The organism is Blastopirellula sediminis (assembly GCF_020966755.1).
GTDB classification, from domain to species: domain Bacteria; phylum Planctomycetota; class Planctomycetia; order Pirellulales; family Pirellulaceae; genus Blastopirellula; species Blastopirellula sediminis.
In genome coordinates, this window is sequence record NZ_JAJKFT010000010.1 from 3,800,971 (window position 1) to 3,858,641 (window position 57,671).

At 59.4% G+C, this 57,671-nt stretch carries 25 protein-coding genes (1 of these 25 running past the window's edge); 6 read left to right on the forward strand and 19 right to left on the reverse strand.

Features of this window, described 5'->3' with window-relative positions:
* The 6 genes from LOC68_RS27120 to LOC68_RS27145 all read right to left on the reverse strand — a co-directional run.
* Positions 1-2,826: the 5' portion of a peptidylprolyl isomerase gene (locus tag LOC68_RS27120; RefSeq protein ID WP_230224938.1), read on the reverse strand. 585 nt of this gene lie to the left of the window's left edge; 2,826 of the gene's 3,411 nt are visible here — the first part of the coding sequence; its start codon is at positions 2,824-2,826; the stop codon falls past the left edge of the window.
* Between the two features lie 276 nt (positions 2,827-3,102).
* Complete coding sequence (locus LOC68_RS27125; RefSeq protein WP_230224939.1) at positions 3,103-3,459, reverse strand: DUF3467 domain-containing protein; 357 nt, start codon at positions 3,457-3,459, stop codon at positions 3,103-3,105.
* A 182-nt stretch (positions 3,460-3,641) separates the two neighbouring features.
* Complete coding sequence (locus LOC68_RS27130; protein WP_230224940.1) at positions 3,642-5,894, reverse strand: HlyD family efflux transporter periplasmic adaptor subunit; 2,253 nt, start codon at positions 5,892-5,894, stop codon at positions 3,642-3,644.
* Positions 5,895-5,907: 13 nt separating this feature from the next.
* Positions 5,908-6,864 (reverse strand): efflux RND transporter periplasmic adaptor subunit, encoded by a 957-nt coding sequence (locus tag LOC68_RS27135; protein ID WP_230224941.1) that lies wholly within the window; start codon positions 6,862-6,864, stop codon positions 5,908-5,910.
* 70 nt (positions 6,865-6,934) lie between these two features.
* Entirely contained in the window at positions 6,935-8,986 is a 2,052-nt protein-coding gene (locus tag LOC68_RS27140) for an HlyD family efflux transporter periplasmic adaptor subunit (protein ID WP_230224942.1), read from the reverse strand.
* A gap of 312 nt (positions 8,987-9,298) precedes the next feature.
* Positions 9,299-11,263 carry a preprotein translocase subunit SecA gene (locus LOC68_RS27145; RefSeq protein ID WP_230224943.1) on the reverse strand — a complete coding sequence of 655 codons (1,965 nt, stop codon included), beginning with the start codon at positions 11,261-11,263 and terminating at the stop codon, positions 9,299-9,301.
* A 467-nt stretch (positions 11,264-11,730) separates the two neighbouring features.
* Between LOC68_RS27145 and LOC68_RS27150 the strand changes: the two genes are divergently transcribed.
* Positions 11,731-13,146, forward strand: coding sequence for a BBP7 family outer membrane beta-barrel protein (locus LOC68_RS27150; RefSeq protein ID WP_230224944.1), 1,416 nt, complete (start codon positions 11,731-11,733; stop codon positions 13,144-13,146).
* Positions 13,147-13,238: 92 nt separating this feature from the next.
* On the opposite strand, the gene LOC68_RS27155 is transcribed toward LOC68_RS27150, so the two are convergent.
* Positions 13,239-15,629: a dockerin type I domain-containing protein gene (locus LOC68_RS27155; protein ID WP_230224945.1), complete on the reverse strand. Its 2,391-nt coding sequence runs from the start codon at positions 15,627-15,629 to the stop codon at positions 13,239-13,241.
* Between the two features lie 124 nt (positions 15,630-15,753).
* A complete protein-coding gene (locus tag LOC68_RS27160; protein WP_230224946.1) occupies positions 15,754-16,155 on the reverse strand; it encodes a hypothetical protein in 402 nt (133 codons plus the stop codon).
* Between the two features lie 58 nt (positions 16,156-16,213).
* Between LOC68_RS27160 and LOC68_RS27165 the strand changes: the two genes are divergently transcribed.
* Positions 16,214-18,076: a dockerin type I domain-containing protein gene (locus tag LOC68_RS27165; protein ID WP_230224947.1), complete on the forward strand. Its 1,863-nt coding sequence runs from the start codon at positions 16,214-16,216 to the stop codon at positions 18,074-18,076.
* 58 nt (positions 18,077-18,134) lie between these two features.
* A complete protein-coding gene (locus LOC68_RS27170) occupies positions 18,135-20,873 on the forward strand; it encodes a dockerin type I domain-containing protein (RefSeq protein WP_230224948.1) in 2,739 nt (912 codons plus the stop codon).
* Positions 20,874-21,154: 281 nt separating this feature from the next.
* Here the strand turns inward: LOC68_RS27170 and LOC68_RS27175 are convergent, their stop codons facing one another.
* The 4 genes from LOC68_RS27175 to LOC68_RS27190 form a co-directional block, all read right to left on the reverse strand.
* Positions 21,155-35,275 (reverse strand): GEVED domain-containing protein, encoded by a 14,121-nt coding sequence (locus tag LOC68_RS27175; RefSeq protein WP_230224949.1) that lies wholly within the window; start codon positions 35,273-35,275, stop codon positions 21,155-21,157.
* 397 nt (positions 35,276-35,672) lie between these two features.
* Positions 35,673-36,428 carry a class I SAM-dependent methyltransferase gene (locus tag LOC68_RS27180; RefSeq protein ID WP_230224950.1) on the reverse strand — a complete coding sequence of 252 codons (756 nt, stop codon included), beginning with the start codon at positions 36,426-36,428 and terminating at the stop codon, positions 35,673-35,675.
* Between the two features lie 82 nt (positions 36,429-36,510).
* Positions 36,511-40,950 carry a GEVED domain-containing protein gene (locus LOC68_RS27185; protein ID WP_230224951.1) on the reverse strand — a complete coding sequence of 1,480 codons (4,440 nt, stop codon included), beginning with the start codon at positions 40,948-40,950 and terminating at the stop codon, positions 36,511-36,513.
* 387 nt (positions 40,951-41,337) lie between these two features.
* On the reverse strand, positions 41,338-42,867 hold the full coding sequence (locus LOC68_RS27190; RefSeq protein WP_230224952.1) for a hypothetical protein: 1,530 nt from the start codon (positions 42,865-42,867) through the stop codon (positions 41,338-41,340).
* Positions 42,868-43,273: 406 nt separating this feature from the next.
* On the opposite strand from LOC68_RS27190, the gene LOC68_RS27195 reads away from it, so the two are divergent.
* Together LOC68_RS27195 and LOC68_RS27200 are read left to right on the forward strand one after the other, a co-directional pair.
* Positions 43,274-43,774: a GAF domain-containing protein gene (locus tag LOC68_RS27195; protein WP_230224953.1), complete on the forward strand. Its 501-nt coding sequence runs from the start codon at positions 43,274-43,276 to the stop codon at positions 43,772-43,774.
* A gap of 168 nt (positions 43,775-43,942) precedes the next feature.
* Complete coding sequence (locus LOC68_RS27200; RefSeq protein ID WP_230224954.1) at positions 43,943-44,857, forward strand: metallophosphoesterase family protein; 915 nt, start codon at positions 43,943-43,945, stop codon at positions 44,855-44,857.
* Between the two features lie 28 nt (positions 44,858-44,885).
* Here the strand turns inward: LOC68_RS27200 and LOC68_RS27205 are convergent, their stop codons facing one another.
* From LOC68_RS27205 to LOC68_RS27230, 6 genes are all read right to left on the reverse strand, one after another.
* The gene (locus tag LOC68_RS27205) at positions 44,886-45,590 is read right to left on the reverse strand and encodes a M24 family metallopeptidase (RefSeq protein ID WP_230224955.1); all 705 of its coding nucleotides are present in this window, start codon (positions 45,588-45,590) and stop codon (positions 44,886-44,888) included.
* A 9-nt stretch (positions 45,591-45,599) separates the two neighbouring features.
* A complete protein-coding gene (locus LOC68_RS27210; RefSeq protein ID WP_230224956.1) occupies positions 45,600-49,400 on the reverse strand; it encodes an efflux RND transporter permease subunit in 3,801 nt (1,266 codons plus the stop codon).
* A gap of 9 nt (positions 49,401-49,409) precedes the next feature.
* Complete coding sequence (locus LOC68_RS27215; RefSeq protein WP_230224957.1) at positions 49,410-50,699, reverse strand: efflux RND transporter periplasmic adaptor subunit; 1,290 nt, start codon at positions 50,697-50,699, stop codon at positions 49,410-49,412.
* A complete protein-coding gene (locus LOC68_RS27220) occupies positions 50,699-51,199 on the reverse strand; it encodes a MarR family winged helix-turn-helix transcriptional regulator (protein ID WP_230224958.1) in 501 nt (166 codons plus the stop codon). Before LOC68_RS27220 ends, LOC68_RS27215 begins: the two co-directional genes overlap by 1 nt.
* Positions 51,200-51,290: 91 nt before the next feature.
* A complete protein-coding gene (locus LOC68_RS27225) occupies positions 51,291-52,220 on the reverse strand; it encodes a hypothetical protein (protein WP_230224959.1) in 930 nt (309 codons plus the stop codon).
* A gap of 133 nt (positions 52,221-52,353) precedes the next feature.
* Positions 52,354-53,631 (reverse strand): outer membrane protein assembly factor BamB family protein, encoded by a 1,278-nt coding sequence (locus tag LOC68_RS27230; protein WP_230224960.1) that lies wholly within the window; start codon positions 53,629-53,631, stop codon positions 52,354-52,356.
* Between the two features lie 141 nt (positions 53,632-53,772).
* Here LOC68_RS27230 and LOC68_RS27235 point away from each other — a divergent pair, with 141 nt between their 5' ends.
* Complete coding sequence (locus tag LOC68_RS27235) at positions 53,773-55,545, forward strand: ABC1 kinase family protein (RefSeq protein ID WP_230224961.1); 1,773 nt, start codon at positions 53,773-53,775, stop codon at positions 55,543-55,545.
* 57 nt (positions 55,546-55,602) lie between these two features.
* On the opposite strand, the gene LOC68_RS27240 is transcribed toward LOC68_RS27235, so the two are convergent.
* On the reverse strand, positions 55,603-57,474 hold the full coding sequence (locus LOC68_RS27240; protein ID WP_230224962.1) for a hypothetical protein: 1,872 nt from the start codon (positions 57,472-57,474) through the stop codon (positions 55,603-55,605).
* Positions 57,475-57,671: the final 197 nt, after the last annotated feature.

Below are 57,671 nucleotides of genomic sequence, written 5' to 3' on the forward strand. Positions count from 1 at the left end.
AAGCAGGAGCGATACGTCATAGGTCGACAACGCTCCGCTGAGATCAAAGTCGCCGATCGTCGAGCTGGTCGTCGCTCCGCCGGTGTAGAGGCCGGCGAAGGCGAAGATGTCCGAAATATTGACTTGTCCGTCGTCATCCATGTCGTAGACGACCGGCAAGATCTTGGTGCTGGGAAGCGCCGTCATTTGGGCGTCGACCATCGCGGTGTCGGGCGCCTGAATCTGAGCGTTGTTGACCGAGAACAAGGCGTCGAACGCAATCCCTTCGCTATCGACCGCCAGGCCGCCGTTGGCGATCGGCTGGAAGCGGATCCGAGCCAGCAAAACGCGTTCGCCGACTCCGAGGCCGGTCGATGTTGCGGCGGCGTCCAGGCCCGAGATCTCGCCAGTTTCGGTATTGATCGTCGGCGTGCTGGTGAACTGGAAGTTGGCGCCCGGTTGGATCGCGCTGACTTCAAACAGCCCCGGTACGAACTGCAGATCGACCGCCGCGGCGCTGACGCCTTGCGTCGAAATGCGATCTGCATTTACCCAGACTTCAACCCAAAACGCATCCCATTCGTTCAGATACGATTCGCTTAGCGGCAACGCGTCGACCACCGACGCATTGGTTTTCTCACGCGAGACGGTGATGCCGATGTCTTCCGTTTCCAGTACCGAAACCGTCACGGTGGCGGTTGCCGTGGAAGTGCCGTTGGTAACCGTATAGGTGAACGCGTCGAGTCCGGTAAAGCCTTCCGCCGGAACATAGCGAATCTTGCCGTTCTCAATCGAGATCGCCGCCCCTGCGGCTGAGCTGGTGAACGACTGGATCGACAAGCCGGCGCTGGTCGACAAGTATTTGTTCGCACGATCGTTGCCGAGGACGTCGAGAATCGCGACGCTGTCGACGTCGATCTGATACATGTCGTCGCCGGCGACCGCCAGCGTGTTCGGCACGACGTTAATCGTGATGAGCCCGTTGGTCGCCGATCCGCCGTAGATGTTGCTGACTTGATAGTGCAGCGAGAACGTGCCGGAGTAACCGAGCGGCGGCGAATAGACGAGGACGCCGTTTTCAACGTTTAACTGCAGACCCGCAGGGGCGTCCAGGATCTCAAAGGTGTCGTAGTCCCACGCCGGCGCCGACGCCGTATCGTTCGCCAGCGGAGTCAGCGCGTTCACCGACCCGGCGATCGTGTCAAAGGTGTCGCTGACCAGGATCGGAGCGGCGGAGGCCGAAATAGTGATGATCTGGAAGTCGATGTCGTTGGCGCTGTAGGCGTTCGTGGGGTCATAGGCGGCGACGATGATTTGTCCAGTTCCCCGAAAGGTGCTGGGCGCCTGAATCGTGAGTTGCCCCGACACGTTGTCGACCGAATAAATCAGGCCGTTAGAATCGTGCGACTGATAGGAAAGGCCGTAATAGTTGAGGAGCGACTTATCGAGGTAGCGGACCGCGGTGCCGTTCGGGTCAATCCCGTTGAGCTGATAGGTCTTCGTGCTGCCGGGATTGACGATCATATTCGGCACCGGCGCGAGATAGGCGACTTTGTTCGAGCCGCCTGGGATGTAGGATACCGAAACGGTGCGCGAAAACGTGTTGCCGCTGACGTCGGTCGCCGTGATCGTCAGCGTGTCGGTGCCGGTGATCCCTGGGACGAACGTGTTGAGTTTGACCAGGGCGTTTTCTTTGTCGTAAAAGATCTCCGCCTTTTCGATGATGACGCCGTACGACGGGGCGTCGCTCGAGTTGGTGGGGATTTGGGCGATCGCCGCACGGACGGCGTCTCCTTCGGTCATATAACCGAAGATCGTGTAGCGGAAGTCGAGGGAGCCGCCGTCGTTGCCGTCGGACGTGATGAAAAATTGCGAGCTGTTCGTGTCGTCATACGACTTGGCCATCCCCAGCGTACCAGCGCGGTTGAAGAGGAGGTCGTTGTCGTATTGGTCGTTGAACGTGGGGACCGAACCGTCGCCGTAGCCGGTTCCCGTCGGATCGCCCCCTTGGATCATGAAGTCTTCGATGATCCGGTGGAACGTCAGGCCGTCATAGAAGCCCGATTGCACCAGCGAGATGATCTGCTCGGTTGCGAGGTTGTTGTAGTCTTCCAGCAACTGGAATTCCATCACCCCGAAGTTTTTGATCGTCAGCCGCAGGCTGCGCGTCTGTTGGCGGACTTCCGTTTCAATCGTTCCGCTGCTGCTGGTGACGGTATAGGTGAGCGGCTGACCGGTCGGCGCGTATCCGTCGAGCGTCAAAAACAACGGCTCGCCGGCGTTCAGCGTGATGGGATCGATTTCGGCGATGTACGGAGTTGTCGAAGTCGGTACCGTAACGCCGCTGAACTGAACCAACTGCGTGATCGACATCGTTCCCTCAACGCGGGAACCGTCAGCGAAGACCCACGTCGGCAATTTGGTGATCCCCAGCGACGTGCCGAGGGCGTTCAGCGTCTTATCAGGATTGGTAACTTCGACGAACGGCAGGTAGTCCCCCCCTTCCCCGAAGATGTTCTTTTGCTCGGTGCAGTGAGGGCACCAGACGGCGCCGTAGAACTTCGCGCCCGTCGCGGCGATCGCTTTGGCCAGGGCGACCATGTCGACGTTGGAGTAGATCTGCCCGTCGATGAATAGGTTTTCCCCTTCAAGTTCGACCCCAGCGGCGTCGAAGACTTCGCGGACTTCGAGCGCTTCGACTTGCATCGGCTGCTGCTTGCGCCTTTGGCCGCTCTTGGCTGTCAGTGGAATTACCTTGACCTGGGAAGCGCGAGCCAACGCCGCCATTGCCCCGCAGAGAAGGAGGACGCATGCGAATACGAAGATGACGAGATCAGGGGGAAGCACGGCAGGAAGCTCTTCAGTATTAGGGGGAGTTCGCTCTACAGGGGGAGGCGACCTAGATTCCAGATTACTTGGTTTCGGAGTGCTGTCAAAAGGATGACGTGCCGCGCAAATGGATTGCTCCACCTATTTGGACGGTCGGCGATGGCAAGAAGTTCCGTTGCCGTAAACTGCGGTAAGTCGCGGGTTTACGTCGGGATTTGCGCAAAAAAAGCGACAGCCCAGCTTGGGCTGTCGCTCCATCGATGACTCTTCAGCGCGGCTCTCTACCGCGGCGGCTTAGCCCTGCGGGCGAACCGACGGCAGCATCCGCTTTTGGAAGTCGATTTCCAGGTTGCCGAACGCCGCTTCATGACGCTGAACCGAGACCTGCAACGCCGCGAGCATGCGCTTGGCGGTGTAGTAGTTCAGGATGATGCGTTGGCTGACCTTGATCGCGCCTTGCGGCACGCCGACCGGCTGGGTGTTCAGCGCGAAGTCGATGATCAGTTCTTCCGGCGTACCGGTCACGCGGCAGAAGTTGGCGTACGAAGCGATCAACGCACTTTCATCCAACTCGACTTGCTGACGCGCGGGAGCGGCGGACTTGCCGGCTTCGGGGGAGGTCATTTCTTCTTTTTCGGGGGCGTCGGCCATTGAGATTCGACTCCTAGGGGGAAAAGCGAATAGAGCGAGTTGATACAGCTCAGTTAACGATTAGCTTAGTCACGGCGCCAAAGGATCAAGTCGCCAAATCGACGATTCTCCAACGGCAATTGAATTCTTAAACCGCCATTATCGCTCGAATCGTTACAAGCGATACCCGGGGTAAAACGGGGCTACAGTTTGAAGTGGAACGTGCGGTTCACGTAGCGCCAAAGTCGTAAGCCCAGCGGCTGCCAGTCGACGAAGATCTTGGCGCGGCCTCGTAGACCGACGGCGGTCATCGCTTCGACGTCGGTCAAAGGCGCCTGGGCGGGGAACGTCGCGTTTTGCGGTCGAGCGCGACCCGACAGCGGATCGGTTTCGGCGGCGAGTTCGCCTCCTTGTTGGACCGTTAAGCTGTTCGGAACGAATTCGACTTGCTTGTCGCCGATCTCGGCCAGCTTGGTTTCAAAAGTTTTGCCAGGGAAAGCGTCTAGTTTTATGTAGACCTCTTGCCCCATGCGAACCAGTTCGACGTAGTCCTGGTCGACGTAGATCACCGCTTCCATCTGATCGGATTCGCCGATCTGGCAGAGCGCGTCGCTGGTCGTGACGTAGGCGCCTTGGTTCCGTTTTTCAAACGGCGAGCCGGTCCAGGTCGGCAATTGCCCCGAACCAGATTGCGGATCGCGGCGATCGGCCGAAGGGAAGATGAATCCGCTGACCGGCGCCGGGACGTTAATCAGTTGTTGTTCGATTCGTTTCTTTCTCAGCTGTTCCGACGCTGACTCCAGTTGTTTGCGAACTTCCATATAGCGCTGTTCGAACGATCCGCCGGCATTGTCGCCCAGACGGAGATGATGGAGACTGTCGCGGAGCCGAGTCAGCCGTTTCTCTTCTTCTTCCAATTCGGCGATCTGAGTCAGCAGGTCGTAGTTGATGACGCGGGCGAGCTGCGACCCTTTCTCGACCTTCTGACCTGGCTGGACCAGCATTTCTTCCAGCACGCCGGGAACGACGACGTAAGCGACTTCGGCGTTTTCCGGGCGAACTTCGACGGGGCAGTTCACCCATTGGGGCAATGGAATCAGCGCGATTCCGGCGACCACGCCGACGGCCACGGCGACCGTCGCGAGAACGTTTTTGCGTTTCACTTGCGACATTCTCCCCGGCACGTACATGAACTTGCCGAACTTCCAGAGTGGCATCACGACCAGGCCCCACAAACCCATCAGGGCGATCGTCTGACCGATAACTTTCAAGCCCATCGGCTCGAAGACTTGATTGAGAAAGTACAGAATCGAAAACATCACGACCCAACGGTAAATGTTGGACGCGATCGTATAGAGGCCGAAACCAAGGCGATTGCGTTGCGGCAGGAACGGGTCTTCCGGCTGTTCCAGGCCCAAGCACCACTCCGACAGATATCGCTGCAGGATCGTGCTGGCCTTCTGCCGCATGTTCGGCACTTCCATGACGTCCGACAGGATGTAGTAACCGTCGTAACGCAACAGCGGGTTGCCGTTGAAGACGATCGTGCTGATCGAGCTGACGAACATCACCTGCAGGCAAAGATGATTCAACAGGCCCGGCTCGCTGAACCACCATAAGAACGTCGCCGTCGACGCCAGGATGATTTCGATATACATCCCCGCGGCGCCGATCGCCGCGCGGTGCCACTTGTTCGGCAGCATCCACGAGTCGGAGACGTTGCAATACAGACATGGGGTAAGGACCAGGAACATAACCCCCATCTCGTGACATTCGCCCCCAAAGCGTTTGCACGACAGGCCGTGTCCAAATTCGTGGCAAACTTTGGTCGCCGCCAACACGCAGCCGAGGAGCATCCAGTTGGACCATTCCGGACCGAAGAACTCCTGGAATTCCGGCAGTCGACTACGGAACGTGTCGTACTGGACCAGCACCAGCAACAGCGCCGTCAAAGCGTAGAGCGAAAAGAAGATCAGCGCCGGCATCGTGAACAGCCACCGCGTGTACGGCAGCATCGCGTTGAGCAGCCATTCCGGGTCGATCCCCTTAAAGCGAATCGAGAGAATGTTCGAGGCCGTTTGCAGACGCTCATTCCACTTGCGGCTGTCGCGGCGCTTACGGAGTTGGCGGCCTTGATCGCGCGATTCGGCGATGATCAGACCGCTGCGGTGAAGCGTACCGATAAACTGCTGCAATTCGCGAAAGCCGATCTTCTGCGGCGCGAATTCTCTTTCAAACTTTTCTTTGATCGTTTCCAGCGAAGTATGCCCGTCCAGCATTTGCAGGATGGCGTACTCTTCTTCCTGAAAGCGGAAGTAGTTGAGTCCGAGCGGCTCTTTAACGACCCAGTAGGCGCGCCCCTGATAATAGTGCCGGCGAGCGGTCAGGTCAGGGCGAATGCGCAGGCCGAGCGGGCGCGAACTGCTGGCGATCAAACTGTCGGTTAGCGTTGCCAACGGTCTTGCTCGTCTAGTTCTCGGTCAGGGCGGCGGACTTTTCGTTCCGATTGCGGAAGCGTTCCAGTTCCGTTTGGGGAACCGGTTGGCGATCGATGTGGACCGTGATGCCGGCGATGTCGCCCGGGGCGAGCGCCCAGTAGCCTTTGTCGGTCTGACGATTCTCGACCACGGCCGAGATGTCGAAGGCGCCGGTCGCGTCGATTTCGGGGCTGACGAAGTTCACGAAGCCCGAGAACTGCTGCATGCCCGACGGGGTGCGAACCGTCACCGTGACCGGGCGGTGGATCAACTGCGACGGATCGTGCTGATCGGCGTCGAGGGTCCCCTCCACTTTCAGCCATTGCAGGCCAATGATGCGGAGCAGCGGATCGCCGGGGCGAACCCATTCGCCTTCCTGACGATAGACTTGCACCACGACGCCGTTGATCGGCGATTCGGTACGGCAGCGATCCATGACCATTTCGGCGCCTTCCATTTCGGCGCGACTTTCGGCGGCGGCGAGCCCGGCGATCTTCTGGTTCATCGCCGCTTGTTCAATTTGCAGAACGGCGCGTTGATAAGCGAGCCACGCTTTGTCGAGCTGGATCTTGCTGATCGTACCGCGGCTTTCCTTGTTGCTTTGTTCGAAAACTTCGTGTTCTTTCAGGGCGACTTCGGCCGCCTTGGTGGCGTAACGAACGTCGATGTCGTTGGCCGCTTCGGTGGTCGCTTTGTCATGACGGAACTTCGCGATCTCCGCTTGCTTAGCGGCGGTTCGATCGTCGATTTGAGCCAGCAGATCGCCGTCGACGACGATGCGGCCGCGATAGGCCGGGATCGTGACGAGCATGCCGGTTTCCTGGGCCGGGACGTTCACCTGATCGAGCAGCGAAACGAGGCAATGATCGACGACGACATCGCCGGCGCTGGAAGGCGACGCGGGAACTTGTCCGACGGCGGCGGCAAGTAAGAGGATGGCGAGGGTCATTCTATCTGTTCCTGAGGATGGTTCGTTTTGAGGAGGGGGAGCGTTTGGGAAGTGCGTCGCTCGCGACTGTTTAGAACAGCAATCGAGATTGGACGAACTCCCAAACCTCGTGCAGCCAGGTGTACCCCAGCGACGCGGTCCCGCAATTGATCTTGGCGGTGGCGGTCGCTCCGGTCCGGAGCTGCGGGATGGCTTCCATCAGCTTCTCTTTGTTGATCGCAACTTTGATCCGCACGATCTGCCCTTCGTCAGGATCCGCTTGGGCGAGCCGCTGGATCTCAATCACTTTTCCTGCCAGTTGCGTCCCCGGCTGGCTGGCCATGATGTAGGTCACGTCCAGGTCTTCGCCCATTTCCTGTTGCGCCTTGACGATGTGCTGGAGACGCTTCTCGGGCATCTTGACTTCCAACACCCAGTCCTGATTCGGATCGACGACGGTCATCAAGATCTGGCCCGGCGACACCGGACGTTGCATGAGCGAGTCGCGGACGTCCCAGCTGACCACTTCACCGGCGATCGGGCTGCGAACTTCGAGGAACTGTTGCTTCTGCGCGAGCAGCGCCATTTGATCGTTGAGTTTGGCGACTTCCATCTCGGCCAGCGCCAAGTCGACCGCCAGTTGACGCTTTTCGTCGTCATCTTTGGCGAAGTTGCGGCGATGGATCAAACCGCGCAGCGACTGCTCCGCTTTCGACTGTTCGCCGACCAGACGCTCGTACTGCATATCCAAGTCGCGATTGCGGAGCTGCGCGACCAGTTGGCCCGCTTCGACGATCTGACCATGTTTGACCGGGACGTCGATCACTTCCCCTTCTTCGCGAACGAAGATGTCTCGCTTTTCGACCGGAGTCAGCGTCGCCGAACCGGACAAGCGAAAGGGAACTTGAATCACGCACAAGGCGACCGCCGCAGCGATCACGGCGACGGTCGCGCCGACCGTTTTGGGCAGGTTGCGAGCTTCGACCAGCACGCGCGACTTGGCGAGCAAACGCCAGAGCGGCGTCAGCGGAATGTTGTTGTAATCGATCGCATTGGCCAAGGCCCGGCAGCTATGCTCCGAGATCAACTCGACCCCTTTGCGGAACTCGGCCTGGTTCGAGCTGTCTTCGATCTGCTCGACGATCAGCGCGCCGAGGATTTCACCTTGGTACTCTCGTTCCTCTTCACCTTCGATTTTCTCTTTGGCGTCGGTCGCATGTTCGGGGCGGCGAAGCGGAATGATCGCGATCGTCTTGGTGTGCGATTCGTCGACGTAATCGTGGACGGCTGTTTCTAGCTGCGGCGAGAGATCTTCGGTATGACCGCTGAACCAGAACGCTTCGCCGGTATCCATGACCGTTTTGGTCAACTTGCCGAGCAGCGTGATCTGATTGGAGCGAGCGTCGAAGACGTCTTGCCCGCTGACCGCTTCGACCCGCCAACGACGTCCGCGACGGAGCGCGACGCTAACGCGGTCGCAACCGATCAGGCGGCGTCCTTCGTTGGCGATGGTATAGGCGGTCTGACGCAGGTCGAGGTTTTCGTGAACGGCTCGCGAGAACTGCTCGATCTTCGCCCAGAGCGATTGGCGGTCCGAGTAGTCCTTCAGCTGTCGGGTCTTGAACCATTCGGTCGTCAGCCCGCACATTTGTTCGAGGAAGCGGAGGTATCCGCGTTGGCTGGCCGGCTGCGAGTCAGGCCGCTGGAAGATCTCGATGACCCCTTCCACTTCCTGGTCTTCATTCTTGATTGGCGCGATGACCAACAGCGAGTTGGTCGGATTGCCGGAAGCGCCTTCTTCGATCGAACCCGATTGCGGCGGGAGCAATTGTCCCGGCGCCCCTTTGAACATCTCTTCGATCAACCGGAGATGGCGAATGCCGTCGTTATCTTCCGGATCGACCAGACTGCGCGTCAGGTTGACCTGGTAGATCAGTCGCGGTCGGCGCTTTTCGTCGTAGATCCAAGCGGCGCCGCCGATGGCGGCCAACGCAGAGACGACTTTCGGCAACATCTCGCGGAAATAATCTTCCGGCGGGACGTTCTGTTTCGAAAGCGCAGCGATCTCTTGGATCAGACTTCGAATCTGTCGCTTCGTGCTTTCGAGAGACTCTGGATTAACCGAGGACGATTCGGAAGACATAGCGGATTGTGGATTCATCAAGAGCTTTGGAGGGGATTGGGAACCCGGCTTAGGGGTTCCAACAACAGAATCTTACTTCCCACCTTACCAACGGCGAGCGAAAACCGAAATTGACGTATTTCAAAAGGAGTTCAGATCTTTGGTGAAACGCCGGCGATCTATCGCATCAATCCGGCTTTGCGGTTTGCAGTGATCGTAACGACCGACAGAGATTGAACTTGATTACGAAAGCGTGAGCGAAATCGCCCAAACAATTCAGACGATACGGCTCGGGATTTCGTTCCGAATAGCGCGAAAATGCGGGCAGTAGCGTTAGTCTGGGGCGTCTAGGTAAGGATCTTGCCCCATTTCACGATGCATTTTCTTGCGCATCTTTTCGTGATAGAGGAGAACTTTGCGGTCGCCGAAATGCTTCCGCTCGATTTTTCGCTGCGCCTTACGGAAGAGGGAGGCGTAGTGGTTGAGTTCGCCCGCCGCGTTTTCGCCAACTTTCGCTAGCTTCTTCGCGCGGATCGGGCCGTAGCCAATTCGCAGGCAATCGTCGTCCATCGACATATATTGCCGCACGCTGCCGGGATCGCCCTGGCGACCACAACGCCCAACCAACTGGCGGTCGATGCGGGCCGAGTCGTGCAGTTCGGTGCAGATGACATGCAGACCTCCCAGGTCTTTGATCTCCTGGGAGAGCTTAATGTCGGTACCGCGGCCGGCCATGTTAGTGGCGACCGTCACTTTGCCGGGGCCGCCGGCTCGTGCGACGATCTCCGCTTCAATCGCGACGTGACGCGCGTTGAGGACCTCGTGCTCGATCCCTTCGGCTTCGAGCAGCTTGGCCAGGTGTTCGCTCTTTTCGATCGTGCGCGTACCGATCAGGATCGGACGCCCCTGACCATGGATTTCGCGGATCTCGTCAATGATCGCTTCCCACTTGGCGTCCTCGGTCCCAAAGACTCGGTCCGACCAGAGTTGCCGCTGAACCTTGCGGTTGGTTGGGCAGCGAATGACGTTCAGCTTGTAGATCTTCTTGAATTCGGCCGAGGAGGTCGATGCGGTACCGGTCATGCCGCCCAGATGTCGGTAGCGAATGAACATGTCCTGCACCGTGATGCGCGCCGCCTGACCGGTGGCGACCGTCACTTCGATCTCTTCTTTGGCCTCGATCGCTTGGTGAATGCCGCCGCTCCACTTTCGCCCTTCCGCCAAACGGCCGGTCGATTCGTCGACGATAACGATTTCGCCGTCGTTGATGACGTAGTGCTGATTGAAGTGGAAGTCGCGGGAGACCTTGATCGCTCGTTCGATGTAGTCGTACAGATCGACCAGGCCGACCGGATCAAGTTCTGACGGTTTCGGGATCCGGCGAACCAGCAGGCGCCCTTCAATCGTCAGTTCGACCGACTTCCGGTCATGGTCGTAATCGTAGTGGTCATCTTCGACGAATTCCTCGCATTTTTCGGCCGCCCAGCGAAAACAGGCGACCGCCCGTTGTTCCGCTTCGCCCGGAATCGAGCTAATGATCAGCGGGGTACGGGCGTCGTCGATCAACACGCTGTCCGCTTCGTCGACCAGGCAGTAAAAGGCGCTGCGCTGGACCGGTTGTTCGTTCGTCTCTTCGTCCTTCGACATGAGGGCGCCGAGCACGCCGAGCCCTTGTTCCCGGATCTGACGAATCAGCAAGCGATCACGGAGAAAGTCGAAGCCGAATTCCTTCGATGTTCCATAGGTGATGTCGCAGGAGTAAGCTTTGCGGCGGGCGTCGGAGGTCATCTGCGACTCGACCACGCCGATCGACATCCCCAGCATCTCGTACAGGGGCTGCATGATCTCGGCGTCGCGGCGCGCCAGATAGTCGTTGACCGTCGCCAGGTGCGCGCCATTGCCCGGCAGCGCGTAAAGGTACATCGGTAGCGTCGCGGTCAGCGTCTTCCCTTCCCCGGTTTCCATCTCGGCGATGGATCCGTTGAACATGATCATGCCGCCGATCAGCTGGACGTCATAGTGACGCATCCGAATGGTTCGCCGCCCTGCTTCGCGGACGAGAGCGAACGCTTCCGGCAGTAATCGTGCTAGCGGTTCGCCGCTCTTGGCGCGGTGACGCAGGCCCAGACTGTATTTGCGGAGTTCGCGGTCCGCCTTGGTTTTGAACTCTTCTTCGAAACGCTCGATCTTGGGGAGTTCGGCGATAAAACGGGCCAGACCGCGGCCGGTCACCTTGCTGTAAGCATGGGAGAACGGATCGGTGCGGAAGGATCGGGATTCGGCGATTTGCGTCGACATAGGCTCTTTTGGAAGGGGGAACGCCAGCTACTTAGTATGACTTCCTACCGCAAAGGTTCCTACCGTTTGGCAAACGGAAACCTTCGGATTGCCGTCGTTAAAATAGGCAAGATTGGCGCGGTGAAGGTCACAACGCAGAGTGGCCGCAAAGTTTGCGCAGTTCTCCTGATTTGGCGCGCGTCGTCGTTTATCGCATCGATAATTCGGTTTATGACGACTGACGCGTGCTTTTGCTTAATCGCTACAGGCGGTTTCGCCGACATCACTAATACGTCCAGAACAACCGCACTACGCTCGGTGAGCGGAGGCGGTTCGTCCTGCGGAGGACGTGCGAGATCAACGACGAAGTTAACCGCTTCGTCGCGCCTGAAACCACCTTGAATTCGCCTCATGCTTGCGGCTTACTCCGCATCGCCCCGGCGCATGGCATGAACACGTTTAGCAGTCGTAGCGTGCGAGCAAAGATCATGAAGCCCAAAAAGTTGATTCTCTCGACGGCGTTATCCGCCGTCGCGCTATTCTCGACGCAAGTCGGCGCTCAAACGCCGTACGGACCAGGCTATCCGCCGCAAGCGGCGCCTGCGTATGGTGCGCCGAGCGGCTACTCGATGATGGGCGGGGGTTACGCGATGCCGTATGGTCCGATGGGACCGGCGCCAGGCTATGCCGCTGCACCGATGGGATATCAGCAAGTCATGCCGGCCGGATATCAAGATCCGACCATGGCGGGCGATCCCCCAATGGAATACGAACAATACGCCCCGGGACAAGAGTACGGCGAAAGCGTCATGGAAGGTTCGCCCTACGGCGAAACGCTGCATGACGCTTCGTGCAGCAGCTGCGACCTGCCGCCGCGCGTCTACGGCTCGGCTGACCTGTTGGTCATGTGGCGGAAGAGCTCGAATCTGGTGTCGATCTTGACCACCAGCGATGCGGTCGACGAAGGGGTGATCGGCGCCCCGACGACGTCGACGTTGTTTGGCGGTCCGGAGCAAGGTCACGCGTTGACCGGTATGCGGATCACCACGGGGCTGTGGCTCGACAACTACCAAAACTGGTCGGTCGGCGGCAGCTTCCTCGCCCTGGAACGCGAAGTTCAAGGGATCAACGCGACTTCGGCGGAATTCCCGACGCTCGCGTTTCCGTTCTTCAATACGAACACCAACGCTAACGCGTCGATCGTCGTCGCTTTGCCGGGCGCGGGTAACAATGCGGCCGACAATACCACGGTCGGCATCCGCAAGGATAATAACTTCTACACCGGCGACATGTTCTTCACGAAGCACCTGTATACCAGCCACGCAAATCGCGTCGACTTCGTCGGCGGTTACTACTACGCTCGCATCGACGATGCGATGAAGATCCGGGCTCAATACACGGCGCAGGACGCGGGCGGCACGGTGCCGGTCGGCACGGTCGTGAACGTGGGGGACAACTTCCTCGCCAAGAACGAGTTCAACGGCGGTGAAGTCGGTTTGATCTTCGACTTCCAGGATGGTCCGTTCACCTGGCGAGCCCTGGGTAAGATCGCTCTCGGCAGCATGCACCAGCGGATGGCGATCAGCGGTTCGCGTCAGGAAACGTTCGGCGGCATCACCGACGAATTCAACGGCGGCATCTACGCTCGGGACTCGAATATCGGGGACTACTCGCGAGACGTCTTCTGCTTTATCCCGGAAGGCCAGTTCGACCTGATCTATGCGTTGACCTGTAACTTGGACCTGAAGATCGGTTGCACGTACATTTACGTCAGCGACGTCGCCTTGGCTCAGGGCGCCGTTCCGGGGACGATCAACCCGAGCGGTGGAGACCCGGTCTACACGTTCGGCAGCGACGACTACTGGGCGCTGGGCGCCACGTTCGGCGTCGACTTCCACTACTAAGCGAAGTCGCGTCGCAGCAGAAAAAAAAGAGAGCCGACCTTTGCGGGTCGGCTCTCTTCGTTTCTTGACGTTCGTTCTGGTCGGAGTTTCGACTAGATGTCCGTGAAAGCGACGTCGACGGTCGACAAGTGATCGACGATCGTGCGGATGTCGCCGGTCAACATGAAGATGACCGCATCGCTGGTGTCGGCGATCAGCAGGAAGTCCGGATGGTTCGGCGAGAAGGTGACCGGAGCGATCACTTCCGGAGTCTGATCGTCCCCATCTTCGTCGATGTGCATGATGAACTGGCCGGACTTGGTGGCCGAGTTGAACAGGAAGCCGTCGATTGAGACCAGTTCGCTCCAGCCTTGGTCAGGCGAGTACCATTCGAGCTTGCCGGTACCGTTGGCTTGCTTCGACACCGCGAAGGTGATCGAGTTTTCGCCCACTTGGGAGAGCTGATCCATGATGCCGCGATAGGGGCCGGTACGACCGACGTAACCGAGGTTCAGGCCGTTGATCTCGAGTGCGTTGGCGCTGATCGTCAGGTTGTTGATCATCACCGAGCCGTCGGCCAGGATGGTCCAGCCGGCCGGCAGCGGATTGTTCATCGCCGTACCGTACTTGTAGACGAACTTCGGCTGCGTCACTTTGACCGAGTAGGTCCCTTCGTCGATGCCGGCGAACCGGAACGTCCCGTCCGCTTCCGACGAGAAGGCGGTGCCGACGACCACGCCTCCCTGGTACAGGGTTACTTGGACGCCGCCGATGAACTGTTCCGGGCTGGCGTTGTTATTCGCATTGTCGTCCCACTCTTGGTCGTTGTTGACGTCGAAGAAGAGTTGACCCGTGATCAGGCTGTGGATCGGCACGCGGATCGTGACGGTCGCGGTGTCGGTGATCGGCATCCCGCTTGCGTCGAGGACCGGATCGCCGGCGTCATCGACGTAGGTGATCGTGTAGGTGAAGGTTTCGAGGCCTGGAGTCGCCGAAGCGGTGTAGTCGATCGACTTCATGTCGGCCGCGATGACGACGCGACCGTCGGCTACCGCCGTACCGCTGTCGTCGGCGATTCCGGTGATGATGATATTATCAATCGAAACCGCCTGGCCGTCGCCGGCGACGAAGTCATTGGCCAGGACGTCGAGGTTCTGCGACTCGTTAACTTCCACAACGGCGAATGGAGTCACCGCGTCGCCATCATCCACCGCAACGGCAGCCGCGGAGATGTTGATCGTGACCTTCGCCATGTTCGAGGTCATGGGATCGGTCGCATCGGTCAGCGTGTAGAAAAACGACTCCGTTCCCGATAGGTCGGTCGGCAGGCGATAAAGCAGGAACTCATCCTTAAAACCAGCGACCGGGTTGGCCAACTGATTGGTGATCATGACGCGGCTTACCAAATCCGGATTGGTGGTAAGCGAGGTGTCGGCGGAGATGCCGCCCGGCGTGAGGATCACTTCCGAGCCGTCGGTCAGCAGGTTTCCGTTGAAGTCGAGGTCGTTCGCTTTGACGTCGATCGCCAGGTACTTTACCCCACCGATGTCGACGATCCGCGGATCGCTCGCTTCCATTTCGTTCACCAAGTCGGCCGAAACGTCGACCAGGTCGTTGTTGGCGCCCGGAACTGGAAGGATGGTGATATTGAACTTGGGAAAAGCCAGATTGACGATGTCGAGCGGCTGGCCCAGCGGAGCGTCGACGCCGTCGCCGACGGCGTCCTGGAAGAGGACGGCGGCCAGGTTGATGCTCGGCGTCACCGGATCATCAAAGACCGCTTTGGAGCCTTGGAGCATGAAAGTGCCGGCTTGGGTCGGGGTGAAGTCGACGGTGTACAGCATTTGCATCTCTTCCCAGCCGGCGCCGATGAGGTCGGTATTGGCGACGCTGGAATTACCGCCGGCATGGGCGATCAAGCCGGGGGTGCTAATGCTGGTCGGGACGCCGCCGCTGCCATCGAACGGAAGTTCGACCGTGCCGGCATCGACCGGCTGAACGATCGTCGAATCGAAGCTGATGTCGAGATAAGCCGCGGTAACGTCAGGCGTGGTAAACGCGCCGCCGGTGAGAGCCGACGTGTTGCGCATGTAAACCTTCAGCGTGAAGGTGTCTTGCGTAAGGTTGATGTTCACGGGGGTCATGACCGGCATGTTCGCCATGTCGAACGTCGTGTCGGCGGTGTCGACCAACATCCCGTTTTGATAGATCTCAAACGTGAATGCGGCGGAATACGACGAATCGGCGTCTTCCCCTTCGATCAGCGAAGAGAGCATCGAGTTGAGGTCGAGCGGATTGAAGGCGCCGTCGTTGTTGACGTCGAGATAGAGGACCTGCTCCCCTTCGAGTCCCCCAGCCGCTTGCGAATTGACCATGTAGTTTTGGAATCCAAGTTCCAGTTGCGAAACCAGAATTTGGAGGTCGGTTTGGTCAACGACCTCGTCGCCGTTGACGTCGTGCGACATGTTGGCGTTATGCCACGCGTTGAGGTCAGCAGCCATCATGGCTCGTGATTCCAGGGCTTCCATTTTGGCGCCAAGATTCCGCGAGGAGCGACGGGCGGAGGGGCGGCGTTTGGAGGCAGATTTATTTCGCTTTTTCATGGCCAGCCAACGGTTCTGGATGTGGTTAAACGGGAGAAGCGGGGAGGTTTGGGGCGTCTTGTGCCCCAGGATAGTTATGCCAATCAGGCTTCGCAAACAAATTCCTCAAATCGCCCTGATCGCTACGGTTCATCCGAGCGGAGTAATTTGTGCGGTCCGGCAATTCGATGCTTTTTGTCGCAGCGCCCGGATGAGTAGTTCCCGAACTGGAGGATTTTTTTGCGAAATCGTTGGATTTTGCCGCGAGAAGGCCGGGAGTAAGGAACTTCGCGCCATATAAGCGCGTCAGATTTTCACGAACCGTCCCGAGTTGAGCCGTAATAATCGCTACAGTCGTCATAAATGCCGCAATTGCACCTGTAGCGGCAGAATAATTGTTGTTGGCTTCTCGGGACGCAATTATCGTGGGGATGTTGCTTTCCGACATCACTTCGTTTCCACCCCTTCCATCAACGCTCCCTTTTCGCGGAACGCGAGAACTGCCCATGTCCAAAAGCTTGCGTCGATACCGTCCTCTTTTTGAGACGCTGGAAGCTCGAGAGGTACTTACCGCCTATATGGGGGTAACGCTCCAGGCGAAAGATCTGGCGGGGAATACGATTACCTCGGTAGCTGCGGGGCAGTCGTTCAACCTGCAGGTCTGGGTCGACGACTATCGCTACATTGCAGAAGCGTCCGCGAATTACGTGACGGATCCCGACGGGGACCAGTACAATCCCAACCCGCTCGGCATTTCCTCGGCGTTCGTCGATATCTTGTACAACGCGGGGGCGTTCGATTTCGATTCGGTCACCGGTCTGAAATCGGGGTCGGGTTCGCCCGGTTTGGGGGCTGCGTCCTACAACGCCGTAACTTCAAGTGACGGCAAATTGGAGCGAGTCGGTACCATCCAGACGTCGTTAGCCTACGGCAATGGGCTGGCTCGTCTGTGGGTGACCGTGCCGATGATCGCCGAGAGCACGTTAGGGCAGTTCACGATTTCCGCCCAGCATCCGGTCACCAACGAAACCTTCCCCAATACAACCGAAGGAAATCAGCAGCGTCGCGCGTTCATCGACAACAACCCCTCCGTTCTGTTGGCCGGCGGCAGCGTAGCGTTGAACCCGAACGAAGTCGACTATTCCGGCGCCACGTTGACGCTGGAAATCGTCGAGCCGGGCGCGCCGGTCGATATTGAACTGCGAATTGTGAAAACGCCGACCGCCGTCGACTCCAACGGCGAAATCAACAGCAACATGTTGCCCAACGACGCCGAGTGGCTCGACGAGTGGGACAATTTCTATGTCGAAGTCTATGCGACGGCGCCCGACAGCTATTACCTGAAAACGGTCACGCTGACCCTCAATTTCACCAACTCGTACCACAACGTCCTTTCCTTCTCGGACGCGTCGAACGATTCGTCGTTGAAATTCACGACTTCCGGCAAGTCCTACAACAACGGCACCAGCAATGTGACCGTCACTTTCTCGACGGCGCTGAACGGGCTCGGCGATAACGGCAAGTCGGCGCTGCTCGGACGAATTTACTTCGGTCCCGATACCGGCACTGGGGCTGGCGTCGCGAACGCTGCGACGACCGATTATCCCGCTCCGGTCGATACCAAGTTCACGCTGACCAGTGGAGCGGCCGGCGTTCAGCTCAACTCCAGCGCTCCGGTCGAACCGGCGATTTTGTCGATCGGTTCATCAACCAACGCCGATCTTTTTGCGGTTCCGTATGACCTGGACGACGACAAGGCGATTTCGCTGGTCGACCTGACCTACATCGTGCGAAACATCGGAACGCCGGTGACGACCAGCAACAAGCTGTACCGGATGGACTACACGCATGACGGATACATCGACCTGGTCGACCTGGCGATGATGATTCGGAATATCGGGACGTCGACCACCAACGCCAAGAGTTCCCCGCGGATTTACTACTCGGGCTTCCCCTACTTCGGGTCGGCCATGGGGCTGATGGAAGGGGAGTCGATTACCTTGAGCGGTAACGCAGGTTTCGTGTTGGAAGGGGAATCGATCGTTCAGGAATCGACGCCGATCGAAAATACCACGTCGACGACCGCCTCGATCCCCAGTTCGACGACGAGTTCGACCTACGTACCGCTGTTCATCGCCGAGCCGACCACGAGCGTCACGATTGAGTCGGAATCGGATCCAGAGGTTGATTCGGCCCTCGTCGGTCAGGAAACTATCGGTAGCGCCCTGACGACCGATGGCGACGCGCAAACCTTGTTGATCATTGATGCGGCCGAACAGTCGCTGAAAGAAGAATCGACGTCCGATTCGGATGCGGTCGACGAAGTATTCGCCGACCTGGCCGTGGAAGACCCGCATTTAACGATGTAATTGAATTCCAGCGACGTCGCGTCTGGTTTCTTCCCTTTTTGACGGCTGTTTCCGCTCTATGTCCTCCGCTCGCCGATTTCGACAGCAGCGCACGCGCCGCAACGGAAAATCGGCGTCGGCGGCGCTGCGGTTCGAATCGCTCGAATCGCGGATTAATTTCTCAGGCGTCCCGTTCGGCGCCGCTGCGACCGATACCGGCGAATTCATGCTGGGGGACGTCTCCGTCACCGTCGTCTTTCTTGAGTCGAACGGCCAGATTGACGCGAGCACCGAAGATTGGACGCAGTCCCTGATCGACGCCAACAAAGCGAAGGTGGACGAGGCGCTGCAGTGGTGGGTCGATACGCTCGCGCTGCAGAATTCGGTCCACGAGCTTAACTTCCATATCGACTATCAATACGCCGATACGCCTGTGCCGACCCGCTATGAGCCGATCAAGCATACGGCCGCCGAATTCGACAAGTGGGTCGGCGATTTCTTGACCTACGTCGGCGCCGAACGGACCGGCGATATTATTAAAGACATCCGGCTCTACAACAATTTCGTCCGCGTTACCGAAGGGACCAATTGGGCCTTTACGATTTTCATCGCCAACGCAGATGATGATGCTGACGGCTTTTGGGATGGCAATGTTCTCGGCGGGTTTTCGATCGCGGGGGGCGCATTCCTGGCGTTGCCTAGTTCCCGTCCCGCCAGCACGATCGCCCATGAAACGGCACACCAGTTTTGGGCGATGGACGAGTATGGCGGTAAAGATTACTACGATCACCGCGGCTACTACGATACCCAAAACACCAATGCGACCCTCGAAAATCCGCATCCTGAATTGATCGTCGATAGTCTGATGCTATCGGGCCAACGGCTGCAGAACGCGTACGACAGTCACACGAGTTCGACCTCGCTGTTTGAAACGATCGGCTGGAAAGACTCCGACGGCGACGGCATCTTCGACGTTCTCGATCAGCCGCTTTCGCTGAAGGGCAGCGGGGCGCTCGACGCCGATACGCTGCAGTATCATTTCGTCGGTCAAGCGGCGGTCGGCGTTCTGCCGAATTTAAACACCGCCGGAACGCAGCAGTCGGTGAATAAGTTTCTGCAGCATGACATGACCATCAATACGGTCGCCGCCGTGCAGTACCGGATTGACGGCGGCGATTGGCAGACGGCGCAGACGTACGACGATTACGTCGCCGACATCGACATTTCGATCGCATTGCCCAATTCGGGGAATCATACGATCGAGATTCGCGCGATCGATGCGACCGGAGCGATTACGTCCGACGTCTTGACTGGCTCCACGTCCGAGATCACGCCGGTCGCGCAATTGGGCGCCAACGGCTTTCTGTTTGCAGATCGCAACGGCAACGGCGTCTACGATTTCGGCGAGACGGGGCTGACCGGCTGGACCGTCGCCCTGGTCGATTCGCAAAGCACGCCGGTCCAGACCGAGATCCTGGTTGAGCCGGACGACTTTGGCGCCGGCGACGTCATCGACGATCTCGTGCCAGGAGCTTCGTTCTCCGCCTTCGGCGACAATATTACCCCGGTCTTCCCCAACGTCTTTTCGCTGACCAACGTCGATGCGACGACCGGAGCCCGCGTCTTTGGCTACTATCGTTCGACCGACGAGTCGACGGGCAACTTTTCCGAGTGGAATTCGCTCCAGCAACTGCGGGTCGATTTCGACTCGCTGGTTAGTCGCGTTTCGATCGACGCCATCGGGACCGACGTCGGCAGCATCGGGCGGCTGGAAGCGTTTGACGCCTTGGGCAATCTGATCGGTCGCTATACGACCGCGGAACTCGCCGCCGGGGAAGCCGAAACGATGAGCGTCGAATTCGATTCGCCGCAGATCTCTTACATTGTGGTCGCGGGCCAGTTGGAGACGAGCGTTCGTCTCGATAACTTCTCGGCCGGTCGACCTGCAACGGTCGAGACCGACGCTTTTGGCGCGTTCGCGCTGCAAATGGACGTCGCCGGCGACTATCAACTGCAAATCACGCCTCCTGGGGGCGACTCTCAGTCTTACTCCATCGTCGGCAGCACGACCGTCAACTACGCCCTGGCGCCTTTGACCGGGTTTCAGTTTGCGATCCACATCGAAACGTTGGCTTGGCGCAATCCTTATAACGCCGCTGACGTTAACGATGACGGGACGGCCGATGAGAGCGACTTTGAGTTGATCCTGGCGGAACTTACGAACCAAACCTATTTGGCCGTTGGCCAGATCACCGGGGATCACTCCTCCCCTGCCCCGTTCCTCGACGCGAACGGAGATGGCTATTTCAATTTGCTCGACGCCATGCGGGTCCTCGACCGGCTCCTGATCGCTCAATTGGGAACGCCGCCGCAGGAAGGGGAAGCGGTCGTCGCTGGCGACAGCTTCATTGCGGGCTCGAGCAGCGGCGATGAAGCGATCGATTCGAGCCAGGAATCGTCTCTGGAGGCTGCGAGCCTTCCGGGAGAATCGTTGGTTGAGTCCGAATCGAGCGTTTCGGCGTCAAACGACTTCGTCGTTGCGACCGCCGCTCAGCCCTTCTCCGCCTCTCTGGCCGATCTGGGGCTGGGTAAGTTGACCGCAACCGTCGCTGTCGAGGGCGAAGACATCGCCTTCGAGGGAGGCGTGGCGAGCGATGAGGTTTCGCTTTCGATTGATTCGTCGAATTCCATGACGGTCGACGATCGGATTCTGGCGATTGCCGCTGACGATTTCTACTTGGGGCTGGGTCGCGACGACGAAGACGGGGAATTCGATTTGTTCGATCCCTGGGGCGGCGACCTGGACATTATTGAATAGTCCGCCGCCGCTGATCTGTCGCTGTTTGTCGCTTCTGATTGGGCAGAGACGGACCGTCGTCCATTCGGCCGCGTGCGTCTTGCTGTAGCACGCTGTCGCTCCGGCCCCCTTTCTCTCCGGGCAGGCCTTGTCGATCGATAGACCGCATCCTGCGGACGTCGCTGCGGCCTCCCATTCGCGCGATCGCCCTGGCGCCTCCGATGCTGCCCCGCAATCGACCAACAAAAAAGGCCTCCCCGTGAAGGGAGGCCTTTCGTTTGGTTGTCTGCGAACGGAGGAGACTACGCTTGGTCGTCGCTGATCAGGGCGATCAGGTCGTCCATCTCGTCCGAATCTTCGCCATCGACTCGCCAGGCGTCGTTGACGTCATCGGCGACCGACAACAGCACGGCGTCGATCGAATCGTCGAGGAGCAACTCGTCGCTAAACGACTCGTCAATTTCGTCGTACGCGACAGTCGACGAACTGGTTTGGCTCGACGTCGTAACGGTCGACTTCGTCTGCTGAATGCTCAGGCCGAAGAGGTCAATCGTCGGTTGGCTCGTCGGGTTGGCCGAGATCGTCGTCGTCGACGAATCGACAAGCGTGCTCGACGTCGTCGTAAAGGTCGGCGAGACCGATAGGCTGGCATCCGTTTGCGCTTCGCTCGTCGAGGCGACGACCAGCGGAGTGTTCTCAACCGCCGGGTTCACCACTTCGATCGACGAAACCATGCCGGAGTCTTCCACCAATTCCGGATTGACGACCACCGGGTTAGCCAGCAGGTAATTCAGGACGATGTTGTAGTCCAGAATCGTGACGGCGTAGTCGTCATTGGCGTCCAGGTAGTTCGGGATGCCGTTGGGGAACATAATCGCCGCGGCGGCGTTGTCGAAGCCGTCGTTGACCGGATGGTACGGCGACAGGAATTCGCCGGTCATCGAGTCGGTGTAGACGTGGTGCTCCAGTTCGTACAGGATCGCCGTCAAGTCGTGTGAACTGACGACCGTATCACCCGGCGTAATGCCGGCCGGCAAGGCCGCTCGGTACCATGGGTTTTCCAATCCCGGCGTCAGCGTGACTTGGTAGTCTTCCACTTCGCCGTCGATCGCCAGGCCGGTTGCGCTGAGGCCGCCGGTGCTGCTGTATCGCACCCGCATGAAGGTTTCGCCGATAACGCCTTCCGAGGAAAGCTTGAAGGAGATCGCCTGGCCTTGGCCGACGTTGGCGCCGCTGACGGCGTCGATGGTCAAAGCCCGGTCGAAGACGAGTTCGTCGTCCTCGAACATGCCGTTGCCGTCGAGGTCGACCCAGGCTTGGACGAAACCGTAGTTGGTTTCGTTCAGCGGAACGGTCGCTTCGATGTAGACGGTGTTGGTCTTGCCGATCGCCAACGAGCCGGAGCTGGTCGTGCTCGGGTCTTCAAACGTCACGCCGTCGTCAAAGTTGTCGCCGGTGGCGTCAACGTTCGGCTTGCCGTTCAGTTCCGAGTCGATCCCGGCGCCCAGGTGGAAGTCTTCTCGGATCAGGTGGCGAGCGCCATCGTTCTCCACATAGGTGTTGTATCCAGGCGAACCGATGACGTCCGGAGCGTCGCCGAAGTCGAGCAGGCCGCCGACTCGGATGAAGAAGCTCGTTTCATTGCCGGCGACCTTGTTCGGCTCGATCGAGTTCCCCGCGTTGTCCTTGATCAGGACCGGATCGGTCGGGTCGTAGGCCATGCCGGTGGTCGGATCAATCGTGAAGCGGTTCTTCAGCGTGACCTTGTAGGTGACCCCTTCTTCAAATACGCCGGAAACCGGAGTGATTCGAATAATGTTGTTGGTCGCGTCGTAGTCGAAGCGATAGTCGACCCCTTCGACCAACGTGGTCACCACGCCGGAGCTAATCTTCTCGACGATGAACGAATCGGACGAGACGGTCGAGTCGTCGATGCCGGAACCCTGCGGTTGCGTCGAGAGACCGCTGCTGTCGATCAGCTGGATCGAAATGTTGGTCAGCGGACCGTTGAGCAGCTGAACCACGTCGACGGTTTGGTCCAGGTCCAGGTTCGCGGCGTCGTTGTCCTGCGGATCGATCAGCACGCCGCTCGGACCGCGGGTATCGGCGCGGTCGAGGGCGCCGACGTCCTTGAAGCTGCTGACGCCGACGCCGCCGCTCGAAGCGACGGTCGGATCGTCGTAACGCAGCTGCCCCGACTGATCGCGAATCGGCGCGATCACCGGCGAGGTGGCGATGCCCAGCGGGCTGTTCAGCGTGTTGAACTCGGTGCGATCGGCGATCGAGTCGAACGCCGCGTCAATCGCTTGCGAGCCGGACGCCAGGTAGAAGTTGCCGTCGGCGGCGTCAACGAACAACGCAGCGCCGCTGGCCAGCAGGATCGGCGATTGTCCAGTCGTCGCCGAGGCGCCGGTGTTGGCGCCGTTGTCCTGGAAGACCGTACGGATGATGCGAGTTTGCGTCGGCGAGACGCCGTCGGCGGCGACCGAAATGCCGGTCGCAAAGTTCGCAACGATATTGTTGACGATCCACGGACCGGCCTGGTTGTTGACCTGGATGCCGATGTCGCCCGAGTTGACGCCGTACAACGTGTTGTTGATGATGCGGCCGACCGGGACCGAGCCTGGGGCTTGCGTCGTCGACGACGAGTCGCCGCTATACAGGATGGCGCCGGTTTCGTTGTTGAAGACGATGTTGTTGACGATCGTCACGCCGGTCGCCAGGCGAGCCGTGTTGAGCTCGCGAGTAACGCGTGCCGAGCCCTGGTTCGGCAGGTTGTCGCCGCCGTCGGCCGCCGAGCCGCGAGCGGCTGCGTCGACCAGGATGCCCCAACCGGACGAGTAGGAGACGCGATTCGAGCTGATGATGATCTGCCCTTGGTCGCGGAAGTTGTTGCGATCTCCATCGTCGCCGTTGCCGTACGTGACGAATTGGAACGGATTGACGTAGCCGTCGTTGATGGCGATCTTCAGCTCGTAGGCGCCCTTCACGTCCGAATAGGTGCGGCCATTGTTCATGGCGTCGCTCGGATCGACGTTCGGATTGTATGCGGCGTTGGTGTTATGGCTGACCGCGACGATGTAGTGGCCCGTTTGCAGCGGGTTGTTGACGGTATAGGTCAAAAGCGGATCCGAGGCGCCGCCGGAAATTGCGGAAGCGACTTGAATCGTGTTGGTCCCGTCGAAGTAGAAGAGCCGGACCGCCGTGGCTAGCGGAGAGCCGAGCGCCAAAGCGTCGACGTCGATCTGGATCGTGTTGCCAAGGCCCAGTTCGACCCGGTACATGTCGACGTCGCCGTTGAGCGTCGAATCGTTCGGATCGTTGGCCAGCGGGTTGTCGCCGATCTGACCACGAGCGTGGTACTCGGCGTAGCCCGGAATGTTGACGCCGTCCAGCTTGGTGTTGGTCAAGCGAGCGGTGTAGGAGTATTGATATAAAGGGCTGTTCGTAGCTGTAACGTCATTAAGGAAGTAGTCATTGTTCCCTTCAACGAACCGCAGGGTCCCTGCGTTGATCGTGCCCAGGAGGCCGACGATCACTTCGTCGGTGTAAGGATTCTTCGGCGAGAGGTCGATCTGGCCGCGGGTCGTCTGCGAAGCGGTCTGCGAATTGACGCGAGCGATGACGCCGAAGGTTCGGGTCGATTCGGTCAAGCCGCGAGTCTTCTGGCCGGTGGTGTCGTTGATCCCACTGGTCAGGGCGCGAGCGACGTCCGCTTCGGACCAGCTCGCTCGATAACCGATCGTGTAGACTCCGGCGATCGTGTCCTGCTGAACCGTCGGGTAGGTCGTTTGCTGGTCCAGATCCCAGAAGCGGAAGACGATCGTGTCGACGCCGTCGCTGATTTCAATGCGGCTGTTGTTGGCGATGTCCTGGCCGGCGGCCGCCATGATCGAGTGCGAATCCGACAGACGGTCGTTGGTGTCCCAGACGTTCGTGGCGATGCGATCGCCGAAGACGACGAATGTGTATTCCGTTCCCTCACGCAACTCCAGCTGGTACTGACCGGTGAAGACGTCGACGTTAATCGCATTCGGGTTATTGGTGTAAGCGGTGCCGCCGTTGGAGGCGCCGGTCACCATTTCGCCACGTTCGGCGAAGCCGATGATCAAGTCGTCGATGAAGACGCCCTGGCCGGTATTGGCGACGCCCCGTTCGCGCGACTGGTTTTGCGCCGTATTGCGGTTGAAGACGTCGACCTGTCCATTGTTGGTGTTGGACGAATTGATGAAGTCCTGCATCACGCCGAAGGTGTCGCCCTGCAGGTCCGCATCCAGGCCGATGCGGGAAGTGACCGTGAGTCCGGTGAACGAATCGGTGTACGAGATGCGGTTGACGGAGTAGCCAGCCAGCATGTAGACGAATTCGTCGTGGATGGGGAACGCCTCGTAGTCGATGAGGTCGGTCGTCGTGTTGATCGTCGCCAGGGCCATCTCTTCGTGGAAGACGCGCCGCATGATTCTGGCGATCGTTTCATCGCTAACGCGTTGCTCACCCGCTCCATTCGGAGCTTCGTTCACAAAGCGATCGTCATGCAAGTCGATCACGGCCGTCGCTTGGCCTGCGAACATGCCGATGGTGCTTTCGTAGCCCTCGATCGCCAGGCCGCGAATCCCCAGGACGCCGTCGGTGTTGACCACGTACCGCGTTACGCTATTCGCCGTGACCGCAATGCGATCGGCGTTGTCGACGTCTTGAATGTCGCGAATCGTCACGGCGTTGCCGTAGCGGAAGACGCGAACCGGCGAGATCGTGAAGGCGTTGCTGACCGCCTGGCGGATCTTCTCGGCGATGTTGTCCGGCGTGTCGTTCAAGTCGAGCGAGATCGTAACGTCGCCGAAGGCGGCGCCGTCGCCGTTCTTGTCGAACTCGAACGTATGGGTTTCCATGCCGTCGGCCGAAGTCAACGTGAAGCGGTCCCCATCGGCGAATTCAGCGTACGAGCCGGCGGTGAACGTTTGCCCCTTGTTGAATTCGTAGTAGTAAACGTTTCCTGAATACGGGTCGGTTACCGAGAAGATTTCGCCGTCGACATGCTTGTTGGAGTCAAGGGCGCGAATTTCCGACGTGTCCGCCGAGAACTGCGAAACCGCCGGCGGGTTGGGGTCATTCGGATCGATCTGGGTCACCGCAACGCCGCCGATGTTCACCTGACCGCCGGTCGAGAAGTCGAACCGGAGCTTCAGGTTATCCATTCCTGCGAATTTCGACAGGTCGATGCGGACCTGACGCCAGCTGCCGGTGTTGTCCCAAATCTGCTGGACGGTCGTGGTCGCGCCGCTGGCGGTCGTCGGGGTCGTGACGGCACGCTGTTCGAGAGTTTCCTTGTCGGTTCGATCGAATTCGTCGTCGACCGTTCCGCCGAGAATGGCGTTGTTGTTGGTCGCCAACTGTTGCCAGTTGCCGTCGTCGCCCGCGATGAAGACGCGGAGGGTGTCTCGCGCCAAGTCGCCATTGACGTTGTCGGTGTCGGAGAAGTAGTTGAAGTACAACACCGGCAGGTCGGCCGCATCATAGCCTTGCAGGCTGAAGTCTTCTGTGATCAGCGTACCGTGGGCGCCCCCCGCATAGTCGTAGTTGTTGTTGGTGGCGTTGCCGGTCGCGTTGCCTTGCAAGTAGGTCTGTTGTTCGTTGCCGAACCAGAAACTGGAACCGCCGCCCTCGGCGTCGCGCCAATCGGTCACCGGCACGCTGATGCCGTGTCCGGCGTCGCCGGAACGAGTGCTCGTCATGTGCCAGAGGTTGCGATTCAGCGTGCTGAAGGCGACGCCGGTGATGTTGGCGGAACCAAGGTTGACCCCTTGGCCCATCGCCGTCGTGATCGAAGTGCGGCCGCCGGCGAAGACCGGCGCCTTGATCGCTTCTTCGTTGCCGAAGGCGTCGTCCTGGAGCGTGATCGCGTACATTGCGCCGTCATCGGTCATGGCGAAGAGGACGTTGGCGTAGTCGCCGCCGCTGACCAGGTTCGGTCCCGCATCGAGGCTGACGAAGCTGATCGGATTGCCGCCCTCGTCGGTGATGGAACCAAGGTAGTCGGTCGCGAACGTGCCGCCGTTGGCGCCATAGATGCGGAACACGCCCCCTAAGTCGTCAACCGCGTACAGGTTGCCCTGCAAGATCGTCAAGCCGGTAACCTGACCGCCCGAGCCGACGCCGCCGACTTGGAAGAGCATGTTGGTGTCGTCGACGGAGGCCGTTCCGCCGTTGAAGGTAACGAGCGAGGAAGTGGCGATCGCTGTAAATTGTCCCATGAACCCGTCGACGGCGGCGGCGATCTTCGCAGCGACGGTCGCCGCGGTGTCGCCGGCGCCGATGTTGACCACGACGTCGCCGGTATCTGGCGTATCGTTGGTCACGGTCGCCCAGCCGGGGCCGGTCAAGCCGGTGAAGCTGCCGGCGGTGGCCTGGATGGTCACACGGGTGCCAAACTGGCTTCCCGCACCTGGAACGGCGGTATTAACCGCCACGGCGACGGCCGCCGCCATTTCGGTCTCGGTCGGCGCCAGGTCAATCACGACTGGGACGGATCCGGCAGGGGCGCCCAAAAATGGGACCGCATTCTGGAAGTTGATCGTCGTGCCGCCGAAGCTGCCGGTGATCGACATCGAGGCGTCGCCGATCACGGAAATCGCGTTCCCCGCTCGATAGGCCGTACCTGCGAACTGCGAGTTAACGTTGTTGACGCTCGAGTTGTCGTTGATCGCTTTGACGACGGCGTTGATGAGCGTGTCGACCGATTGACCCGGCGTGTATTGAATAGTGACTCGAGAATCGGTCCCCACGTCGAAACCGCCCGGCGTGATCGACGCCGAGTCGGTGGTGCTGCCGTCCGACCCGTCTTCGAGGAAGACGAACAGGTCAACGCCAAATTCGTCGGTGACCCGCAGGTACGAACCTTCGTCGCCGGCCGTCAGGGCGCTGAAAGTGCCGAAGTCGACGTAGTCGTCGAACACGATTTGATAGGTATCGCCGTCCGCAGCAAATGTGTTGCCTTCTGAGACGGTGGTGCCGAGGGTGCGGGTGATCAGACCGGCGCCGTTGTCGGAGATCTGGCGATTAAACGCATTGAACAGGATGTCGAAACCCATGTTCAATTCGACCGTGATGACATTGCCGAGCCCGTCATCCAGGTCGAACGTGTCGCCGTCCTGGTAGTTGCGGATGATGGTCGTACCATTGGTCGCAAACGAGGTCGCGTCTTGGGTGATGATCGTCGACGAGCCTTGGCTTATGGCGTCGAACTCGGTGAAGATCTGTCCCACGGCGATCGCGTCGGCGCCGCCCAATCCGCTATATCGACCGCCGGCGGTCGCTCCGTTGTTGGAGGAGCCGTTCGAGTCGATGATCACGCCGCGATCGACGCCGTTCGTATCGAGTTCTGTGGCGTCCGTGCGGTAGAGAATGTTAGTTCCGTCGGTACGCATCGGGTCGTCGAAGTTGCCGGCGCGATCGCCAACGACGAAACCAAGCAAGCTTTGCGCACTGGAGCCGCTACCGTTGAGATAGCCGTAGGCGAGCGCGTTCCACTTATAGCCGTAACCGTAGCGGACGTTATTGAACAAGTGGTCGACGACCGGCGCCTTGGCGTTGGCGTCGAATTCGTACGTTTGCAGACCGTCGTCACGCAGGTTCGTTACAGCGCCGGTGCCGGTGTCGATTTGCAGGAAGTTACCGTTGCCGGCCGCCGTCTGGCTCGGGTTGCCGACGTTGTCGATCGAGTAGGCGTACAGGCTGCCGTCCGGGTGAATCGCGATGTCGCCGACGTCGAAGCCGAACTGGCCGAGGTAGGCTTCCACGGCGCCGGTGAACGGGTTGATCGCCCAAATCTGCGTCTGCTCGTTGCCGACGTCGACCGAGACGAACATCACCATGTCGCTCAGGTGATAGTCCTTCACCTGTTGACCGCTGTCGAGGAAGGTCTGAATGTCGGGAGCGCCCGCCGTCGACGAGGTGTTGCCGCCGATGTGCTCTTCGACAATGCGCTGAATCGAGTCGACCGGTTCCAAGCGGACCAAGGGGTTGGTCGGATTCTGCGTGTAGAACTGGGTCAGCTGGCTCGGGATCTGGGCCGTCGACGAAACCGCGACGTAGTAGGTCCCTTGCGGAATCTGAATGGTGCCGATGTACGGATCGTTCGTGCTGAGCGAGCCCCGCGTCAGGTCGGCTTCCTGCGTGTAATCCGAGTCGTACGCCGTGTTGGCGATGAACTGTGTGTTCGTCTGGTCGTCGCTGACGTTCGAGTCGGTGCTGACCAAAACCAGTTGGCCGGCCGAGTCGAAGACGGCGATCTGGGCGTTACCGCGGGTACCGCCCATGTAGTCGAGGTCGAGGATCAAGCTGGCGAACAACGAGTCGGCCGAGAAGCCCGGGATCGACTGCAGGTACTCTCGCGTCAGGTCAAACCGGAACCAGTCGACGTCGCCGGCGGCGGCGATGTTGCCGGCGATGCTGATCGCATCGCGGTCGGTGGTCAGAACGTTGCCGACGTTTTGAGCCGATCCTTGCGAGTTGTTGTTGTCGCTGGTGGTGTCGTTGTCTTCCGCCGATTCGCCCAGCAGCGGCGAGTGGGCCGGTTGGCCGATGACTTCGATGCCGTTGGTCGCGTAGCGAACGTCGGCTTGCTTGATGGTCGAACCGCCGAATTCGTCAATTTCACGCAGGCGGATTTGCAGTTGGTAAACGCCGGAGGTCAAGCCGCCGGTCAGTTGATCGTTGCTGACCAGGTAGCTGCCGCTGGCGTTTTGCGTCGTACCGAGGTCATTGCTGTTGCTGCGAATGCGGACGTGGTAGTTGCGAACGGCCGCAGTCGGGTTGCCCGGCAACACGATTCGCATGCTCGGATCGCGCGGGTTGATCGTCCAGCGATCTTCGTCGTACGTGCCCGACTTCGGCATCGTGTTCAACTGGTTCGCGGCGTCGATATTGCCGAACAGCGTATCGTTGTCGAGCGAGCGAGCGATCACATTGCCGCTATCGTCGATCAATTCGATGATCGCATCCAAGGCGTAGGTTGTGAGGTCAAGGTCGAGCCAGACTTCGGTTCCCGGCACCGCTTGGAACGAGTAGACGTCGACGTCGCTTGGCGAGCTCAGGAAGCCCTGGACCTCGAAACCGAGACGACGGTTGTCGTCGCCCGAGTATTCGTCCGGCGCCAGAATGCCGAGCGCCTGGGCCGACTGCGGCGAGCCGTTGGTGCCGACCGAAACGGCGTTGTTGCTTTCCGATTCGACGATGGTGTCGACGTTGCGATCGTTCGCGTACTCGTCGATCAACAGGCTACGCCAATCGCCAGGCGCCGCGGCGTTGGCGCTGCCGTTGTTGTTGGTGTCGGTTTGGGCCATGCCGTTTTCATCGAAGCCGGCGCCGACGGTGTCGTCCCGGAACGAGGTGAAGACGACCGGGAAGCCGGGCTGGCCGATGACTTGCAACGTACCGCCGACGCGATCTTCGATGTCGAGCGGATTGCCGCTTGCGGTGATGCCGGCGTTGGCGCCTTGCAGTTTGACGACCAGGCTTTCCTTGGTCGAGCTTTCGATTCGCAGACCGCCGTAGGTGTGAAGGTCCGGAATGACGATTTCGTTAAACAGAACATGAACGATGTCGGTGTCGTCCCAAACCCCTTCGGTGTTCAGCACGCCGCCGCGGATGATCATGCCGTTGATGCCGTTGTTCGTCAGCAAGTTGTAGCGAACGAGGGCGCCTTGGTTGTCGCCGACGCCCGGGGTGACGTCGATGAAGCCGGTTGAACGTCCCCAGTCGACGACCAGGTCTTTGTTCAACGAATTGACGTTGATGTTGATCGCGGCGCTTTCGTTGTTACGAATGTTGTTGCCGACGATGACCGGTTGGGCGCCCGCGACGAAGATCGTGCCGGTCGCGTTCGCGCTATGGCCGGAGCGAGTGGCTCCGGTGTTGTTGACCCCCAGGCCGTCCGCATTCAATTCCAACAAACTGTTGGCGACGCGAACCGTGGCCTGGTGAATTTCGATCGGGTTGAAGAAGGCGAGACCGCCGTCCACGCGCGAGTTGCCGCCGCCGTAGGCCAAGATGACGTGATCCAGGCTGCCGGTCGAGGTCTGAGCGAAGTAGATGCCGCTCCAGTCGCCCGCCGCCGCGGTGGTCGCAGTGCCGTTGCCGTTCGTGTCGAAGGTGCCGCCGAAACCGAAACGATCGTCATGCAGCGAGGTGAAGATCACTTCGTTGCCGCTCGAACCTTCCGCGGTCAAGTTGGCGCCCATTTGGACTTCGATACGCGAGCCGTTCGACTTGAGAACGATGTTCGGATCGATCAGCAGGCCAGCGTCCAAGCGAGGTCGCAGGATGCCGAACTGGTCGACGAACAGGCCGCCCGGAGTCCCTTCGATCAGCAGGTTTTCGAGCAGGACGTGAACGATGTCGGTATCGTCGAACTTGGCGGTAACGGTCAGCTTTTCGGTGAGGTTACCGGCCGGAGTTACGATCCGAATCGCAATGCCGTTGTAGGAGTTGTCGTCGTACAATTCGAGGTACGGAGCGCTGCCGTCGGTCGGCGTAACAAGTACTCCGGTATCCGCAACGAAGTCGTTGCCGAAGATCGCCGGGCCCGAGCGGGTATAGTCGGGAGTCGCCGCATTGAACTGCCCGGAGCGATAGCTGCCGGTCGTGGCGTCGTAGACCTGGAAGTTGGTTTGCTCGAAGCTGTTCGGGTCGGCCGAGAACGCGGCGCCGCCGCTGGCGACGACCTGGTTGAAGTACAACGCCGGGCGGGTTTCTTCGAGGTAAACCGGAGCCAGCGTGAAATCTTCGCCGTTGATCGACGCGATGCCGCCGCCGAAGCGGAAATCGCCGCCGACGACCGAGTTCAAGAAGATGCCGTTGTCCTGCCAGGCGCCGTTCTCTTGTTCACGGTCGACTTCATTGTTGAAGAAAATGCCGCCCCAGTCGCCGGCCGCAGGAGCGAACTGCAGGTTGCTGCGATCCCCTACCCCATCTTCGTTGTACGAGGTGAAGATTACGCGTTTGCCCGCTCGCGCCGTATCCTGAATGACGTCGCCGTCGGCGTTGACGTACGGATCGAAGCGTTCCGGAATGCCGAGAACTTGCATCGACGCGAAGCTGCGATCTTCGCTGACCGACGTCGAGCCGACTACGACGGCGCCGCCGACGCCAAACTTGAAGATGGCGCCTTCGTCGATCATCACGGTGACGCTTTGCGGAACGATCAACTGCAGACCGTCTTCCAGTACCGTGCCCTGGGTCGTGTCGTAACCGATATAGTAGGCCAAGTCCTGGTCGTTGCCGACGATTCGGATGACGTCGCCGACCGGTTGGCCGAACAGGTTGATCGCGGCGACGTTGCGCGCTTCGGCGAAGTTGATCGCGTCCTGGATGTTGTTAAACGGACGTTCCAGCGTACCGTCCAGCGCCGGCATGTTCTGGCCGCCGCGGGTCGACGATTTGTCGACGTAGATGGTGATCGGCTGGTTGATTTGGACGACGTCGCCGTCGTAGTGCGAAGTTTCGGCGCGGAACCAGAAGTTGTAGTTGCCGCCGACCGCTCCATCCAAATCGCCGTCGATGGCGGCCCCTTCGGCGGCCCCGCCCGACACGCGCATCGCATCCAGGGTTTCGATCGCAGCTGAGAACACGACCGGAGAATTTCCGGCGACGTTCGTCAGGTCGATACGATTGCCGACGTTGGTGGCAACGACTGCGAAACTCGGGTTGGACGCGAGCGCTCCGTTGTTGATCGCGTCTACGAGCGCAGCGACGATGTCGCTGGCCAGCGCCGTGCGGAGAATCGGGACCGCAACATTGCCTGCTGCGACGGTGTCCGGGTCGCTGAGGCTGGTCTTGAAGTCGAGCTCAAACGTTACCGAGTTGCCGATTGTGTCCTTGATGGTGATCGTGTTCTGGCCGTCGACGTCGTAGTTTGGGTCGCCGAGGACGTAAGTGTCCGCCAGAGTGTTGACCTGAATCGAAACGCCAGATTCGAGTTCGGCGCCGGTGTCTTTGATCGCGTTGGTCGCGTCGGGACGGAAGCGGATTTGCAGATCGTAGGCGCCTTCCGTCTTACCGCCGAAGCCGGAGTCGGCGATCGAAGGATCGTAGGCGTTGTTGCCGCTCGCGCTGACGCCGATGTAGTAGGTTCCCTGCTGCAACAGCAGATCGACGAACGAATCTTCGCTGTAGTAGTCGTCGTTACGGGCGATGAGCGTGCGCGAGCCGTCGCCGTTTTCCTGGTAGATGGTGATCAACGCGTCGAGGCTGCTGAGGGCGTTGCCGTTGGCGTCGGTCAAACGTTCCGCCAGGATTTCCGCCGTCAAGCGGCCGGTCTCCGGAATCTCGAGCTTGTAAAGGTCGATATCCTTCGATTCCGGGTTGTACATGTACTGCATGTGGACGATGTCGTTATCGCCCGGGAAGATATTTTCCGCGCCCAGACCGTAGTTGTTGGCCCCGCTGCTTTGCGTGGTGAGCGGCGGCAACTCGTACGAGTGTCCCAGACCCAGGAAGTGACCGATTTCGTGAGTCGCGGTGCTCTGCCACGCGGCGCCATATTCGTCGTCGCCAGCATTCTGGTGATCGTAAACGTCCATCACCACCAAGCCGCCGCCGGCGATGCCGGCCACGCCGCCGACGCCGGTCGGAACGGTCGGGGCGACCGCACGCAAGTCGCCGGTGACGACGCCGAGATCCCAGTTCTGGCCGTTCCACGGCAGGTTCGGATCGTACGAAACTTCGACGAAGGTGACGCCGGCGTAGTAGCTGTACAACGCCATGATTTCGCGCGTACGCTGCTTCTGCGCTTCGGTGATTACGTTGATCAACGCGGCGCCGGTGGCCGGGTCGACTCCATATTGAATCGGGAACCCATATCGGAATTCGGTAATGCCGGCATGGTTGTCGGCGCCGCCGAGCAAGTGTGCCTGCTGATCGGCGTAGTCTTCGCGGTGACCCGGTTCGTCGGAGGCACCCGGCAGATTGAGCCCGTAAGGCGTGACATTCGTAATTTCGCCATGAATGACGACCGTTTGCGAGCGATCGACGATCAAGCCGACCGTGGCGTCGCTGACGGACATCGTCGGACGACCCGTGGGGCTGGTGATCTTGTAACGCGTGTCGCTGTAGGTAGTCGCGAGGGTGACGTTCACCGTGACCGGCGTCATCTGGGCGAGGAACCCAGCTTCAATACCGGCGGCGATGGTCGAAGCCAGCATCGCACGCGTGCTGGAGGTGTTGCTGATCAGAGCCGAAATGTCGATGGCGATGTAGTTCGCATTCGACGCTACCATGCCGTCGGTCAGTTCGAACGTCAGGACCGTGCCGGCGCCGTCGTCGATCGTGAAAATCTGACCGAGGACGTCCGCCACCAAGTCGCCGTTCGCGTCGATATACGCGGCGCGGGTGACTTCAAACTCGTTGTTGCCTTGGAGCAGGCTGTTGCCGTTGGCGTCCGAAATGTCGGTCGCCGTATCGAACATATCGCCGGCGTCGGTCGAGTTGGTGTTCGTGTTGATCGTGTCGACGCCGAGGGTTCCGGTCCATTCCTTCGACGTGATTTCCTTGCTGCCGATCTGCAGGCGATAGACGGTCGCCGCGGTCGGATCATAGCCGGAGGTGCTTTCCGCCAATTTGTCGAGATCATCCGAGAACGTCAGGATGATGAGGTCGAGATCGGAGTCGTAATCCACGTGGGTGGGGAAGAAAGCGACTTCGCCGTTTTGAATGCTGGCCGAACCGCTGCTGGTCGTTTGGAACAACAACTGGTAGTAGCCCGGATCTTCGGCCAGGACCGGATCCAGATCGTCGTTGTTCATGTAGATGTAGATCTGGTCGGCTGCGACGCTCAGGTCCCCGTTCGGCAGCGCGGTGACCGGTTGCGGAACGATCGACAGAATCTGGGCGCCCAGGTTCAACTCGAACGTCGTCGACGAAGTGAGGGCGTCGTCGAGAGTGCCGCCGGAGTTGGTCGCCTTCAGCGCGCTGGTGACTTCCAGGCGATATTGATCGTCCGGCAAGGCTTCGCCAAAGCGGATGACGATTTCATTGGGGCTGTCGCCGATCCCAATGAACCCGCCGAACGCCGCCGAGCCGCCAACGATATCGACATCGTCGGCGTCCCCTAGCACGTTGTTGTCGCCGGCGCGATAGATGTGGATGCCGGCCGCAATCGTGGTCGGGTCGATGACGTGATTCTCATCAAACCGCAGCGTCAGATTGTGCGGCGAGCTATTGAGGATCTCGTTATTTTCCAGCAGGTCGCCGTCATTGGTCTGAATGCCGATCAGCTGGAACGAGTCGGCCGCCATGACCTGACGTTCTTCCAGTTGCTCGTGATTCAGCGCTCGCTTCCCACTGTTTCGCTTCTTGCTACGCAGGTGATTCTTGAGGGCAGCTTTGCGTTCAGTGGTTGTACGTCGACGAGTGTAGCGAATGGTCATGTAGACGACCTCTATCCTCACTGGAAGGGGGCGGGAGTTTCTCCCGGGGGGGAGAACCGCGTAGGACCTGTTTGGTGTTGTTTTTGGGTTGGATCACCCCTGTGATGTTGCGTTATTGCATCATTTCAGGGGTTAAGCCGGATTGTAATTACGCCCAAACTGTGTTCCGCATGAAATGTACGGAATTACCCAGATTGCCCATTCCTTCCTTCTTTAAGGGGTTGGAATGTTCTAGCGGGACCGGTTTTAACGATTCCGCCAGGGCGTAGAACCTCACTCGAAACGCGCAAATCGAAGCTTGGTTCGACGTTTGGACGTAAGGGCCTGACTGGAAGTTCCGGTAATTTCGTCCCAACCGTTGAAATTTGGCAACGGAGGTTTGCGGAAAAAATAAGAATTATGCTTGGCGCGTAAGGGTGTGCCCGCAGACCGCATAAGTACGGGGACCAAAGTCCCACTTCCAGGGTGGGGTGGTGCTCAGAGCGTGGGTTGGGGCCAGGGCCTGTAGCTCGCCGGCGACAACCGCGGGATTAAGACCCATAAACAGCTTCTGTTCTAAGGCCAGCTGCACCAAAAGGGGGCCGAGCATCGGGTCTTCGCATGTTTTGACGCTTGGCTCGGAGTCGCTCGAGACCGCTTCGTTGGCGATCGCAATGCTCCCTTCGGGACCTGCCAGGCTGGCCAGCAGTTCCAGGTGACGCCTGCGAATCTGCCGAACTAGCGGGAGTCCCTCTTCTTTGTTTTTCTGTTCTTCCGGAATCGCGTCGATCAGCTGCGAAAGGACGCAAAGGGACGCGACGACGTCAAACTTGCCGAGGGAGGAGAGTTGGGAAGCGACGTCTTCGGCGTCGAGATCGACCGGCGCGTGAATCAGGATTTTCCCCTGGAGCCCGCTGAATTGCCGTTTCAGCCCTTGCTGAACCGCATCTTTGTCGAAATCGATCAGGTGAATTTCACGGAACCTCTTGGCGATCGCCGTCAGTTCGACGTCGTTGCAGTTGCCGGCGCCCAAGAGGCAAAGCCGGGGGGCATCTAGAGGAGCGGCTTCGAGAATCAGGCGCGTGCAGTGCCGGCGATGCTCTGCGTAGCGTTTCCAATCGCCGGCAGAGTCGAGATTGCGCTGTCGCAGTTTAGCCAGTGATTCTTCGTTCACCTGATTTCCTTCCAAGGCCAATAAAAAAGCGGCGGAGAGACGAGCTGCTCCGCCGCAAGTGGTTCGATTGCCGCAGGGGACGTTAGCCGCTGATCAGATCTTCTTCCCAGGCGGCGTCAACGTCAATCGCGATTTCATCGATGGCCGATTCGACCTCTTCCGTCATCAGCGTTGAGCTGCTCGACGAGTCGATCAGGAGGTATTCGGTCGAACTGTCGGGATAGAGGTAATCGACCATTTCTCCTTCAACTAACGTTTCGTCCACAGAGCTTTCCGAGTCCTGGCTCAGCAAGCTGCTTTGACCATTCGGCTTTTCCAGAACGCCAGCCAGGTAGAAGCTGACGTCGCTGGACGACGAGGAAGTGGTCGCGGCGTTGGAGGAAGTGAGGGTTGAAGATTGCGTCGTGGGGGAGGGATCGAGGATCGGCGCCGGCGTAATGGTCTCGGAGATCGAATCTTCGACGGCAAACGCCGCGTCCACCGCTTCGCCTTCGGCTTCCCCTTCTCGGTTGAGCTTCTGTTGAATCATCTTCCCGAGGAGTGAGGCGTAGTCGAGTACGTTAAAGGCGCCGTCGCCGTTAACGTCGATGTACTTGTTGAAGCCGGCGCCCGGCGAGCCGAGTACCGGTAGGGTTCGCGCCCCTTGATGATCAAGTTCGTACAGGAGGATCGTCAGGTCGTGCGAAGAGAGGACGCCGTCGCCGTTAACGTCGCCGCTATTCGTTTGGTTGATGAACGAGGTGCTGAAAATCGACAGCGCCCCAGCGCCCGGCAATCGCAGGGTCAAGGTAGCGGTTTCGGTGAAGCCGGCCGAGTCCATCGCGGTGTATTCGACGACGATATCTTCGGTCAGTCCAGTGATGCCGGTGGCGTCAAAGACCAGTTTGTTGCCAACAATTGAAAACGCCGAATCGGGCGCTCCAGCGGTTTGCGAGCTGAAGCCGGTCAACGTGATCGTGCGATTGAAGAACGTTTTGTCGTTCGCCAAGACGTCGTAGGTCTGATCGGGCGTGTCTTCCAAGTAGGTGAAAACGTCGTCCTTCAGGAAGAGACCGCTTTCGGGGTCACCTTTAATGTAGACCTGGTAGTCCTCGACTTCGCCCGCGAAGCCGGCGCCGGTTGGGCCAAGGTTCTGTTGGTAATCGAGGCGGAACCGAGCGTTCAGCGGAATGCGATACGCATCCGGCAAGCTCGAATCGTCGATGACGGTATTCGGGATCGTAAACGTGTAAGTGTGAATGCCGGACTGCAGTTGCAGATTCTTGAAGATCTGTTCGCCGGGGTCGTTGAAGTCGCCGTCCTTGTTGAAGTCCATCCAGGCCTGCAACAGGGCGGTCGAAATGACCGTCGACGAGTCGATGGTGACCGTGTTGGTTCCGATCTTCAATCCCGAGCCGAACACGACGCCGTCGTCTTCAAATGGCGAATCGCCCAACTGCAAACCGTCGACCACCGGAGCGGCCGCGTAAGGCAGGCCAGCGTCGCCGTAGTCGACCGCCGGAATGGCGCCCGAGTCGAGCGACGCGTTGATGGTGATCCGCGTGCCGTTCACTTCGATGGTGTGCGTGATCGGGTCGGTATTGTAATAACCGGGCTCGATCACCTGCAAAATGTTGAACGTGCCGCTCTGACGCGGATAGAGCGTGAACTTGCCGCTCGCGTCGGTGACGGCGGCCGGTTCGCACAAGCCAATCTTGCCGTCGCCGTTTTCGTCAATGAAGAACGTAAAGCCGGCCAGGCCCGGTTCGTTCGCTTGGCGAACGCCGTCCAGGTTGATGTCGTTGAACTTGTAGCCGATCACGCCGTGCATCAGGATGTCGGTTTCGGCATTCGCCGTCACCAACTCGTCGTTCGAGAAGGCGACGTTCGTCGCGGCGAGAGAGATATCCTCGCCAAAGTCGCGGCGTTCAGTCAGGAAGAAGTTATCGTCGTAGTTGATGAAACTCGAATAGGATTCTGCGGCGTTGGCCATCGTGGCGGTGAAGCCAAGCGCCTGCCCTTCGGCCGTCGGAGCGTAGAGCGTAGCCGAAGCGGCCAAGTCGGCTGCGGTGACGGCGCCGGTCGGCAGGAAGTCGTAGTATCCCGTTCCGATGCTGCCGCCGCCTGCCCAGACGTCCAGCCCGCGAGTGTTCACCGCAGCGGCGATCAAGGACTTCGCGGCGACGATCGAGTCGATCTGGAGATCGTCCAGGCCGTCGGTCGGGACGGCGTTGATGTCGGACAAAATGATCAGGGCGTCATTGGAAAGGATCTGAGTCCAAACCGACGAGGTGATGTTGTCAATGTCGTAGAAGGTGGTCGACTGATAACCGACTGCATACTGGCTGCCGCTCGAGAATCCCCAACTGGCGGTATCGTTACCGATAATCGCGATCGAGTACTGATCGGCGGCGATTTCCTGCGAGGTTCCCTTGCCGCGGAGGAAGTTGAGGATTTCGTAGTCGTATCCCAACTGCCCGTTGTCGACGCCGTTATCAAGAACCGAGTGCCCCGTGACGAACAGGTTGGCGCCAAGTCCGGCATGAATTTGAATCGCCGGCGGCCCGGTGTAAACGCCGCAGGTATCGGACGAGCCGATTGTGTCGCCGCCTGCGAAGAGAGCGGTGAGAACGGCTTCAAGACCATTGACGTAACCGTACCCAGTGCCGAAGTCGTATCCCGAGTCATAGCCGGCGGTCGCGGGATCATCCATGTCGATCGCGGTGTCGCGCATGATGTCGTTGATTTCCAAAGCCGTCAGAGACGGATTGGCCTGACGCATCAAAGCGGCGAGCGCCGCGGCGTGCGGAGCGGCGGCCGACGTACCGAAGAAGTTCGGGAAGCCGTTCAGGTCAACGTCGAAGCCGAAGAAGGTCGTATCGGTTCCGTCGGGAGCGACGATGTCGACGTTCTGGCGAATGACCGGATCAATTCGGAGACCGTTCTGGTCGATCAAAATCGGCGTACCGCCCGCCGACGAAAAGCTTTCGAGTTGCGGCGGCGACGTGCCAAACTCCGGCGTATCGACATAGTAGGCGGCGCCAACGCTCATCGCATAGGCGGCGTTCGAGTGACCGACGGCCGTGCCGCTGTCGGTGGCGTACTCGTTGATCACCATGTTGCCGGAGAAAATGTTGTACTTGATTCTGGTCGGGAATTCGCCATTTTGAGCGAGGATCATGATCTCGGCGTTGACGTCGGTCAGGCCGGAGTTGATCACGCCGAAGAACTCAAAGCCGTCCACGTTGATGTCGACGCCGCCGGCGACGACTCGGTTGTTGACGAGCAGGTAAATGTCGAGGTCGGAGTAAGCTGACAGGCCGTTTTCCGTAAAGAAGTTGTCGTCCCATTGGAACGCGATCACGGCAATGCTCAGCGCGGGAATCGTAACCGACTGACGGTCGTCGACGCCGGTCTCGCTCGGGTCAAAGTCGTATGCAGTGCCGCCGAAGAAGAACGGAGCGCCAGCGACTCGGCCGATCTGACCAGGGTAGTAAACGTTTTCGCTCGCCACGAACGGAGCTTCGTACGATTCGCGAGCGCTATTGCCTGCCGACGTGAAGTAGGCGACGTTGTTTTGGACCACGGCGTCGGCGGCGCGGGCGATCATGCCGTCAGAGAACCACGGTTCACTCGCATAGCCGACGTCGTCGACGATCACGTTCGCTCCGGCGGCGGCCAGGTTGTAAATCCCTTGGGCGAAACCGGCTTTGCCGGTGAAGGCCGTCGTAAACGCCAACTCGGCGCCCGGAGCGACGTCATGCACCAACTGCAACATGCCGCGTCCTTCGTCGGTTGATGACGAAGTGATGTAATCTTGAAGCACCTGAACCGGGGTGGTATTGCCGAGCGGATTGCCGATGCCCGGAAGGTCGCCGGTGCTGACGTCGAGCGCTGCGCCGCCAAGCGCATCGTAACTGTCCGAAAGAACGCCGATCTTTACGCCGGTTCCGTCAAAGCCATATTCGGCGCGAACGGTATCGGTAAACATCGAGGCATCCCCTTGGCTGTCGACCGAGCCTACGCTGGTCGACACGATCGACGGCGAAACGCCGCCGAGCGCAGGAATCGCCGCCAAGTCCGCCAGCGAGGTGATCGGCAGCCAACCAGATACGGTGTTGCCATACTCGCCGGTTTGCGTGAAGCCAATCTGCGACAAGCTGGTCTTTAGCAGCGACTTCGCGGCTGCGTTGGTCGGCGCCAGGTCGAGCAAGACCCGATCGTTCGAGTCGATCAAAAACGGATCGCGAATCTCGGCGGAAACGACGCTGCCGGAAGTGCCGTCGGCAGCATCGGGGTCGTCGACGCCGGTACCAACGCCGCTTCCCCCACCAGTGATCGTGTCGTGATAGAGAAGGGTTAGGTTCCAGCCCAGGACCGCCAAGGGACCGTCCTTGCCGACGCGGTCGGTTCCCATAAATGAATCGAGTGCGTCCTCGTAGCCGGTCGCATCCATCACCATGCGGGCTTCCAGCGATTCCAACCGCGCCTGCGAGCCACGGAATTGACGGCGGTTTTTGGCTTTACGAGAGGACCGTTTCATGGTGTGAATCTCCGAACGCTGATCCGGCCCGAGAGAAGTTGCGGGCTGAATCCCTTGCGTTATGGCTGTCTTAGCTGTCGGTGGTGAGGAGTATGCGGATCGTACCGGGTTAGTCAAATCTTCGGACTACAACAAGTCCAAAGAGGGGAGACTTACCCGTAGCAATGAAAATAGTTGCTCGCCAGTCCGATTACAACGGATCTAACGCAGTCTCGCCGAATTACCTAGATTTTCTGGTTTTGGCAATTGTAGGAGAGTTTGCAACGCGGCTTAGACGCAGCGGCAAGACGGGGAGTTCCCCGAATTTCTCGGCGAGAAACGCAAAAAGAAAAGGCCGGCGAGATTCGCCGGCCTTTTCTTAAGTTCTTAATTTGCAACCGGTAGCGACTACCAGACGCACTCCAGCCCGGCCGTGGCGCCGTGATAGAGAGCCGATCCGTTGTCGTCGATCGAGATCGAGCGGCCAACCAGGGCGGCTGGGCCCGTTCCCAACGCGGTCGTGAAGTTGTAGTTGTCGATCGAAAGGGCGACGCCGTCGACGTAAACCACTTGGTAACCGAGCTTTAGGGTGGCGTGCGGCGTCAGCTTGAAGTTGCCGTGGAACCCACCTTCGGTCACCATCGAAGCCCGATTCGCCGAAGCTTCTTCAAATACCCCGGCGACCGTGCCACCATCGTTCAGCAGGATCGTCGAGTGTTGAACCCCCCGATTGCCGTACAGGCCGCATTCCAGGAAGCCGGTCAGGCTCAAGCGAGTCGTCAGGCGGGTCGTCAAATCGCCACCCAACTGCACGCCGTACATGTCGTTGTCGGTGTCAACCGAGTAGTCCATGGCGCCGGTCGCACCGATCGCGACGTAGTTCGAGCGTTCGCTCAGGCGGAAGTAGCGGAAACCGCCCCACCACGAGCCTTGGAACCAGCAGCCGGCGCCGGTCCAACCACGCTTCAGATTGATTTCGATCGAGTCGAAGCGGTTGTTGAGCGAGAGACCGACGAAGTCCGACTGATCGCTTTCGGCATAGCCGCCAAGCGGGTCGCTACCGAAGTTCGACAGCGGCGAGTAGAGGTCGCCGGCTCCCGTGACGAAGGCGCCGCTTCCCCAGTTGCCAACGCCCATGTAGCTGACTTCAAGGGTCGAGCCCGCGAAGCAGATCCAGTTACCGGTCATACGAATGCCACCTTCGGTCTCGAAACCGAGCTGGTTGCTGTCGAGAACCGTCGGGCCAAGGACCCCGGACGAAGCGAAAGCCCGACTCGGAACGTTTCCTTCCAACTTGAAGAGGGTCGCTTCGGCGCTGAAGTCGAAGTAGCGGGGAGCACAACGGCCGCCGTATTCCGACAGGTCCCAAGCGTTGCCGATCCCACGGCTGAAGCCGCAGTACTGGCCGCCGCCGAACAGGCCGCAGCAGCCTTGGCAGCCGTTGCCGCAGCAACCGCAGCCCGAGCCGCGACAAGTCGCACAGCCGTGACCGCCGCAAGCGGCACACGTACCGTTGTGGTACGACGCTTCAACGACGCTGGGATCTTGTTGGATCATCGGGTTCGGCTGAGCGTAAGCGGCCGGAGCGGCGCCATACGGCATCATGCCGGGGTAACCCATGCCGGGCTGGGGCATCATGCCCGGATAGCCCATGCCAGGCTGCGGCATCATGCCGCCGGTCATCATCGTCGGTTGGTAGGGGTTGGCCTGCGGATATTGGCCCGGTTGGGCGTTTTGTCCGCTACCGCCTTGCGACGGGGGATCGCTGACCAACGGCTGGCGCCACTGGCCGCTCGCCAGATAGGCGATGCCGGAGGGTTGGCCTGCGGAATCGTGTTGGTCAGAGCCGGTCGCGTACGTGGCTTTCTGCGCGACCGCATCCGTCGATGCTGCGAGCATCGCCATCAAGGAAACGATCCACAAACTATGGGCTCTCATGGGTTCCTCTTTCGCAGACGAAAGGCTGTCTTATCGTTGTGGAGACGAAGGCGGGCCAAATGCCATGTCCACGCGCTCCGTTGATTGCCGCCAAACTGACGACGAATCGATACGATGACTGCGAGGCGTATTTTCGATACCTTCACCACCACCCATCGGCACGAAACGCTCGCATTAACCAGCACTTTCAGAACGAGCCGTACATTTTTGCCAAATTCGCGCGGCCGGAGATTGCGAGCTTTCGCCGGTGGGCGGCAAGGTTTGCCTGAATTGCCGAGATTGCGTGCTAGCGGGTGGTTTCGGCGCCGGGAGGCGGAAATCGCCGCCGATATCCCTCTTTGCTCGTAGGCGATAAACTGGCGTTCCGATCGCGTTCGACCCCTGACGACTCCTGGATATCGCTCCCATGCACGAGATTTCCGCCTCCGGCGATCCGTCGCTCAACAAGGCTTCCTTCTACGCTCAGCTTCGCGAAGACGTCAGCGCCATCCTGACCGGCGAGCGGGATTGGATCGCCAACACCGCCAACTGCGCCGCGGTCCTCTATCACGCATTACGCGATGTGAATTGGGCCGGCTTCTATTTCCTGCAGGGGGAAGAGTTGGTGCTGGGACCGTTTCAAGGAAAGCCGGCCTGCGTGCGCATTGGACCCGGCCGCGGGGTATGCGGCGCGGCGGTTGTGCAGCGGCAGACGCTCGTGGTCCCGAACGTTCATGAATTCCCTGGCCATATTGCTTGCGACTGCGCCTCCAATGCGGAGATCGTCGTTCCGCTGATCGTGGGGGATCGCATCATTGGCGTGCTCGACATCGATAGTCCGGTGCTTGAGCGCTTCAGCGAAGAGGACGCCGCGGGGTTGGAATCGATCGTCGCTTGCTTGCTGTCGGCGTCGGAAGTCGGGGGATAGTCGGCCGGCATGTTAAGCTTCTGCGCGCTTTCTCCGTAAGCGCCTGTTGCGACTCCTTCGAGCCGCGCCGATCAACTATGATGGAAGGGCCTGCTTGAACCCACAGCGTGGCGCGTTGCGATTCCCCTTCCCTACCCCGCTCATTCCCCCTTCTCCAGGAAAGTTCCCATGCCGCTGCATCTTCCTTCCGTCAGTCGTCGTCAGTTCCTCACGCATTCGGCCGCCGCGCTGGCTGGTCTCTCCGTCTTGCGCGTCGGTTACGCCGCTGATGCCGACGAGTCTGTAACGTTGGCGTTCCTCTCCGACACGCACATTCCGGAAACGCCGATGGTGGAAGCGCGCGGCGTGAACATGACCGCCAACCTGGAAGCGGCGATCAAGGAGATCAACGCGCTCTCGACCAAGCCTGCGGCGGTGCTGTTCAACGGCGATTGCGCTTACCTCAAAGGGCTGCCGAAGGACTATGCCAACTTCGCCAAGTGCGTGCAGCCGCTGCTCGACGCCGGGCAAGAGTTGCATATGACGATGGGGAATCACGATAACATTCCCGCGTTCTACGACGCGCTGCAGAGCCAAAAGCCGGAGCAGCCGCTGGTCGAATCGAAACATGTCGGCATCTTAGAGACTCCCTTCGCCAACATCTTCCTGCTCGATTCGTTGATGACAACCAACGTCGTCACCGGCGAGCTGGGTGACGCGCAGCTGAAATGGCTGAGCGAAGCGCTTGACGCGCGAGCCGATAAGCCGGCGGTGGTGATGGCCCATCACACGCTCGACAAGACGCCCCCGCAAGCTGGCAAAGTGATCAGCGGACTCGCCGACACCGCCGAATTCCTGGAACTGATGCACGCCAAAAAGAACGTCAAGGCGTACGTCTTCGGCCACTCGCACGTTTGGGCTCACACCCATGAGGGCGACCTGAACTTGATCAATCTGCCGGCTTGCGCCTACGTCTTTAGCGACGCCCAGCCGAACGGTTGGACGCTAGGTCGCTTGAATAAGGATGGAATCGAATTCGAACTGCAAGCCCACGACAAGGGCCGCAAGGAGCATGGTCAGGTCTTCACGGTGAAGTGGGCGTAGATCGCTTGCGACCCGTTCGCTACGACGTTTACAGTTCGACGATGCGCCCATCGTCGTCAACGCGATAGATGTTTTCATGTTTGAATCCCCACGTTCCGCCGATTTGGCGAATGTGGGGTTCAAACGTAAAGCAGGCGACTTCTTTCAATCGCGTCGGATCTCCAGTCTGGATGTAGATTCGTTCGTCCAGGCGGCCCGGCAGCGTATGGCCGAAGTTCCCCAGAAAGTCGAGCGTCTCATAACCGCCGTCAACAATCACGGCCAGCATCTGATCGTAGAGTTCGCCGAACGTTGTATTGCTGTCGGCGATCGACGGCAGTATCTGATGAAGTTGCAGGACGAAGCGTTTGCCCCGCCGCAGCTCCGGTAGCGAAGGCTCGTCAACAGCGCGTCCATCTTCCACGCAATAGCTGCGAGCGCAATCCCCCCAGACGCCGTCGAGCGAGGGACTTATGTCGACCGTCACCAAGTTGGTCGCGCCAACTAGTTCGTTCGCCGGCTGATAAACTTTGCCCGAACTTGAAAGCGAACTGCGCGAGCCGAGCAGTACCAGCGCCGGGCAATCGTAATACCACGTTTCCGACACGCCCTGATCTTGAAGCATGCCGACCGCCCGATCGGCGATCGACTGTTCCGTATCGGTCGAGACGATCGTCGGCCCAAGATCGCGAAGGACTCGCTTGGCGATCGTTTGGACCTGCTGACGTCGCTTTAGCAGGGTTGTCGCGTCCATTGGTCACCGTCAGGCGCCATGCTTCGACTTCTCCGAGTCGGATTGCGTCGTGCCGTTAGCGCCGTTCGCTTCTTTCTTCGGCAGCACGTAATTGGCGACGGTTTCTTGCTCCGCTTGACCTGAAGTCGCCGGCAAGAGACGAGTCGCTTTCGGTTTCTCCATCTGCGTCTTCTTGCCCCAGATCATTTGTACCAGCGCTTCGTACGCTTCGACCGTCAGGCTGAACATGCTGGGGACCAGCACCAGCGTGAAGATGGTTGAGAGGATTAGCCCGCCGAGGACCACGCTGCCGAGACCGCGATAGAGTTCGCTGCCGGAGCCGGGGAACATCACCAGCGGCATCAGACCGAGCACCGTGGTCGTGGTGGTCATAAAGATCGGGCGAATACGGGAACCGACGCTCTCCAACACCGCTTCGTCGAGGTTCATCCCATCTTCCCGGATGTGATTGAGCGCCTGGTGAACGATCAGAATCGGGTTGTTCACCACCGTACCGATCAGAATCACGAAGCCGAGCATTGTCAGCACGTCGAGCGATTGCAGCACGAACAGATTGAGGAGACTCAATCCCATGATCCCGCCGGCGGCGCCAAGCGGTACGCTGAAGATGATCACAAACGGATAGAGCCACGACTCAAAGAGAGCCGCCATCAGCAAGTAAGTGATCAACAGCGCCAGAATCAGATTGAAGCGGAGCGACGTCCAGGTTTTGCCTAGCTTGTCGGCGGTGCCGGCCAGGTTGATCCGATATTCCTGGCCCAGCTGTCCGCTCGCTTCCAGCGGCTGGATGATTTCGCTGGTGATCTGATCCATCGCGTATTCCATCGGCACCTCCGGCGGCGGCGTCACTTCGATGATGATCGAACGGAGTCGTTCGCGGTGATTCACCTGCTCCGGACCGCTGCCGATGTCGACGTTGGCGATAGCGCCCAGCGGCACGATCGAACCAAGCGGCGTCGCGACCGGCAGCGCTTCGATCTTTTGCGTCGCGTCGGCGAACCGGGTTTCCCCTTTGATCGTCAGGTCGATCTTTTTGCCGTCCAGGAAGTAGTCCCCTGCGTAGGCGCCGTCGACCAGCGCGTTGACCGCATAGCCCATATCGGCGCTCGAAAGGCCGATGTCGGCCGCTTGAATCAAACGTGGCGAAACGTGCACTTCCGGGCTCGAAAGGTCGAGACTCGGAACCGGGCGAATCTGGGCGTTCGGAATCAATTGGACCGACTGCCGCAAGATATTGCCGCCGAGACCCACCAGTTTCGGCAGGTCAGGACCGGTGATTTCAATTTCAATTTTGCGACCGCCGGTGAGCCCGCGTTCGAACAAGCTTGATTGCGTCGCAACGGCGAACGTCCCCGGCAACTTGCCGCTGACGCGCTGAATGAGCGGGATCAGCTCGGCGACGCGCTGGTCGTCATACGTCTTCAGTCCCATAAAGACCTGGCGTCCTCGCGCGACGAAGAAGAAGTCGCGAATCGCCGGGAATTCTCCCTGATCGAAGTCCGCATCGGTCGGATTGACGTCCCAATAGGGCTTCAGGTCGGTTTCGACCACTTCGCCCAGGTCCATCAACTGGTCGAGGTTATAACCCGGCGGCGGCAGCAACACGCCGAAGACCAGGTTGCGGTTGCCGTTCGGCAGGTATTCGACCTTCGGCCAGAACGCCCAGCAAAGGAAAATCGCTCCCGCGGTAATCCCGCTGATGAGCGCGATCCGGCGAAGAACGCCTCCTTGGAACCAGCGATTGAGCTCGACGATTCCGCGAACCATCTTCTGGCCGGCGCCGGATATCGTTTGTTCCACCGCGCCCATCCGATGGCCGTCAGCGGCGATGACCGCTGGGATGTTGCGCTTTTCGTCGATTTGCTTGTTGCTGTCTCGATTTTCCTCGTCTTCTTTGCTGAAGAGTCGCGACGCCGCGACCGGAATCACGGTAATCGAAACGATCAGCGACAGGGCGACCGCGGCGCTAATCGCTAGCGCAATGTCGGCGAACAACTGCCCCGCTTCTTCCTGCACAAAGACGACCGGCAAAAAGACCGCAACGGTGGTCGCCGTCGATGCGAAGACGGCGCCCCACACTTCGGTCGTCCCGCGAGCGGCGGCCGCCAATGGGGAATAGCCCTTCGAGTAATAGGTGTAAATGTTTTCGAGCACGACGACCGCGTTGTCCACTAACATGCCGACGGCGAACGCCATACCGGCGAGGCTGATCACGTTGAGCGAGCGGCCGAGAACACCCAGAATCAGGAACGTGCCGACGATACTGATCGGAATCGCCAGCGCCACGACGAGCGCCCCACGGGCGAACCAGAAACCGGCGCCGATCAAGATCGCCATGCAGAGGACGAACCACCACGGACTGAGATAGGCCGAAGCGATCGCCGACGCCATCGCAAACGGAATCAAAATCAGCGTCCGCGCCCCAAGGTGCAAGAAGAGCATCAGCACGCACATCGTCAGCGCGCCGCCGATAAAGATGTTTTCCTGCACCAGGTTGATCGAAGAATTAATGTAATCGGTTTCGTCGTAGACCTGGGTCAGCTCCAGGTTGTTGTCCTTCAAAACCCCTTCGTTCAGCAGCTTGTTCGTCTCCTTCAGGCCATCCATCACGTCAAGGACGTTGGCGCCGGTCTCGCGCATGCAGTTGATTGCGATGCTTGATTCGCCAAAGCGGCGGACGATGCTGTCGGGCTTCTTATGTCCCAGTTCAACGTGTGCGACGTCGCGGACGAAGACCGGCGCCCCGTCTCGAATCGCCAGCAATTGGTACTCGACCTGCTCCGGCGATTTGAACTGGCCGAGCGCACGGACCACGTACCGGCGTTTCCCTTCCCAGAAGTCGCCGGCTGAGGTGTCTTCGTTCTGGCTCATCAAGACGCGGCGGACGTCGCCGATGGTGAGCTGACGCGCGGCGAGCAGTTCCGGATCGACGATCACTTGCAGTTCGTCTTCCAGGCCGCCGTTGACGTTCGATTGCGACACGCCGCTGACTCGTTCGAAACGGGCTTCGATCTCATCTTCGGCGAAGCGGCGGAAGTTCATCACGTCGAACGGCTTCGGCTCGCAAAGATCGAGGAACTCCGGACTGGCTTGGGCGAGTTGCTGCAAGCTGTAGAGGAGTTCCGAGTTGTTCTCCGCCTCTTTCCGAGCCTTGGCCAGTTCCGCCGCCAAATCCGGATGAGCGTGCCCGAACGCGTCGAGCTGTGCATCGCTGAAGATCGGCGGCGGCATCAGTTTGACGTATTCGGGATTCGTCTCAAGCAACTTTCGCAACCGGACCATCAGCACCGCCGGATTTTCGGTCGCGCGGGCCATTTTGAGGTTCTCGGCCTGATCGGGATGCTCCTGCAAGAACTTCGCGTATCGCGCTTCGGTCGGCATGCGGGCGCTCAGCATGAACCAGGCGATCGGTTTGTCCGACGCGTTGCTGGTGGTGATGACCGGCTGATCGGCGTCTTCCGGGTAGTCGGGGACCTGGGCGAGTCGGCTGTTCACCAGCAAGAGCGCTTCGCTCATGTTGGTGCCGATCAAGAACTCGAGCGTGATCGTCCCTTTCGAGTCGGCGCTTTCCGAAGTCATCTTGGTGATGCCTTCGACGCTTTTCAGCTGCTCTTCCTGCTCGATGATGATTTCCTGTTCGACTTCCTGTGGGCTGGCGCCGGTCCACTTGGTTTCGATGGTGAGGGTCGGCGTATCGACCTCCGGCGTCAATTGCATCGGCATCCGCAGCAGCGCGACCACGCCGAACAGCGAGACCAGCAAGACGCCGACCGCGACTTTGACCGGGTTGTTGAGAAGTGCGTCAATCATGACAAGGCCTTAGCGCGGGGAGGAGCTGGTGGAGGTGGGAGCGGCGGCCGCTTCTTTTTCTTCCAGTACGCGAATCGGCTGGCCGGGACGAAGCCGCTCGTTACCGAGCGTCACCACTTTGCTATCGGGCGAGATGGAGCCGAGGATCTCGATCTTGTTGCCGCTGGTAATGCCAAGTTGCACCGGAACCAACTGCACGATTAGTGAGTTGTCAGGACCGGGCGCGGTGACGAAGACCGACGCTTTGCCGGCGCCAAGCACGAGCGCGTCTTTCGGGCAGAGGATCGCTTGTTTCGTTCCGCCGGTCGGTAGTTGGACGCGAGCCAACATGCCGGCCTTCAGCAGCGGAACGCCGTTTTCCATTTCGTTGGTCAGGCGGACTTTGACCGGAAAAGTGCGAGTCCGAACGTCGGCCTGCGGAACGATCGCGACGACCGTGCCGGTGAAGATTTTGTCGGGAATCGCCGAGATTTCGACCCGAACCGTGGCCCCCATCGGGATGTACGGAACATGGTGTTCGGCGACGTAAGCGGTGACGTCGACTTCATCCAGTTCGACCACGTCGACCATGTCGGCCCCCTGCTCCGCCCACGAACCGACGTCGGTATGCTTGCGGCTGATATAGCCATTGAACCGGGAGCGGATGGTGTACTTTTTCAAGCGATCTTCGAGTTCGCCGACCACCGCTTCCTGCACGTTGACGCGAGCTTGGGCTTGGGCGATCTTCTCGTCGCGCGCTCCTTTGACCATCATTTGGTGATGCGCTTCCGACGCTTTGTACGCTTCGATCGCCGCTTCGGCGGCGGAGACCGCTTCGTCATATTCTTCTTTCGAGCTGACGCGGCGCGTTTCGTACAAATCGGTCGTTCGATTGCGGCGCGCGATCAGGTAATCCATCCGCGCCTTGGCCGACATCATCTCGGCGTTCGACTGGGCGATCTCCTCTGCTCGGTTGCCATTCTTCAGTTCGGCCAGTTCCGCTTTGCGAAGTTCCAGCTCCGCTTTGGCGGCGGCGATTTGCAGGTTGATCGTCTCGGTCAGGATCTGCGCGATCGGCTCTCCTTCTTTCACGGCGTCCCCTTCGTCGAAGTAGAACTCCGAGACGCGACCGGCGACCGCGCTGCCGATCACCGCCTGACGGCGCGGCATGACGGTGGCGACGAACGCCTGGCTCGAGGAGACCTCCTCTTCATGAAGCGACTCGATCACGACCGGAGCGGCCGGCATCGCTTTTTGAGCTTGCGCCGACGCGGCGCCGGCGAGCGCAAACAGCACGCTGAGAATAACGAGACGCGACATTACGAGGTTTCCTGTTCTTGGGGGGTAATCGCGGCGTCCAGGACGAGCACGGGATTGGACGCAGGGCGGGATAGGTTGTGCAATACGCGCTTGAGCAGCGATTGCAGTTGATCGATTTCTTCGCGAGTCATGCCGGCGGTCGCTTCTTGACGCGACTCCATCAGGCATTGAACCACCTGTTTCCATACCGGCGCCGCGCCGGGCGAGACGGTGATCAACTTGCGGCGGCGATCATTGGTGGCCGTCTTACGCACGATCCACCCCATCGCTTCCATCCGGCAGAGAATGCCGGCCAGCGTGGGCGGCTCGATCATCAGCCGCTTCGCCAGTTCGGCCTGGGTCATTTCGCGGTCATGGACCAGCCAACCTAGTACCTGAAACTGGCGGAACGTAATGCCAAACGGCATCAAACGCTCGTCGAGCGTTTGATGCATCGTGTGCGCGGTGAGCCCGATCCAATAACCGATGCTCGACTGAAAGTCGTACTCTAGAGGATCCATGTTTTCCGCAAATAATTAGTTAGCCTAGCTAATATAATTATTTGCTAGCGGAACTGGATCGCAAGCGCAAACTGCCCAAAGGGGCTAATTCTTAGCGAGCAGCCCGGCCCCCTCGGCCGAGGTAAAACGCCGGGTCGTCGATGATCCACGGCGTTGACCAGCTCTTGCCGTCGTCGTGGTTGAAGATGTTGAAGAACATCCCCTGCACCGATTCGATCGTGTAGTTGTACGGCTTGTGCGACGCGACAAGATCCTGGGCGGTCAGGTCGTCGACCCCCTTCGAGATGTAATAGTGGCAGCGACCATCGGGCGTGAACGACATGCCGATCGTGTACCAGCCGGTCTCGGTGATTTCGGATGAACGGAAGTCGCCCCGTTCCGAACCGCGGATGACCCAGAAGGCTCGCGACCCTTCTTTGGTGAGTTGATGCTCGATAAAGATGCCGGGCCAGCTCTGTTCTCGTTCGGTGGAACTACGGCTGAACAAACCGCCGCCGCTTTGTTTATGACGGCTGCCGGTCACGGTAGCGCGAAAACCGAATGACGCCGCTTCGGTGAATTGTTCCCACTTGTCGAACGGCTGCAGGTAGACGCGAACGACGCAGCTCGGGTATTGCGAGACCGAGTACGAACCAGGAATGCGGCAGATCAGATCGTCTTGGCCAAGGTCGCCGCTCGGACGCCCCGGGACGTTCGACTGCAACGTCATCATCAGCAGCGAACCTTCGCTACCTTCAATGCCATCCGGCGGAGTGTGGAAGCGTTCGATATGATCGGGATGGCCGCGCTTCGAGCTTTCGCCCCACATTTTGTTTTTCGACATGCCGCCCGGCAAACGAACGTTATTGTCTTGCTCGTGGCTCGCCTTCGGGTTGTTGGGAACGTATTCCCACTCTTCATTTTCGAAGTCGTCGTACCAGATTCGCGTGCCAGTTCCGGGGACGAGCGGTCCCTGAGCGGCGGCGAATTGGGAAACCGAGGCGACGGCCAGAACCAGGCTAAGCAGCAGAATACGCGACATGACGACTACTCAATAATAACGCTAGCGAGAGCGAATTAGGGGAAGTGACGCAGGCCCCACTAGGCGACGTATCGGCGCATAGCAGGGTCGGATTTCAGTAAACCAGTACGATTGTGCCGGGTTTTTCGCTTGGCTATTGGGGGCCAATCGCCCAAAGGGCTTGGAACGTGCGGAGATAAATCCGTCCCCCAGAGATCGCCGGCGAGGCCGAAATTTCTTCGTCCAGCTTGTTTTCGGCCAGGATCTCAAAGTTCGGTCCTGGTTTGACGACCGTCACCTGGCCGTCCCGGCTGGTGAGATAGATCTTGTCGTCTCCATAGACCGGCGAAGCGCGATGGCGATCGCGATGCGTCCGTTCTTCATACAACTGCTTGCCCGTCTTCCGTTCCAGGCAGATCAAGTTGCCGTTTTCACGGCAAAGGTAAACGTAGTCGCCCACTGCTAGCGGCGAGGGGACGTCCGGAGTGGTGTCGAACTTCCAGAGGTAGTTCTCCGCCTTGTCGGTGATGTTCCCCTTCGAGTCGGGCTTCACCGCGACCAGGATGCCGCGTTTGGCGCTCGGCACGACGATCAAACCAGGCGCCGCCAACGGCGAAGCGACAAACCGCAACGTCTGATCGTAGCCGGCCGGCGGATGCAAACCGCCGACGCGCCACAATTCTTTGCCGTTGTCCAAGTCGTAGGCGATCGAGTAGTCGGCGCCATGGGTCAGCAGGAAGCGGAGCTTGCCGTCGTCGTAAACCATCGGCGAAGCGTACGAGTGTTCGCATTCGGCGTAGGCGTCGCTCTCGCGTTTGACCTGCCACGCTTCGGCGCCGGTGTCGGCGTTGAGCGCGATCACTTTCGCGCCGCCGCTATGAATCAATTGCAGGTAAAGCTTGCCGTCGTACAAGACCGGCGTCGACGTCAGCCCGAACTGAATGTCGAACTTGCCGAAACGATCCTGCACGTTCGTCTTCCAAATCTCTTTGCCGTCGAAATCGAAGCAAGCCAGATCGCCGGTGGTGAAGAAGCACCAGACATGCTTGCCGTCGGTCACCGGCGAAGGAGAAGCGGAGTTCCCCTCGTCGCCTCGAACAACTTTATTCCCTTCGCCGACCGCCTTCTTCCAAAGCTGCTTGCCGGAAGTGTCGAGACAGATCAGCACCAGCTCTTCTCCATCGACCGACGTCAAGAAGATGTGGTCGCCCCAGATGACCGGAGTCGCGCCGGCCGCGCCCGGCAGTTCGACGCGCCAAGCGACGTTGTTATCTTTCGACCAGGTGGTCGGCAGGTTCTTTTCGCTGCTGATCCCAGCGTTGTTGGGACCGCGCCAATCGGGCCAATTTTCGGCGTGGGCTGTCAGGCAGGCAAGAAACGACACCAGGCAGGCGAATAACGGAAGTGAGCGGAGTGAAGTGCGAGAAGGCATGATTTAGGTCTCGGTAGGCGGAAAAAACGACCAAGATGGTCTAGTTTCCGGCATTTGGGGCGGCAGGTCAAGCAAAGCAGACGCTTCCCACCCTTAGAAGTAAGGTAGAATAGTAGAGTCACTCCCTAGGCGAACATCTGCATGCGATTGTCCAGCATTCCCCAGCTCTACCGCAACATGAACCGCGGCGCCGAGATTGTAGCGGTGCTCAGCCGGTACGGCCTGGCCGATTGGATTCAGCAGTTCAACATCGATTTCGCCAAAGGAATCTTGAAGGCGAAAGATGGCGAGCTGCTGGCCAAGTACACCCGCGAAGCGCGGATTCGGATGGCGATCTCCGATCTGGGGCCGACCTACATCAAGCTCGGACAGATCCTCAGCACGCGCCCCGATATCGTTGGGGTCGAACTGGCCGACGAACTGAAGAAGCTGCAAGCGGACGTCCCGGCAGATCCGTTTCACATCGTTCGCAAGACGCTTGAGGCGGAGCTTTGCCAGTCGATTGAGTCGATCTTCGCCCGATTCGATGAGACGCCGATCGCTTCGGCGTCGATCGGTCAGGTTCATCTGGCCGAGCTTCTCGACGGCAAGACGGTGGTGGTGAAGGTTCAGCACGCCGACATCGAAAAGAAGGTGAACGAGGACCTCGACATCCTGGCTGGTTTCGCCAGCCTGGCGGAGCGTCTGCCGGAGTTCGCGCCGTATCACCCGGTCACGACCGTCGCCGAGTTTCAGCGCGCCCTGCGGCGCGAACTCGATTACGGGCGTGAAGAGCGAAACATGCTGCAGTTCGCAGCGCAGTTCAACGACGACGAAACGGTTTCGATTCCGGAAGTCTATTCCGAGTATTGCACCTCGCGGGTGCTGACGATGGAATATGTCGAAGGGGTCAAGCTGTCGCACCGCGAAGCGCTGCTCGAGATGGGGGTTAATCTGCCGGAAGTCGCGCGACGCGGCGCCGAACTATACGTCCGGATGATCTTCGATCTTGGCTTCTATCACGCTGATCCGCATCCCGGCAACATTTTGATTCTGCCGGGCGACGTGATCGGCCTGCTCGACTTCGGCATGGTGGGGCGGATCGACGATCGGCTGCGCGAAGAGATGGAAGATCTGCTCGTCGGTCTGACCAGCAGCGACTCCGACATGCTGGCCAGCGTGATTATGCGCTGGGGAACCTTGCCGAAGCACCTGGACGAAAACAACCTGCGGCGCGAAGTCTCCGACTTTATCAACGACTACGCGAACCGTCCGCTCGACAAGATGAACTTCGGCGAAGTGATCAACGACATGTTTCGGATCATACGCCACTATCAAATCGCGTTGCCGCCGCAGGTCGCGATGCTGTTGAAGACGATGGTGATGCTCGACGGAACCGGCCGGATGCTCGATCCGGATTTCAACCTGGTTGGACTGCTGCAAAAGCATCGTCGCCGCATCATGATGAAGCGGTTCTCGCCGATGCGGCGAATTCGCAAATGGACCCGGTTTTATCGCGAAGTGGAGCGATTGGCGGAAGTCGCGCCGCGGCGCGTCTCGGAAATGCTCGAGCAGATCCGGACCGGCAAGTTCGACGTCCATCTCGACCTGCGGATGCTGGGACCGACCGTCAATCGTTTGGTGACCGGGATCATCGCGAGCAGTTTATTTCTCGGCTCGTCGCTGATGCTCAGCATGAAAGTGCCGCCGCTGTTGTTTCATGAACGGGGGACTCGAACGCATGTCGAGTCGCCGCTCAATCCAGTCGAGAATGCCGAAGAGGAAATCAAATCGGTCGTCGCAGAGGATGCGGCCTACATGGGGATGCGCGACATCTCGATCGTCGGCATGTCAGGCATCATCATCAGCTTCGGCATCTCCTTACGACTGTTGCTGGCGATTAACAAATCGGGGCATCTCGACCGGTCGGAATAGCTCTTCACTAGCCCGCAGCACAAGCGTGGGAAATGCGGTGTCCGTTCGATCGCACGCCTACCGCGTATACCGACTCTTCTGCAAAGGTTGCGTACCTTTGAGGTTGGCGAGTTCTGCGACGACGCTGTCGCGGCGCTGGTTGTTGCCCTGCGAATTGAGAAATGCGAGATATTCTTCGCGATATTCGATTCGCCGCTGCAAAGGAAATACCGGATTGTCGTCGGAGATTTGGATCAGCTCTTCATAGATCGGCTGGAGGTCGTCGAGGTCGTCAATCGCGACTTTTCCTCGCGTGAACTCCTGGAGCAGGCGAGCGTAAAATGGAGAATACTCACCGTATTTGGGAGGCTTGCCATAGAGCCCGCTGCGGGCATAGTGGAGCGCTCGGCGATGCTCGCCCGCCTCGTTCAGCATCTTGGCGAGAAAGCTGGTCAATAACGCGTAGTAGGGACCTTGGTCGAGATCTTCAAACTCTAGCAGTGCGACCGCTTTTTCTCCGGCTTCAATTGCCGGCCCACTTTCGTTTTGTCCAATATGCAACCGGCATAAGACGGCGAGAGTCGTGCGATAGAGGGTCGAGAGATACGCGCCGTTCGCTTCCACCACCTTGCGGACGTGACTCGCCGCGGCGATCGCCTCAGTTCGCCGTCTCTCATCCCCCATTTCCACAATCGTTTCGGCCCAAGAAACTTCAGCGCAAGCGTAGAGATGCGAATCGACGCCAACTGCCGTTTTCGCATGCTCCATCGCCTGTTCGAAATGAACAAGCGCATCCCACTGTTTTTTCTCGTCTTTGCTACTCTGTCCCAAGCGACGCTCCTGTTCCGAGCGAATGGCAATCTCGCGGACCTCCTCGGACGACTTTTCCAGATGCAACAAGTCTTTCAGGACGAAGTCAGCCTCCGCGACTCTCGCGGCGGAACCCGCCGCTTTTAGCGCGGCGGCGGCTTCGCGAAATTCGTAGAGCGCCTTGATTTTTCCCGGAAGGTCAAACTCCATTCTCGCTTGGTCGTATTTCGCCATGCCTGCGTAATATTGAGCCGACAATCGCTGTTGTTCCTCTCCGGCAGGACTTGGTTCCGGCGGCGAAACGCCTTTGAGTTGCGCGATTTGCAGGTCGACTTCCGGGATGCGGTCTTCCAATGCGAGCGATTGTAAGACCGATCGATATTCGACCAGCAGTTCACGTCGTTCGTGCAGCGGGAAACAAGGGACGTTAGTCGTGAACATCAGGATGTCCGACCATGCGTCCTGAACGCCGTCATGGTCCTGAAGCTTGATCTTTGCGCGAGAGTACTCTCGCAACAACCGAATGTGATCGTCCGTTTGCAAGCCGTTTAGCGGCAGGCTGTCGTTCATCCCGGTCCGCGCATAGTGGAGCGCTTGCTCGTGCTGGCCCGCTTCATTGAGCAATTTTGCCAGTGTCCCGGTCAGCGTCGCATATTCGCGTCTTCGCTTGTCGCCAGGCGTTTCAAATAACGCCGCCGCCTGCTTGCCGGTTTCGATCGCTTTGGTGAAATCATCTCGCATGACGTAAAGAGCGAACAAGACGACTAGCGCGTCACGGGCCCGATTGGATCGGCTGGCTCCAAGCGAGTCGAGCACTTGCAACAGATGGTTGGTTCGCTGGAACGCCTCTTCTCGTTTCTCCGGGATACTGTATAGGTGGTGTGCGATCGACAATTCGCAAGTAATGTAGTGATGCGACGCCTCCCCAAATAGCTCGGCTGCGATTTCGCGACCTCGTTGAAAGTGCCGCACTTTCTCGTCAGGATCTTTCGTTTCGTCGCCCCGTTGCTTTTCGGTTTGGATTTCTCGAACTCGTGCGAACTGGTCCGGCGGAAACGTCGCGGCAAGTTCGAGGTCGCGCAAATGAAGTCGGATGTCGGCAGCGCAGGCGGGCGGGGTCTCAAAATTGGTCGCCGCCATCAGCTGGTTGAGCGTTCGTAGCGTCTCAAGTTGTCCATTAAGATCGAATGCTGCGATCGCTCCTTTGAGCCGGACGTCTAGGTCGCTTGCTTTGCTCTCAAATTCTTCTTGGGAGAGTGCCCCTTCCGCCCAGACTTGACTTCGACGAGCGGCGGCCTCGAGGGCAAAGATAGCGGCCAAGAAAATGAGGATCGAGA

Coding starts and splice junctions, on each gene's coding strand:
- LOC68_RS27150 (WP_230224944.1), top strand. CDS start 11,731: ATGAAGCCCAAAAAGTTGATTCTCTCGACGGCGTTATCCGCCGTCGCG.
- LOC68_RS27215 (WP_230224957.1), bottom strand. CDS start 50,699: ATGTCGCGTCTCGTTATTCTCAGCGTGCTGTTTGCGCTCGCCGGCGCC.
- LOC68_RS27175 (WP_230224949.1), bottom strand. CDS start 35,275: ATGACCATTCGCTACACTCGTCGACGTACAACCACTGAACGCAAAGCT.
- LOC68_RS27235 (WP_230224961.1), top strand. CDS start 53,773: ATGCGATTGTCCAGCATTCCCCAGCTCTACCGCAACATGAACCGCGGC.
- LOC68_RS27170 (WP_230224948.1), top strand. CDS start 18,135: ATGTCCTCCGCTCGCCGATTTCGACAGCAGCGCACGCGCCGCAACGGA.
- LOC68_RS27220 (WP_230224958.1), bottom strand. CDS start 51,199: ATGGATCCTCTAGAGTACGACTTTCAGTCGAGCATCGGTTATTGGATC.
- LOC68_RS27160 (WP_230224946.1), bottom strand. CDS start 16,155: ATGTCGGAAAGCAACATCCCCACGATAATTGCGTCCCGAGAAGCCAAC.
- LOC68_RS27145 (WP_230224943.1), bottom strand. CDS start 11,263: ATGTCGACGCAAATCGCCGAATCCCGATCCTTCCGCACCGATCCGTTC.
- LOC68_RS27190 (WP_230224952.1), bottom strand. CDS start 42,867: ATGAGAGCCCATAGTTTGTGGATCGTTTCCTTGATGGCGATGCTCGCA.
- LOC68_RS27200 (WP_230224954.1), top strand. CDS start 43,943: ATGCCGCTGCATCTTCCTTCCGTCAGTCGTCGTCAGTTCCTCACGCAT.
- LOC68_RS27135 (WP_230224941.1), bottom strand. CDS start 6,864: ATGACCCTCGCCATCCTCTTACTTGCCGCCGCCGTCGGACAAGTTCCC.
- LOC68_RS27210 (WP_230224956.1), bottom strand. CDS start 49,400: ATGATTGACGCACTTCTCAACAACCCGGTCAAAGTCGCGGTCGGCGTC.
- LOC68_RS27125 (WP_230224939.1), bottom strand. CDS start 3,459: ATGGCCGACGCCCCCGAAAAAGAAGAAATGACCTCCCCCGAAGCCGGC.
- LOC68_RS27165 (WP_230224947.1), top strand. CDS start 16,214: ATGTCCAAAAGCTTGCGTCGATACCGTCCTCTTTTTGAGACGCTGGAA.
- LOC68_RS27185 (WP_230224951.1), bottom strand. CDS start 40,950: ATGAAACGGTCCTCTCGTAAAGCCAAAAACCGCCGTCAATTCCGTGGC.
- LOC68_RS27205 (WP_230224955.1), bottom strand. CDS start 45,590: ATGGACGCGACAACCCTGCTAAAGCGACGTCAGCAGGTCCAAACGATC.
- LOC68_RS27230 (WP_230224960.1), bottom strand. CDS start 53,631: ATGCCTTCTCGCACTTCACTCCGCTCACTTCCGTTATTCGCCTGCCTG.
- LOC68_RS27155 (WP_230224945.1), bottom strand. CDS start 15,629: ATGATGGCTGCTGACCTCAACGCGTGGCATAACGCCAACATGTCGCAC.
- LOC68_RS27195 (WP_230224953.1), top strand. CDS start 43,274: ATGCACGAGATTTCCGCCTCCGGCGATCCGTCGCTCAACAAGGCTTCC.
- LOC68_RS27240 (WP_230224962.1), bottom strand. CDS start 57,474: ATGGCGGCGACCAATTTTGAGACCCCGCCCGCCTGCGCTGCCGACATC.
- LOC68_RS27225 (WP_230224959.1), bottom strand. CDS start 52,220: ATGTCGCGTATTCTGCTGCTTAGCCTGGTTCTGGCCGTCGCCTCGGTT.
- LOC68_RS27140 (WP_230224942.1), bottom strand. CDS start 8,986: ATGTCTTCCGAATCGTCCTCGGTTAATCCAGAGTCTCTCGAAAGCACG.